This is a genomic window from Massilia brevitalea, from assembly GCF_030711405.1.
Classification (GTDB): Bacteria; Pseudomonadota; Gammaproteobacteria; order Burkholderiales; family Burkholderiaceae_D; genus Telluria; species Telluria brevitalea.
On record NZ_JAULSI010000011.1, the window covers coordinates 57,672 to 114,936 of the forward strand.

A 57,265-nucleotide genomic window follows, 5' to 3' on the forward strand; every position below is an offset into this window, starting at 1 on the left:
CGCTGGCGGCCGAACAGGTGGTGTCGGGCGAAGACGTGGCGCATGCGCGCCGCGCGGTCGAGGATGCGCGCGCTGCGCTGGACGTGGCGCTGAAGCAGGTCTCGGCCGCGCGCGCCGGCCTGTCCGGGGTCGACGCCGCCCACCACCCGAGCGTGCTGGCCGCGAAAGCCGACTACACGCAAGCCTGGCTGGCCACGCGCCGCAATACCATCGTGGCGCCGGTGTCGGGTTATGTCGCCAAGCGCAGCGTGCAGGTTGGCAGCCGCATCGCGCCGGGTGCGCCGCTGCTGTCGGTGGTGCCGCTGGACCAGCTCTGGGTCGACGCCAACTTCAAGGAGTCCGAGCTGCGCGACATCCGCGTCGGCCAGGCGGTGCGCATCGAGGCCGACATGTACGGCAGCGCCGTCACCTACCACGGCAAGGTGATGGGCCTGGCCGCCGGCACCGGCAGCGCCTTCTCGCTGCTGCCGGCGCAGAACGCCAGCGGCAACTGGATCAAGGTGGTGCAGCGGGTGCCGGTGCGCATTTCGCTCGACCCGGCGGAGCTGGCCAGGCATCCGCTGCGCGTGGGCTTGTCGGCCACGGTGGATGTCGACATCAGCAAGAAGGATGGGACGGCGCTGGGGGCGGTGGCTTCCACGCCGGCGCGCTATGCCACCACCGCGCTGGACCAGCCGCTGCAGCAGGCGCAGGTGGCCACCGACGCCATCGTCAGCCGTAATCTGGTGAACTGAGGCGCGTCGTGACGGAACTGCTGCTGCCGCGCTACCTGGACGACATCGCACGCCTCGACCTGGATGCGGTTAGTACGCCGGCGCAGATTCCGCCACGCTTCCTGCTGGCGCGAGAGGGGCGCTACAGCGTCCACTACATCCCCTTCGAGCATGTGAACACGCGGGCGCGGCTGGTCATCGTCGGCATCGCGCCGGGCTTCGTGCAGTGGAAGTATGCGATGCGCGAGGCGCAACGGCAGCTGGCGGCCGGCGCCTCGCACGACGAACTGCTGCGCGCGGCGCGCTTGAGCGGCGCCTTCAGCGGGGCGATCCGGCCCAACTTCGTGGCGCTGCTCGATGCGATCGGCATGCATCGCTGGCTCGGCATCGCCAGCTGCGCAGGCTTGTTCGACGTGGATGCGGACCTGGTGCATATTGGCGCCATCCTGCGCCATCCGGTGTTCGACGGCGACAAGAACTACAGCGGCTCGCCCGGCATGGCCAAGGCGCCTTTCCTGCGCGAGCAGGTGCTGCGCTACTTTGCCGAAGAAGCGGCGGCCTTGCCGGATGCCTTGTACATTCCGATGGGCGCCAGCGTGGCCGAAGGGCTGGCGTGGCTGGCGAGCGAGGGGGTGATCCGGCGCGAGCGCATCTTGCATGGGCTGCCGCATCCGTCGGGGGCGAATGCGGAGCGGGTGGCGTACTTTTTAGGGCGCAAGGAGCGTGGCGCCTTGTCGGGGAAGACGAATGCGGATCAGCTGGATGCTGCGCGAACGAGATTGCTCGATCAAATGGCTAATCTGCTGGCGATCCAGGCAGGGGGCTGATCAGAGTTTACGCGTGGGCACAGGAGCGCCCACCCTACGAGGATGTGAAAAAATCGCCATGGCTGCGTTGCCTCGTCTCGCCGTACGCTCGTACTGTCTTCGACTCGGCGCCTTGCCCTGACAATTTTTCACATCCTCTACGTCACCGCAGCCGCTAACAATTGAATTCGTAGGGTGGGCGCCCCGTGCCCACGCGTTTGCGAACGCATGCAGCATCAGGCGCGCGATGGCAGCTGGCCAAGGAAGCGCTCCTCGGCCAGTCCGCGCAGGCCCGGAAGATAGTCGGCAAAGAACTCGCCGCTACCGGCCGGCACGTACAGCGTCTCCAGGCCAGGACCGCCGAACACTGGCCAGCCCGCGCACGGCGCATCGGCCGCCAGCACACGCTCGACGCTGCCGTCCGGGGCGATGCGCCGCAACTGCCGCGCTCCCTTGCGCACGGTCCACAGGCAGCCATCGGCATCGACCGCCGCCGCGCCCGCGGCTACATCGGCGGCGAATACCCGCGGCCGGGTGATCTCGCCCGAACACGGATGGTAGTCGCAGCACCGGATGCCCGGCACGGAAGCATCGGCGAAGTACAGGGTGCGTCCATTCGGACCGAAGCAGATGCCGGTGGCCGAAACACAGTCTCCCAGCGGCAGCCGTTCCAGCGACAGGTCGTGGTGCAGGCGCCAGAAGCCGCCGCGTGCACCCTCCGCGACACCGGCGGTGCCGAACACGAAGCGGCCCTGGCGGTCGCAGCGTCCATCGCTCGGGCGTGTGCCCGGCGCGATGTCGCACACCGGCGCCAGCAGGCCGGTGTTCAGGTCGAGAAAGGCGAGCCCCGTCGCCAGTCCGAGCAGGAGCCGCTCGCGGCTGGCGGTGAGCGCAAAACAGTACAAGGGTTCGGGCAGGCGCCAGGATCGGTGCTGCCCGCCCTCCGGCGTCCAGGCGCGCAGCTGCATGGCCGCGCCATCGGTGTGGAACAGGCGCCCGCTGCGCTCGCACCAGATCGCGTAGCCGCCCGGCCCCTCCATGGTCTGCTTACTGCTCCACCGAGAATCGGAAGCGCGATTCGGTTTCGTAGACTTCGCCCGGGCGCAGGATGGTGTTCGGGAAGGCCGGCTGGTTCGGCGAATCCGGGAAGTGCTGGGGTTCCAGCGCGAAGCCGCTGCGGTGGCCGTAGGTTTGCCCCTTGCCGGTCAGGGAACCGTCGAGGAAGTTCCCGCTGTAGAACTGCATGCCCGGCTCTTCGGTGAACAGTTCCAGCACGCGGCCCGAGTGTCGATCGATCACACGGGCGGCCCGCGTCAGTGCCTTGCCGCTTGGCTTGTTCAGGGCAAAGCAGTGGTCGTAGCCGCCGCCGTGGCGCAGCTGTTCGTCGTCTTCGGCGATGCGTTCGCCGATGCGGCGGCCGCTGACGAAATCGAAAGGCGTGCCGCCCACCGGCGCCAGCGCGCCGAAGGGAATCAGGTCGGCATCGATCGGGACAAAGGCCCCGGCGTCGAGCAGCAGTTCGTGGTCGAGGATGGAGCCGCCGCCGGCCAGGTTGAAGTAACTGTGCTGGGTCAGGTTGACCGGGGTGGCGCGGTCGGTCGTGGCGTGGAAGCGCACCACGATGTCGTTGTCGTCGGTCAGGCTATAGCGCACGGTGGCGTCGAGGGTGCCGGGGTAGCCCTGCTCGCCGTCGACGCTGCGGTAGCTGAGCACCAGTTCGTCGTTATCGATGCGCGCCTGCCACTGCACGCGGTCGAAGCCGGGCACGCCGCCGTGCAGGTGGTTCTTGCCGTTGTTGACCGGGAGCGTGTATGCCTGGCCGTCGAGCGTGAAGCGGCCGCGCGCGATGCGGTTGCCGTAGCGGCCGATCAGGGCGCCGAAATACGGGCTGTCGCCGAGGTAGGGGGCCAGGGTGTCGAAGCCGAGGGCGACGTCGGCGAAGGTGCCGTTGCGGTCGGGGACGTGGATTTCGGTGATGATGCCGCCGAGGTCGAGGATCTTGACGGTCATGCCGGAGGCGTTGGTCAGGGTGAAGACGCTGACCTGGCCGCCGGTCGGGAGGGTGCCGAAGGGGGCTTGCTGGATGTGCACGGGGATCGAATCCGGTGGTGGTGATGGATCGATCCTAGCATGGAGGGGCGGAGTGATTGCGCAGGTTTGCCGGTGGGAATGCGGGCGCCAGTGCGTAGGGTGGGCACTTGTGCCCACGCGGTCGTACTCACGCGCTCTGCACTGCTTCGCGAAGCGATTCGACCAATCCAATGCTCTACCGCGTGGGCACAAGTGCCCACCCTACGGAAACGGGCAGTGGCGGGGGCCGGAGTTACGCGAACGGTGTAGCGGTGGGTTCGAGAACCCACCCTACCGTTCTGATTCCTTTTCAGGAATCAGAACTCTTCCCATTCGCTGTCGGCGCTGGCCTTGGCGGCCTGTTTGGCGGCTGGCTTGCGTGGGGCGGGGGCAGCTGGCTTGGCCAGCGCAGGACGCGACGGCGCGGCATGCACCACCGGGCGGGCAGCGGCCGCAACCGGCGCGGCTAGCGAAGCGTCGACGCGGAACACGCTCACCGCCTCGGCCAGCTTCGCCGTCTGCTCCTGCATCGAGGCCGACGCGGCAGCGGCCTGCTCCACCAGCGCGGCGTTCTGCTGCGTCACCTGGTCCATCTGGGCCACGGCTTCGTTGATCTGCTCGATGCCGGCGGTCTGCTCGCTGCTGGCGGCGGTGATTTCGCTCATGATGTCGGTCACGCGGCGCACGCTGTCGACGATCTCGCTCATGGTGGCGCCGGCTTCGTTCACCAGCTTGCTGCCGGCGGCCACGGCGTCGGTCGAGTCGCCGATCAGGCCCTTGATCTCTTTCGCGGCGGCGGCCGAGCGCTGGGCCAGGTTGCGCACTTCGGTGGCGACCACCGCAAAGCCCCTGCCCTGCTCGCCGGCGCGCGCCGCTTCCACGGCGGCGTTCAGCGCCAGGATATTCGTCTGGAAGGCGATGCCGTCGATGACGCCGATGATGTCGGCGATCTTGCCGGCCGAGCTGTTGATGCGGTCCATGGTGCCGACCACTTCGCCGATCACCTGGCCGCCGCGCTCGGCCACGTTCGACGCCGCCTCGGCCAGGGTGTTCGCCTGGCGCGCGTTGTCGGCGTTCTGCTTCACGGTCGAGGTGAGTTCTTCCATCGACGACGCCGTCTCTTCCAGCGACGACGCCTGCTGCTCGGTGCGCGACGACAGATCGAGGCTGCCGGCCGCCACTTCGCTCGCTGCGGTGCCGATGGTGTCGGTGCTGGTACGGACCGTGCTCACCGTGCGCACCAGGTTTTCGTTCATGGTCTTCAGCGCCTGCAGCAGCAGGCCGGTCTCGTCGCGCGAAGTGACCTCGATGCGGCTGGTCAGGTCGCCCGCGGCCACCGTGTTCGCCACGTCCAGCGCGCGCGCCAGCGGACGGGTGATCGAGCGCGTGTTCCACCAGGCGATCAGCACGGCCAGGCCAAGCGACACCAGCGCCAGCGCAATCATCAGCATGCGGGTCGAGGATTCGGTGGCGCGTGCCTCCTCGGAGCGCACGGCGGCCAGCTTCTGCTGCAGCACCAGCTGTTCGCCCACGGCGCTCTTCAGGTCACGCAGTGCGGGGCGCAGCACGTCCTTCAGGTAGGCGCGCGCGCCGGCATCGTCGCCGGCGTTGATGCGCTTGATGAGTTCTTCCTGGCCCTGCAGGTACTTCGCGTTACCGGCCAGCATGCGTTCGAGCGCGGCCACCGTGTCGGGCTTGTTCAGGCTCTTGCGCAGGAAGTCGAGGTTTTCCTGGCCGGTCTTGCGCGATGAGGCGATCTCTTCGAGCTGCTTCTGGCGGTCGGCCGGATCATTATCCAGCATCATGTTGCGCAGGGCGACAGCGACGTCGTTCGTTTCCGTCAGCACGGCGTTGGTGGCGTTGGTGTTGGGGATGCTGCGCTCGGCCAGTTCGGCGGTGCCGGCGCTGACGCGCGAGACCATGCTGATGCTGAAGGCCTGGCTGCCCAGCAGCAGCACGCCCACGGTGCCGAAGCCAATGGCCAGGCGCTTTGCGATGTTCATGTTCGAAAGATTCATACGGTATAAAGAATAAGGTCAGGCCGCGTCGGCCACGGAAGCCGCCAGGCCCATGTCGGGGGCGGCCATCAGGCGCTCGATGTCGAGCAGGATCAGCATGCGTTCGCCCACCGTGCCCAGGCCCAGCAGGTGGTCGGCATCGATGCCGCCGCCGATGCTCGGGGCCGGGCGCACCTGGTCCGGCGCCAGCGTGACCACGTCGGAGACGCTGTCGACCACCATGCCGATTACCTGGCGGCCGATGTTCAGGATGATGACCACGGTGAAGCTGTCGTACCCGGCCTGGCCGAGCGAGAATTTGATGCGCATGTCGACGATCGGCACGATCTGGCCGCGCAGGTTGATCACGCCTTTCAAAAAGGCCGGCGCATTCGCGATGCGCGTGACGGCCCCGTAGCCGCGGATTTCCTGCACCGTCAGGATGCTGATGCCGTACTCTTCCTTACCGAGGCGGAAGGACAGCACTTCCAGTTCATTGTTGCTCGATTCGCTCACCAGCACTCCCCTATTCATCGATCACCGCGTGGCATGAATTGCCGCATGGAAAGCAGATTACGGCGTCTGCGGCGGGAATTCGATGGAGAACTGTTAATTCATCGAAAAAATATGTGAAATCGAAGAAAATGCATCGCCAAAATGCGACAGCCCGTGCGAATTGAACAAGGCTTTGCCCCCCTGTCCCGTTGTCTTTACGAAAGACAATTGGCCTGCAAGCCTCTTGCGGCGATCTGCTAAAGTAAGGGCGACAACATGCAAACATGGTGACCGGCCACGGCCGGCGCCGTACCAGGAACCCATGCCCGCAGCCAGTTATCCGCCCAACGAAGCCGAACGCCAGACACTGCTCGCTTCGCTCCGCCTGCTCGACACCGAAGCCGAAGAAGTCTTCGACCGCATCACGCGCCTGGTGGCGCGCCTGCTGAAAGTGCCCACCGCCCTGTTCTCGCTGGTCGACGCCGACCGCCAGTGGTTCAAGTCGCGCGTCGGCATGGACGCGCTCGAGACCCCGCGCGAACAGGCTTTCTGCGCGCACGCCATCCTGCAGGACCAGCCGCTGGTGGTGGCCGACGCCAGCAGCGACGCGCGCTTCGCCGACAACCCGCTGTGACGGGTTCGCCCAACATCCGCTTCTATGCCGGCGTGCCGATCCGATCGTCCGGCGGCCTGCCGATCGGCACCCTGTGCGCCATCGACGACCATGCGCGCGTGCTCACCGCCGACGAGCTGTGCATCCTGATCGACCTGGCCGACATCGTGCAAAAGGAAGTGCAGTACCGCGAGCGCCTGGCCGTGGCCGGGCGCCACCTGGAGCATTCCGAGGCCGTGCTCGACGCCAGCGAGGCGCGCTTTCGCACCATTTTCGACCTGGCCAGCATCGGCATTTCCATGCTCTCGCCGCATGGCGGCTGGCTGAGCGTGAACCGCACCCTGTGCGGCATCGTCGGGTATTCCGAAGAAGAACTGATGCGCAAGACCTTCCAGGACATCACCCACCCCGACGACCTCGACATCGACCTGGCCCAGCTCGCGCAGCTGCGCGCCGGCGCCATCTCCCAGTACCAGCTCGAGAAGCGCTACATCCACAAGGACGGCGGCACGGTGTGGGTCAACCTGAACGTCAGCGCCAAGCGCGGCGCGGGCGGCGACGTCGACTACCTGATCGCCGTGGTCAAGGACATCGGGGCCCAGAAGGAAGCGCAGGCCTCGCTCGACGCCCTGCATGCCGATCTCGAACAGCGGGTGGCGACCCGCACCAACCAGCTGCGCGAGCGCGAGGCCGAGCTGCGCAGCGTGATCGAGAACGCCAACGATGCCTACATCGGACTGGATGCCAACGGCGCGGTCACGGTCTGGAACCGCGCCGCCGAGGAAACCTTCGGCTACGGCCCGCTGGAAGCGGCCGGGCGTCAGCTGGAAAGTTTGATCGTGCCGCCGGACCTGCTGCGCGCCCACCCCGGCAGCCTGCTGCGCTACCTGACCGGCAGCGCCGCCTCCAAGCTCGGCAAGCGCGTGGAATTGCCGGCGATGCGCAAGGACGGCACGCTGCTGACGGTGGAAGCGCGCGTCAACGAGCTCGAGGTGCGCGGTACGCGGATGTACAGCGCCTTCCTGCACGACATCTCCGAGCGCAAGCAGGCCGAATCGCGGCGCGAGTTCGAATCGCGCCACGACATGCTGACCGGCCTGCTGAACCGGCGCGCGCTGATGGAAACCCTGCCGATCGCCCAGTCGCGCGCGAACCGCAGCGGCCAGAGCCTGGGCCTGCTGTTCATCGACCTGGACGGCTTCAAGGCCGTCAACGACACCCACGGCCACGAAGCCGGCGACCGCCTGCTGAGCGAAATCGCCATACGCCTGCGCGGCGTGGTGCGCAAGACCGACAGCGTGTTCCGTCTGGCCGGCGACGAATTCACCGTGCTGCTCGAAGGCCTGCACGACGCCGGCAGCGCCCACGTGGCGGCCGCCAAGATCATCGACGCCGTCAGCCGTCCGGTAGATGTCGACAGCGGTTCGGCCCAGGTGGGCGCCAGCATCGGCCTGGCCCTGTTCGCGCCGAACGGCGGCGCCAGCCCGGAGGCGCTGATCAAGGAAGCCGACGAGCGCATGTACCAGGCCAAGCGCGCCGGCAAGGGGCGCATCTGCCCGCCGGCGCCGTGATGCTTATTGTTTGATCCTTAACGCTTGACGCTGCCGAACGGATCGCCCTTCTTCCAGGTCGGCATGGCCGGCGCGTTGGCCACCGCGTAACCCAGATTCAGGGTGAACTGGGCCTGCTGCAGCATGCCCGACAAATCCCACTCCGGACGGTACTCGTCGCTCACCTGGTGGTAATCCTGCTTGAAGCCGACCATCTGCGCGCTGGCGTGGGCCTGGTCGTGCTCGAAGGTGAAGTGGCCGTCGCCCGAGAACACCGCCGAGCCGACGTTAAAGGCCGGCACGCCGGCCTTGGCGAAGTTGAAGTGGTCGGCGCGGAAGTAGGCGCCCGACATGTCGGGAATCGTCGGCGCGAGCTTGAGACCCATCTTCTTCGCCACCACGGCTGCCGTGTCGTACAGGCTGCTGCGCTCGGCGCCGGGCACGCCGATGTCGCGCGTGCGTCCGACAAAATTCAGGCTGTCGAGGTTCAGGTCGGCGGCGGTCTTCGCCAGCGGCACCACCGGATTCGCCACGTACGCGGCGCTGCCCAGCAGGCCCTGCTCCTCCGCTGCCGGCCACAGGAACACCTGGGTGCGGCGCGCTGGTTTACGCACCGCTTCGGCGGCCATGGCCAGCAGGGCCGCGGTGCCGGTGGCGTTGTCGATGGCGCCGTTGAACACGTGGTCGCCCTCGCTGCCCAGCTTCTCGTCGATGCCGAAGTGGTCCCAGTGCGCCGAGTACACCACTGCCTGATCCTTGAGTTTCGGGTCGCTGCCCGGCACCACGCCGACCACGTTGAACTGCTCGACCTGGCGCACGGCCGATTTCATCTGCACACTGACCTTCGTCTTGAGGTCGACCGGCTTGAAGTCGCGCCGCTCGGCCTGGGCGCGCAGGGTGTCGAGATCAAAACCGGCGGCGGCGAACAGCCCGCGCGCGGTGTCTTCCTGCAGCCAGCCTTCGACGCCGTTGCCCGGGCTGGCGAGGCGGAAGCGCTCGTGCGAGAAGCTGTTGGCCGGCACGCTCCAGGCGTAGGAGGCCGACGGCGTGGTGTGGATCAGCAGCGCACCGGCCGCGCCACGGCGTACCGCTTCCTCGAACTTGTACAGCCAGCGGCCATACCAGGTGTAGGCCTTGCCGGCGAAGCGGTTGGGCTCCTCGGCGGTGGGTTGCGGGTCGTTGACCATCATGACCAGGATCTTGCCCTTCACGTCCTGGCCCTTGTAGTCGTCCCATTGTTCGTCGGGCGCCGAGACGCCGTAGCCGACGAACAGCAGCGGCGCATCAAAGGCGACGTCCGCCTTGCCGCTGCCGGTGCCGAACACGATTTCCTGGCCCAGTTTCGGCGCGATGCGCTTGCCGCCGGCGTCGAAGCTGACCTCGCCCGACACCAGGCGCGTGCCGACGATCGGCACCGGCTGGCGGTAGCCGCCGCCCGGCATCGGCTGCAGGCCGATGGCCGCGGCCTGGGTTTCCAGGTAGCGCACCGCCAGGTCGCCGCCGCGCTGGCCGGTGCCGCGGCCTTCCAGCAGGTCGTCGGCCAAAAAGGACAGGTGGGCGCGCAAGGCCGGCTCCTTGAGCAGCGGCGCTTCCTGGGCGAACGCGGGGCACGACAGGATGAGGGCGGCGCAGGCGGTCAGTACGGGAGGGCGAAGACGCATCGTGATGGTTCCATGGGTGGTGAGGATGGCAACATGGTACCGCAGGTGGGTGGACATGGTTGGCCGGGGGTGGGCAACATGTGCGGTAGGGTGGGCTCCCGAGCCCACGCGGTCTCACCATGTGCTCATCTGCGCTGTCACCCCTATTACGGACGCTTGTACACCCGCACCCAATCGACCAGCATCCGCTGCGGCAGCACCGTGGTCGCATCTGGATACCCCGGCCAATACCCGCCCACCGCCAGGTTCAAAATCACATAGAACGGATGCTCGAACACCCACTCCCCTTTCACCATCGCGGGCGTGGCCGTGTGGTACAGGATGCCGTCGCGGTACCAGCGGATCCGCTGCGGCTCCCACTCCACCGCATACACATGGAAGCCGTCGGCATACGCCCCGCTCTCGCGCTTCGACGGCGCCCCAAAAGCATGCTCGCCCGAATAGCCCGGCCCGTGCAGGGTGCCGTGCACCAGGCCCGGCTCCTTGCCGATGTTTTCCATGATGTCGATCTCGCCGCAGCGCGGCCAGCCGACCGTCTTGATGTCGGCGCCCAGCATCCAGAAGGCCGGCCAGATGCCCTGCCCGCGCGGAATCCGGATGCGCGCCTCGTAGCGCCCATAGGTGCGCTCCTGCAGGCCGGCCGTCTTGATGCGCGCCGAGGTGAATTCCTTGCCGCCCCAGGCTTCGCGGTGCGCTTCGATCACCAGCATGCCGTCGACGACGCGCAGGTTCTCGGGCCGCTCGGTATAGAACTGCTGTTCGTTGTTGCCGTTGCCGCTGCCGCCCGGTTCGGGCACCCACTTGCTGCGGTCGAGAAGCGTGCCGTCGAACTCGTCGTGCCAGTCGATGGCCCAGCCGGCCGGAACCGGGATCGGCTGCGCCTGTGCCGGACTCTGTGCCTGCCCTGCGCCGCTACCCAATGCCAGCGCCGCAGCGGCCAGCGCCATCCACCGTTTTCCCATCCGCCCCTCCTTGTTTTTGGAAACGTTACCAGCACCCCGCGGAAAATGTAACACCCGTCCGTTTCAAGTGTCAACGCGCGCCCTGTTGTTGCGCTAATAACCCAAAACCTTGTCCCGAAGAATATTCCGTTGACAATTTTTTTTCCTAAGCCTACTATTCATTCAGAACATATGGAAACGTTTCCACAGTTTCCAACAAAGCGCCACGAAAAACCAGGTGGCACACGTAAGAACGACGAAGCGCCGCTGCTCCGGTTCAGGGATGCAGTCGGCCTTTCGTGTTGGGCAGCGCGGCAGCAAAGACACAGCAACGAGACAAAGCGGCATGTCGGCCGGCCGGGTGCGGAGACCCGGCCAGATGTGGCTGACAATCAAATCTATAAGAAAAGAGGAGAACACATGCACTACCCTTTGGCAAAGCAGAAACTCATCAGCCTGGCCGTCGCCGCTGCCTGCGGCGCCTTCCTGGCGCCGGCATACGCGCAGGAAGCCGGCCAGCCCGCCACCAGCACCAGCGGTAGCGCCACCGGCGCGAACACGGGAGCAAACGCCGACCAGGCCAGCGGCAACGGCGCCACCGCCGACCAGGCCAGCGGCGCCAGCCCGAATTCGGGCGTCGTCGCCGATGCCACCGCCGCACCGCAGGTGGTCCTGGTCAAGGGCATCCGCCAGAGCATGGCCTCGTCGCTGAACATGAAACGCAACGCCACCGGCATCGTCGACGGCATCGTCGCCGAAGACATCGGCAAATTCCCGGATACCAACCTGGCCGAATCGCTGCAGCGCATCAGCGGCGTCTCGATCGACCGCGAAATCGGCGAAGGCTCGAAGGTCACCGTGCGCGGCGTCGGCCCCGACTTCAACCTGGTGCTGCTGAACGGCCGCCAGATGCCGACCTCGAACCTGGGCGACCGCAACGGCCGCGCCTACGACTTCGCCAACATCGCCTCGGAAGCCATCTCCCAGATCCAGGTGTACAAGACGGCGCGCGCCGACTCCCCGACCGGCGGCATCGGCGCCACCCTGAACGTGATGACCGCGCGTCCGCTCGAGCGCAACGGCAAGCAGGCCAGCATCGGCATCAAGGGCGTGCACGACAGCTCGGCCAGCGAACTGCCGGGCGACGTCAAGCACGGCATGGACAAGGTGACGCCGGAGATCTCGGGCATCTACAGCAACGCCACGGCCGACGGCAAGTTCGGCATCGCCATCAGCGGCAGCTACCAGGAACGCCACCTGGGCTACAACCAGGCCGCGGTGCCGGGCGGCTGGCGCGGCCCGATCGCCGCCGGCGACAGCGGCGCCTGGGGCAACATCCCGCAGGCGAACACGCCGGGCGGCGCCAACATCGTCAACCGTCCGTCGGGCGACACCATCTATTCGGTGCCGCAGAACCTGAACTACTCGATGAGCGGCGTGCAGCGCGAGCGCACCAACGGCCAGCTGGTGCTGCAGTACGCGCCGAGCAAGGCCCTGACCACCACCCTCGACTACACCTATTCCGAAAACAAGATCCACACCCGCCGCCAGGACATGTCGGCCTGGTTCAACTTCGGCCCGTCGAGCAGCAGCTGGGGCGACCCGGTGGGCGGCGTCGCGCCGCCGCTGACCTATACCGAGATCATCAACCCGGCCACCAGCGACATCGCCATGGGCGGCGCCGACTTCGCCACCCGCACCCAGAACAAGTCGCTCGGCTTCAACGCCGTCTGGAAGCCGAACAGCGACCTGCGCCTGGAATTCGACGCCCACAAATCGAGCGCCGAATCGACCCCGGACAGCCCATGGGGTTCGTCGAACACCCTCGGCACCGCCAGCTTCAGCCGCGGCACCACCAGCGCCGACTTCACCCAGGACTTCCCGGTGCTGGGCATCGTCGGCGCCGACTTCGCGCGCGCCGGCCAGCAGGTCACCGGCTCGACCTTCCAGAACGGCTACATGAAGGGCGAAGTCGAGCAGGCCCAGGCCAAGGGCAGCCTGAAGCTGTTCGAAGCGTCGGAACTGAACTTCGGCCTGGCGCTGACGGAACAGAACAACCGCTCGGCCTTCTCGAACCAGCAGCGCGAAACCTGGGGCGGCGCCACCAGCGCGGCCGATTACCCGAGCAGCGTCTGGCACCAGGAAAGCCTGCGCCAGTACTTCGACAAGCTCAACGGCAGCGACAACCCGAACCTGTTCAACACCTTCTACACCTTCGACTTCGGCCAGGTGCGCGATATCGCGGCCCAGGCTTCCGGCCAGCCGAACCTGTACCTGCCGAAGACCACCTACGACACCGACCAGCGCACCCGCGAGCGCTCGAAGAGCCTGTACCTGCAGTTCAACACCGACTGGGACTTCGGCCTGCCGGTCCACACCGGCATCGGCGTACGCTACGAAAACACCCACGTGTTCTCGACCGCGCTGGTCCCGATCGCCACTGCCTACAGCTGGGAGTCGCAGAACGAGTTCAAGGTCCGCTTCGGCGAGCCGAGCTTCACCAGCCTCTCGGGCAAGTACCATTACTTCCTGCCGACCCTGGACGCCGACGTCGACCTGCGCCCGGACATGAAGCTGCGCTTCGCCTACGGCGAAACCATCGGCCGTCCGCGCTGGGACCAGATCGCCGGCGGCCAGATCCTGGTCGAGCTGGGGCGTGTGATCGGCGGCGACGGCTCGCAGGGCAACCCGGGCCTGAAACCCGTCAAGTCGAAGAACACCGACCTGTCCTACGAGTGGTACTACGACAAGCAGAGCTTCTTCTCGATCGGCCACTTCCGCAAGAACCTGAAGAACTACGCCGGCCAGTCGAAGGTCACGGCCCAGCCGTTCAACCTGCACACCCCGGTGGGCGGCGCCTTCTGGAACGAGGCGATTGCCAACGGCTGCGCGAACTCGGACACGACCTGCATCCGCAACTACATCTTCCGCAACAAGGCCGGCCAGCCGGGCGTGATCCAGAACGGCGTCGACGGCTCGGGCAACCCGCGCGGCGAGATCGTCGGCCAGCCGGGCGACCCGATCGCCAACTTCGAGATCACCTCGTTCTCGAATCAGAAGCGCGCCATGCTGTACGGTACCGAGCTGAATGTGCAGCACATGTTCGGCAACAGCGGCTTCGGCCTGTCGGCAAACTACACCTTCGTCGACTCGGGCCTGAAGTTCGACAACGCCAGCATGGGCGAGCAGTTCGCACTGGTCGGCCTGAGCGACTCGGCCAACCTGGTCGGCATCTACGAGAACGACAAGTGGACGGTGCGCGCGGCCCTGAACTGGCGCGACGAGTTCCTGTCGGCGACCTTCGACAGCGCCGGCCCGAACCCGATCTACCAGGAGCCGTACAAGCAGGTCGACCTCTCGATCGGCTACGCGTACAACGACCGCCTGAGCTTCCAGTTCGAGGCCATCAACCTGACCGACGAAACCATGCGCTCGCACGGCCGTACCAAGAACCAGGTGCTGTATGCGACCCAGAGCGGGCCGCGCTACATGCTGGGTGCGCGGTACAAGTTCTGATCGGGTGATGTAAAAAGCCACGGCGGAGGAACGCCGTGGCTTTTTTTCGATGATGATCCTTGGGCTTGCATCGAGCCGCGGCGCTAACCGTACGGTGGGCACTCCGTGCCCACGCGGAACGTCGCGTCGTGTTGGCGCCGTTTGAACACGTGCCCCGAGCCGATCGAAACGTCTCGAATGATCATTTGGACGCGTCAATAAGCATCCATCGTCGCGATAGCAACAGCGCCAACATGGCGCCGCATTCCGCGTGGGCACGGAGTGCCCACCGTACGATCAATGCCGCAGGCCGAAAAACGCCATCGGTACCTCGCCTTTTCGTGGTTTTTTTGGTCAGAGTGCAATAAACTTCCAGCAACTTCTTCACATTGGAAACCCTTCCATGGCGAGTAGCACCATCCGCCACGTGGTCGTCGTCGGCGGCGGTTCGGCCGGCTGGCTGACCGCCGGCCTGATCGCGGCCGAGCACCGGGCGAACTCCCCCGACGGCCTGCGCGTGACCCTGGTCGAATCGCCCGACGTGGCCACTATCGGCGTCGGCGAAGGCACCTGGCCTTCGATGCGCGACACCCTGCGCCGCATCGGCGTTTCCGAATCCGACTTCTTGCGCGAGTGCGACGCCGCCTTCAAGCAAGGCTCGCTGTTCGCGCGCTGGAGCAGCGGCCAGGACAACGACTACTACTTCCACCCGTTCTCGCTGCCGCAAGGCTACGGCGAGGCGAACCTGGTCGAGCGCTGGCAGGAAGCCCATACCGGCGTACCCTTCGCCGACCTGGCCAGCTACCAGCCCCATTTGTGCATGGCCGGCCGCGCACCGAAGCAGGCGGCCACGCCGGAATTCGCGGCGGTGGCCAACTACGGCTACCACCTCGACGCCGGCAAGTTCGGCCAGTTCCTCAAAAAACACTGCCTGGAGCGCCTCGGCGTGCACTACGTGCCCGACCACGTGCTCGGCATCGAGTCGCATGAGGACGGCGACATCGCCGCCCTGCGCACCCGGCATCACGGCTTGTTGAAAGGCGACCTGTTCGTCGACTGCACCGGCATGCGCGCGCTGCTGCTCGGCCAGCACTACGGCGTGCCCTTCCTGTCGCAGCAGCACGTGCTGTTCAACGACACCGCGCTGGCGGTGCAGGTGCCGTACGCCAGCGACGACACGCCCATAGCCTCGCAGACCACCTCCACCGCCCAACGCGCCGGCTGGATCTGGGACATCGGCCTGCCGACCCGGCGCGGCGTCGGCCATGTCTACTCCAGCGCCCACACGAGCGACGAGCAGGCCGAGCGCGACCTGCGCGCCTACCTCGCCGCCAGCGGCGGGCCGCAGGACTGCCCGACTCCACGCAAGATCAGCTTCCAGCCCGGCTACCGCGAGCACTTCTGGCACCGCAACTGCGTGGCGGTCGGCCTGTCGAGCGGCTTCATCGAGCCGCTGGAAGCCTCGGCCCTGGCCATGGTCGAACTGTCGGCGGCGATGATCGTCGACGAGATGCCGGTTACGCGCGACCACATGGACGCCGTCGCGCACCGCTTCAACGACACTTTCCGCTACCGCTGGGAACGCGTGATCGACTTCCTCAAGCTGCACTACGTGCTGAGCCGGCGCGAGGACAGCGCCTACTGGCTGGATAACCGCACGCCCAAGTCAATTCCCGAACGCCTGCAGGAATTGCTGTCGCTGTGGCGCTACCGCGCGCCGATGCGCGGCGACTTCCCGCGCATCGAGGAAGTCTTCCCGACCGCCAGCTGGCAGTATGTGCTGTACGGGATGGGCTGGCGTAACGAGGCCGGCGCTACCCGCCGCGGCGACGGCCTTCTTGCCGACAGCTACTTCCGCGAGGCGGCCGACCTGACGCGGCGCATGTTGCCCGCCCTGCCGGCGAATCGCGAGCTGCTCGCCCATATCCGCAGCCACGGCCTGCCGCGCCACTAGATAACCACAACAACGAGACACCCCATGCCGAATCCCGTTTTACTGAACAACATCGACCACGCCGCCATGCGCGTCATCGCCACCCGCGGCGCCGCCTACGGCGACAACGTGATGTCGGCCCTCACCTGGCCGGACGAGTTCCGCACCCTGCAGGCGCACTACCCGATCGTCTTCCAGCAAAACGGCGCAGGCGGCTACGATGCCCTGGCCCTGTTCGGTTTCCAGCCGGGCGAGAACCTGTTCCTGGATGGTGAAGTGTGGGACGCCGCCGAGATCCCGCTGTCGATCCAGCGCCAGCCCTTCCTGATCGGCACCGATGGCAGCGAACTGGTGGTCCACGTCGACCTCGACAACCCGCGCCTGAGCCGCGACCAGGGCGAACCGCTGTTCCTGCCCCAGGGCGGCAATACCGAGTACACCGAGCGCATGGCCTCGGTCCTGCGCGCGATCCACCTCGGCCTGGAAGGTGCGCGCAGCTTCACCGCCGCCCTGCTCCAGCACAATCTGCTCGAATCCTTCTTCCTCGACATCACCCTCGACGACGGTTCGGACAACCGCCTGGCCGGCTTCTACACCATCCACGAAGAGCGCCTGGCGGCACTCGACGGCGCGGCCCTGGCCAGCCTGCACGCCGCCGGCCACCTGCAGGCGATCTACATGGTGCTCGCTTCGCTGTCGCAGTTCCGCGCCCTGATCGACCGCAAGAACCGACGCAATGCCGGACAACGCTGAACCCATCCGCGAGATCGACGCCAGCGCCCCCGGCGTCCTGACCGACGCGCTGTTGACCTCGACCGAGCCGCTGGTGCTGCGCGGCCTGGTGGCACGCTGGCCGCTGGTGCGCGCGGCGATTGCCTCGTTCGACAGTGCGGACGCCTACCTGCGCCGCTTCTACCGCGACGCGACCGTCACCGCCATGCTCGGCGCGCCCGATATTGGCGGCCGCTTCTTCTACAACCAGGACCTCACCGGCTTCAATTTCGCGCCGGTGCGAGCACGCCTGGATGCCGTGCTGGCCGAACTGCGCGGCCACCTGCGCGACGAGCAGCCGCCGGCGATCTACGTCGGCTCGACCACGATCGATACCTGCCTGCCGGGCCTGCGCGCCGAGAACGACATCGACCTGGGCAGCCGCGACGCCCTGGCCAGCATCTGGATCGGCAACCGCACCCGCATCGCCGCCCACTACGATTTGCCCGACAACGTCGCCTGCGTGGCGGCCGGGCGCCGCCGGTTTACCCTGTTCCCGCCCGGGCAGGTAGACAATTTGTACATCGGCCCGCTCGACCTGACCCCGGCCGGCCAGCCCATCAGCCTGGTCGATTTCCACCAGCCCGACTTGAACCGCTTTCCGAAGTTCGCCGAGGCCATGCGCCACGCCCAGGTGGCCGAACTGGCGCCGGGCGACGCCCTGTTCATCCCGAGCATGTGGTGGCACCACATCGAGGCGCTGTCCCCGTTCAACGTGCTGGTGAACTATTGGTGGCGCCAGTCGCCGGACTACATGGACACGCCGATCAACGCGCTGATGCACGCCCTGATGAGCGTGCGCGACCTGCCGCCGGAACAGCGGCGCGCCTGGCAGGGGCTGTTCAATCGCTACGTGTTCGAGGCCGATGACGAGACCGCCGCCCATATCCCGCCGCATGCGCGCGGCGTGTTGAATCCGCTCGACGACGCGGCCGTGCGCGCCCTGCGCGCCCAATTATTAAAGCGGATGAACCGCTAAGGAGACAAACATGGATAAGAAACCGATTCGCCGTGTGGTGATTGCCGGCGGCGGCACGGCCGGCTGGATGGTGGCCGCCTGCCTGGGCAAATCGCTGGGCAAGCGCCTCGACATCAAGCTGGTCGAGTCCGACGAAATCGGCACCGTGGGCGTGGGCGAAGCGACCATCCCGACGCTGCAGAACTTCCACCACCTGCTGGAGATCAACGAGCAGGAATTCATGGCCGCCACCCACGCCACCTTCAAGCTGGGCATCGGCTTCGAGAACTGGCGCGACGTGGGCCAGGACTACATCCACTCCTTCGGGAATACCGGCATCGACCACTGGACTGCCGGCTTCCAGCACTTCTGGCACAAGGGCCGCGAGCGCGGCCTGGCCGGCGACTACGGCGACTACTGCCTGGAACACCGCGCCGCCCAGCTGAACCGCTTCGCCCACCTGCCGAAGCAGGGCATGAACTACGCCTACCACATGGACGCCGGCGCCTACGCGCGCTTCCTGCGCCGCTTCTCCGAGCACTACGGCGTGCAGCGCATCGAAGCCAAGATCGTCGACGTGGTGAAAGCTGCCGGCGCCAGCACGATCCGTTCGATCAGGCTGGACTCCGGCACCGAGCTGGAAGGCGATCTGTTCATCGACTGCACCGGCTTCCGCGCGCTGCTGATCGGCGGCGCGCTGGGCGTGGAATACGAGGACTGGTCGCACTGGCTGTTCAACGACAGCGCCGCCGCCCTGCAGACCGCGTCCAGCGGCGAAGCCGTGCCCTACACCCGCTCGATCGCGCGCGAAGCCGGCTGGCAGTGGCGCATCCCGCTGCAGCACCGGGTCGGCAACGGTCACGTGTTCTCGAGCCGCTTCATCGGCGACGAGGCGGCGCTCGATACCTTGAGGCGCAATGTCACCGGCGAAGCGCTGATGCAGCCGCGGATCATCCGCTTCCAGCCGGGCCAGCGCAAGCAGGTCTGGGTCGGCAACTGCGTCACCATTGGCCTGGCCAGCGGCTTCCTGGAACCGATCGAATCGACCAGCATCCACCTGATCCAGCGCGGCATCGTGCGCCTGATGCAGATGTTCCCGTCGAACGGCATCAGCGCCAGCGACGTGCTTGAGTACAACCGCCAGGCGGCGGACGAGATCGCGCACATCCGCGACTTCATCGTGCTGCACTACAAGGTGACGAACCGCCGCGACACGCCCTACTGGCGCGCCTGCGCCGAGATGGCGGTGCCAGGTTCGCTGCAGCATCGCATCGATCTGTTCCGCGAGACGGGGCGCGTGTTCCGGGCGCCGAACGAACTGTTTGCGGAGAATTCGTGGATCCAGGTGATGCTGGGGCAAGGCATCATGCCGGAGGGGCATCACCAGACGGCGGACCTGATGGGCGACGCGGAGCTGAAGGGCTTCCTGGATAACATCAGCGGGTCGGTGGACCGGACCGTGGCGCAGCTGCCGCCGCATGAGGCATACGTGCGCCAGTACTGCGGCGTCGCTAAATAAGGCCGGTGGCGCTGACCGTACGGTGGGCACCCCGTGCCCACGCGAACGCCTGCGCCGTGTTGGCAATGATTTCGCCGAAAAACAAACGCCGCGTTGACGCTTCCAGAAGCGCTAACGCGGCGTTTATTTTGCGGCGGGATCAAACGTCAACACAGCGCGGAGTTCCGCGTGGGCACGGAGTGCCCACCGTACGAGAATCGCCGCAGGCCGTTGTTACTTCCCGGTCCCTTCGCGGTGCAGACCCGCATACTTCACCCCGAAGAACAGGATGAACAGGTAGCACGCCGCCGGCACCAGGAAGGAGATCTGCAGGCCGATACTGTCCGCCATCGCGCCCTGGATGAAGGGCACGATCGCGCCGCCGACAATCGCCATGCACAGGATGCCCGAACCCTGGCCGGTGTGGCGGCCCAGACCATGCAGCGCCATGCTGAAGATGGTCGGGAACATGATCGAGTTGAACAGGCCCACCGCAATGATCGCCCACATCGCCACCGAACCCTGGGCAAAGGTGGCCAGCAGCACCAGCGCAATCGCGCCCAGCGCATTGAAGGCCAGGGTCTTGCCCGGGCTGACGTAGCGCATCACGGCAAAGCCGATGAAGCGGCCGATCAGCGCGCCGCCCCAGTACATGCTGACGTACTTGGCCGCTGCCGCGTGGTCCAGGCCTGCGATGTGCGATTCGCCCAGGAAGTTCACCAGGAAGCTGCCGATGCTCACTTCCCCGCCCACGTAGACGAAGATGGCCACCGCGCCCAGCACCAGGTGGCGGTAGCTCCAGGCCGAGCCCTTGCCGGCAACGGCTGCGGCGGCAGGACCTTCTTCATGGTTGATCTTCGGGAGGCGCGCCAGCGCGAACAGCACCGCCAGGATCGCCAGCGCCGCCGCCAGCGCCAGGTAGGGGCCCTGAACGGTGGCCGCTTCCTGCGCCTTATAGGCTGCCTGCTCGGCCGCCGACATGGCCGCCAGCCGGTCGGCGCCGATCGTGGCTGCCGACAGGATCAGCACACCGCCCAGGGCCGGGCCGATGGTGGTGCCGAGCGAGTTGAAGGCTTGCGTCAGCGTCAGGCGGCTGGACGCGGTGCGCGCCGGTCCGAGCACGGTGACGTAGGGGTTGGCCGCTACCTGCAGGATGGTGATGCCGCTGGCCAGCACGAAAAAGGCGAACAGGAACAGCGCATAGCCGCTCTGCGCCGCCGGGTAGAACAGCGCGCAGCCGGCCGCCGCGATCAACAGGCCGGTGACGGCGCCGCGCTGGTAGCCGATGCGGCGGATCAGCGCACCGGCCGGCATCGAGACGATGAAGTAAGCGCCGAAGAAGCAGAACTGCACCAGCATCGCCTGCACGTAGGTGAGCGTGTAGATCGACTTCAGGTGCGGAATCAGGACGTCGTTCAGCGAGGTGAGCAACCCCCACATGAAGAACAGGATCGTGACGATGACCAGCGGGCCGGTGTTCGACTTGAACTCGCCCTCGTGTGCAGCAGCGGCGCCCTTGTCGATGCGTGGGCTGCCTGCGGTGTGTTCCATGTTGCCTCCTTCAGTGCTTCTTTATTGTTGGTTGGCGATGTGCGCGGACAGCATGGCCGCCACGCCTTGCAGCGCCGGGTAAGGTTCGGTAATCAGCCAGGTCGGAATGCGCGCGAGATAGGGCGAGAGGCGCCCCTTGTCTTCGAAGCGTCGCCGGAACGAAGACTGCGCAAACAAGGATCCCAGGCGCGGCACGATGCCGCCGCCGATGTACATGCCGCCGGTGGCGCCCAGGGTCAGGGCGACATTGCCGGCAACGCTGCCGAGGATACCGCAAAACGTCTCGACTGTACGAATGCAGGCGTTGCATGAACCGTCCAGGGCCTGCTTCGTGATGTCGGGTGCGGCCAGCGAATCGCCCGACAGCACGCGGTGGATCGCTTCCAGGCCCGACCCCGACAGCAGGCGCTCGGCGGACACGTGGCCATATTCGTCCTGCAGGCGTTCGAGGATGATGCATTCGTCGCGCGTGCATGGCGCAAAGCTGGCATGCCCGCCCTCGCCCGCCAGCGCGGTCCACTGCCCGCCGGCCGGGATCACGCCCGACACACCCAGGCCGGTGCCCGGCCCGATCAGGCCGATCGGACGGCCGCTCAGCTCGACGCCTCCGCCGATGCGCTGGCGCTGGTATGACTGGAGAAACGGCAGCGACATCGCCAGCGCCGCGAAGTCGTTCACCACCAGCAGCGTCGACAGCGCGCGCTCGTCGCGCAGGCCGGCAATCGAAAAGCTCCAGTGGTGGTTGGTCATGCTGACCCGGTCTTCCTCGACCGGATTGGCAATCGCAATCGCCGCGTGGCGGATACCGTCGACCGCGAAGCCGCGCTGGACGGCTGCACCGAGGTAGCTGTGCATGGCGTCGGCCAGGGTGGCATGGCCGGCGCAAGGCAGCACCTCGATGCAGTCGAAGCGGCCCTCGTGGTGCAGGGCGAAGCGCGCATTCGTGCCGCCGATGTCGGCGACCAGGCTGGGCACGATCATTTCAGCTCCTCGCAGCGCACGGCGTCCTGTTCCTTCGCACCGCCACCCAGGATGTCGATGTTGGTGAACGAGGCCGTGAAGGCGGCGCTGCTGCCCACTACGAACGGCGCCTCGACCCTTGCCAACTCAAGCCCGCGCGCCGTGAAGCAGGCCAGCGGAATCCTGACCGTCTGCTTGCCCTTACCGGCCAGGCGCGCGAATAGCGCAGTGGCGTCGAGCGGCGTGCCGCAGGCGGCGCCGGCGCCGCAGGCCATGGCGATAGTCACCTTGCCCGCTGGTGCCGCGCTGACGATGGTGTCGAAGCGCAGCGCGCCGTCCTTTGCAGCCGCGGCCGGCAGCACCATGGCTTTGGCGCCGCGCGCCTCGATGCTGGCCGGCCCGGTCCAGGTGACCTGCTTCGCATCCTGCTGGGTGTTGATCTGCGCCGTCTGCACGCTGACGTTCGGCAGCGTGAAGGTGGCGTTCAGGTCGGCGCCGAGCGGCTTGAATTCGCTCCCGCTACGGATCGCCAGCGGGAAGCTGGCGCGGTCGGCCTGGCCATACACCGGGAAGCTGTTGCTGATGCCGCAGCCGCCGGCCGGATAGCTGGCATCAAACTGGCCGAGCGTCGAGCGCGTGCCTGTGCGCAGGCCGTAGCCGAGCTTGAACAGCGGATCGTAGTTGGCGCTGCCGGCGTTCAGGTCGGTCTGGCAGACGGTCTTCGGCCACGAGAACGACAGGCTGCCGGTGAAGTCGTAGCGTTTGGAGCCGGCGACCAGCAAGTCCGCCACGCCCTTGCCTTCGCTGCCCGGCAGCCAGGCCGCGACAAAGGTGTCCGACAGGTTCATCAGGTCGTTGACCCAGAGCGGACGCCCGGCCACGAACACGGTCACCACCGGCTTGCCTTTGCCGGCAACCGCCTGCAGGGTGGCCAGGTCTTCCGGATAGCGGCCGCTGTGGCGCAGGGTGCCGGTGGGGCCGATGTCGCCGTCGCCTTCGGCATACGGGGTTTCGCCGATCACGGCGACGACCGCATCGAAGTCGGCCACGTTCACCCCTGCGCCGTCGACGCTGTAGCTGACGTTGTTGGCGCCGGCGGCCTCGCGGATGCCGGCCAGGATGCTGTCGGCATTCGGGAAGTCGGCATTCGTATTGGCCGTGCCCTGCCAGGTGAGCGACCAGCCGCCGGTCTGGTTCGAGATGCTGTCGGCGCTTTTCCCGACTACCAGGATCTTCTTGCCTTTCGCGAGTGGCAGTGCCGGCCCCTCGTTCTTCAGCAGCACCAGCGACTGGCGCACGGCGCGGCGCGCCAGTTCGCGGTCCTGCAGCGCATCCGCCCTGCCGGCATAGGCGTTGGTCGAAGGCCGCTTGCCGAACAGGCCTGCGCGCAGTTTCACACGCACGATGCGGGTCACGGCGTCGTCGATGCGCGCCATCGGGATCTCGCCGGCCTCCACCTGCTTCATGGTGTTGGCGATAAAGGCCTTCCAGTCGTCGGGCACCATGAACATGTCCATGCCGGCGTTCACGGCCTGGGCGCAGCTGTCGTTGCGGCAGCCCGGCACTTCGGCGATGCCGTTCCAGTCGCTGACGACAAAGCCGTCGAAGCCCATCTTGTTCTTCAGGATGTCGGTGATGGCGACGCGGCTGCCGTGCAGCTTGCCGTGTTCCGTACCTGTCGCAGTGTCGGTCCAGCTGTTGAACGAGATCATGACGGTCTGCGCGCCCGCTTCCAGGCCGGGGTAGTAACCCTGGCCGTGGATGTTCATCATCTGCTGCGCCGTGGCCTTCGTCACGCCGCGGTCCTTGCCGTGTTCGGTGCCGCCGTCGCCCATGAAGTGCTTGATCGAGGCGACCACGTTCGCGTCCTTGTCGAAGCGGCCCTGCAAACCCTTCACGACCGGACCGGCATAGCTTTTCACCAGCAGCGGATCTTCGGAATAGCTTTCGTAGGTGCGGCCCCAGCGGTCGTCGCGCACCACGGCCACCGTTGGCCCGAACACCCAGGCAAGACCCGTAGCGCGCACGGCGCGCGCGGTGGCGGCAGCGATCTCGCCGGCCAGCTTCGGATCGTGGGCCGCGCCCAGGCCGATGTTATGCGGGTAGATGGTGGCGCCGACCACGTTGTTGTTGCCGTGGACGGCGTCGATGCCCCAGATCACCGGCACCTTGATTGCCATGTCGGTGGCCATCGAGGCGTCATAATACGCATTGGCGAGGGTCATCCAGTCGGCGGCGGTGGCGTGCTTGTTGTTGTTCGGCCAGCTGCCGCCACCGTTCAGCACGGAGCCGAGGTAGTAGCGCTTGACGTCTTCCGGCGTGGCGGTCTTGATCTCGGCCTGCGTGATCTGGCCGATCTTCTGCGCCAGCGTCATCTTGCCGACGATCGCGGCGACGCGCGCTTCCAGCTTCGCGTCTTTTGCGATGGCGCTTTTCGGCGCCGGCCAATCGGTCAGCGGCGCGGCGGCCGGTGCGGCGATGGCGGGCAAGGCAAAGGCGATGGCCAGGGCCAACGCAGGTATACGTAACCTCGGTTGCAGCTTCTTGTTCATCTCGTCTCCGTGTTTTTATCGTGCGTTATTCCTGGCGCAGGAAGCTGCGGTACCACTTGCCGCTGTCCTTCAGCGTGCGTTGCTGGGTGTCGTAGTCGATGTGCACCAGGCCGAAGCGGCGGCCGTAACCCTCGGCCCATTCGAAGTTGTCGACCAGGCTCCAGGCAAAGTAACCCTTCACCGGCACGCCGCCGTCGATCACGTCGCGCAGCGCCGCCAGGTGGCGCTGCAGGTAAGCGCGCCGCTCGGCGTCGGGCACGCTGCCGTCTGCAACCACCACGTCGTCGTAGCAGGAACCGTTCTCGGTGATGTACATCGGCCCCGGATGATAATCGCTCTCGATGCGCGCCAGCAGTTCGGCCAGGCCCTCGGGCGCCACTTCCCAGCCGAGGGCGGTAGTCTCGGCATCCTGTGGTTTCAGCACGCGCACCGACAGCGGGCCTTCGCCCGGCGCATCCTGGATGGTCTCGGGGAAGTAGTAGTTCACGCCCAGGAAGTCGGTCGGCACGGCGATGGCGTCCATGTCGCCCGGGTGGATTGCCGGCGCGGCATCCCCGATGATATCCAGCGTGGCCTGCGGGTAGCCGCGGCCGTACAGCGGATCGAGGAACCAGCGGTAGCGCAGGCCGTCGTGGCGCAGCCTTGCGGCCTCGTCTTCGGCGCTGCTGCTGGCCGCGCGCAGCGGATGCAGCGACAGCGACAGGCCGACCTGTGCATCCGGCACGTTGGCGCGGATCAGCGGCACCGCCTTGCCGTGCGAGAGCAGCACGTGGTGGCAGACCTGGAGCGCGGTGGCGAAGTCGGTGAAGCCCGGCGCATGCAAGCCTTCCCAGTTGCCGATCATCGAGGTGCACCAGGGTTCGTTGTGGGTGATCCAGTGCTGCACGCGGTCGCCCAGGCGGCGCGTCATGGCGTCGGTGAATTCCAAAAAGGCGTCGACCGTGCCGCGCTCGGCCCAGCCGCCGCGGTCCTGCAGGAACTGCGGCAGGTCCCAGTGATACAGCGTAGCCCAGGGCTGCAGGCCGCGTTCCAGCATGCCGTCGACCAGGCGCGAATAAAAGTCCAACCCTTTCGTGTTCGGCTTGCCGCCAATTTCAGAGAAGATGCGCGGCCAGGCGATCGAGAAGCGGTAGGCGTTCAGGCCCATGTCGCGGCCGATGTCGAAGTCCTCGGGCCAGCGATGATAGTGGTCGCAGGCCACGGCGCCGCTGGCGCCGCCCTTTACCTTGCCGGGGGTGGCGGCGAAGCGGTCCCAGATCGACTCGACGCGGCCGTCTTCGAAGCCGGCGCCTTCGATCTGGTAGGACGAGGTGGCGCAGCCCCACAGGAAGTCGGAAGCGAATTCGCTGCGCGCGGGCGGGTGCTGGTCTGTGCTGTTCGTAGTCGTCATGGTGTCATTTGGTGGACATTGTTCGATTGTTGGTTCGTTTGTTCGGTCAACTTTTTGGAAAGCTTTCCATATCCGGCTCAAAAAAAAGCGCCAGGCAGGCGCCTTGTGCGTGTTTCCGCCTACTCATGCGGCTTTCGGGCGGCGCGCCCGTTTATTCACTTCTCCCGCTTTCGCCAGCGAGGCGCGCAGCGTCACCGACACCGGGAAGCTGTGCTCCACTGGGCGCTGCAAGTCATAGCAGCGGTTCAGCAGCGCGTTCAGGCCGCTGCGCGTCATCTCGCGCCAGGGCATGCGCACCGAAGTCAGGCGCGGCGCCGAAAACTCGGCGCTCGGCGTGTCGTCGTAGCCGATCACGGACAAGTCGTGCGGCACGCGGATGCCCGCTTCCTGGAAATAGGACAGCGCGCCGACCGCCATCTCATCGTTGGCGCAGAACAGTGCGCTGCACGGGTTGCCCGATTCGATCAAGGTCTTGGCCGCGGCCCAGCCGCCGGCCGGCGAAAAGTCGCTCTCGGCCACCCACAGCTTGCCGGTATCGATGCCGGATGCCTCCAGCTCGGCCTTGAAGCCTTCTACGCGCTCGACGTTGTCGAACAGGCTGGCCGGGCCGGCCACGATGGCAATGTCGCGGTGCCCGTGTTCGAGCAGCGCGCGCGCGGCGAGGCGCCCGCCCAGGCCGTGGTCGACCATGAAGCACTGGTCCGGGATGCCGGCCAGGGTGTGGTTCAGCACCACCAGCTGGCGGCTCTTGGCGCCGAGCGCGGCCAGGTCTTCCTCGAGCAGGGCGCTGGTCATCACCATCAGCCCGTCGCAGCCGCGCTCGAGCAGGAAGTCGATGCCCTCCACCGCCTGGCGCCGCGCATCGCCCAGGCCGACGCCAAAGGCGACCACCATGTGCAGGCCGGCGGCGCGCAGTTCGGTGTCGATGATCTGCAGGATGGGCGTGTAGAACGTGCCGCTCAATACCGGGATGTAGACGCCGATCATGCGGCTGGAACCGGACAGCAGCGCGCGCGCCGCGTGCGAGGGCCGGAAGCCCAGCTCGTCGATCGCCTTCTTCACGCGTTCGAGCGTCGCCGGCGAGACCGAACCCTTGCCGCTGACTACGCGCGACGCGGTTCCCAATCCCACGCCCGCCAGGCGCGCTACGTCTTTGATCGTTGCCACAAACTGTCCTTCACCATTCAATGTTGTCACCAGCATGGAAGCATACTCCATGCCTGCTTTTCTTTATAGCCGCGCGCCGCTGCCGGGGTCGAACAGCGACACCTGCGCCGCATCGATCCCGAAGCGCAAGGCCTGCCCTGCCGTGAACACGGCCGGCCCGTGCACGATGGCCGACAGCACCTGGCCGCCGCAGTCCAGCCACAGCACCTGGTGGTTCCCCATCGGTTCGACCAGGGTTACGCTGCCTTTCAATGGCCCGTCGGCGTCGATGTGTACGTGCTCGGGCCGCACACCCAGCGTGGCCGCACCGGCCGGCAGCGGCGCGTGCAGGGCCAGCGCCAGGCTGGCCGAGCTGAAACGGTTGTGCAGGTCGACCTCGCCGTCGATGAAGTTCATCGCCGGCGCACCCAGGAAGCCCGCCACGAAGCGGTTCGCGGGGCGCTCGTAGACCTCGCCCGGGGTGCCGATCTGCTGCACCACGCCGCCTTGCATGACGACGATGCGCGAAGCCAGGGTCATCGCCTCCACCTGGTCGTGGGTCACGTAGATCATGGTGGAACCGAGGCGCGCGTGCAGGAGCTTCAATTCACGGCGCAGTTCGGCGCGCAGCTTGGCGTCCAGGTTCGACAGCGGTTCGTCGAACAGGAACACGCCGGCTTCGCGCACCAGGGCGCGCCCGATGGCCACGCGCTGGCGCTGGCCGCCCGACAACTGGGCGGGCTTGCGCGACAAGAGTGCATCGAGCTGCAGCATTTCCGCTGCCCGCCCCACGCGGCGCGCGATCTCGGCCTTCGGCGTGCCGGCCATCTTCAGGCCGAAGGACATGTTGTCCTTGACCGTCATGGTCGGGTATAGCGCATACGACTGGAACACCATGCCGATGCCGCGCTCGCTGGGATCGGCCAGGGTCATGTCCCGGCCGCCGATCTCGATGCTGCCGGCATGCACGTCGATCAGGCCGGCGATGCTGTGCAACAGCGTGGACTTGCCGCAGCCCGAAGGCCCGAGCAGCACCAGGAATTCGCCCGGTTCGACGTTCAGATCGAGCTCGCGGATGATGGGCTTGCCGCCGAGCGTGATGGAGAGTTTGCGGAGGTGGACGTTGGACATGGGATCAGCCTTTCACGGCGCCGGCAGCGATACCGCGCACGAACCAGCGGCCGGAGAAGAAGTAAAGCGCCAGCGGCACCAGGGCCGTGAGGATGGTCGCGGCCATGTTCACGTTGTACAGGCGGGTGCCGGTGGTGGTGTTGATCACGTTGTTCAGCTGGACCGTCATCGGCAAATTGTCGCGGCCGGCGAACACCAGGCCCAGGATGTAGTCGTTCCACACGCCGGTCACCTGCATGATGGCGGCCACCACGATGATGGGCGTGGACAGCGGCAGCACCACGTGCAGGAAAATGCGCCAGAAGCCGCCGCCATCGATGCGCGCCGCGTGGAACAGCTCCTGCGGCAGGCTGGCGTAGTAATTCCGGAACAGCAGGGTCATCACCGGCATCCCGAACACCAGGTGCACCAGCACGATGGCAGGCAGGGTGCCGAAGATGCCGGCGCCGGCCAGCAGGCGCACCAGCGGGTAGATCATCACCTGCACCGGGATGAAGGCGCCGGCCAGCAGGATGCCGAACAAAACGTTCGCGCCGCGCGGCCGCCAGAAGGAGAGCGCGTAGCCGTTGATGGCGCCAATCAGGATCGGCAGGATGGTGCTCGGCAGCGTGATCCTGACCGAATTCCAGAAGCCGCCGCGGATGCCTTCGCACGAAGCGCCGGTGCAGACTTCGGACCAGGCCTGGCGCCAGGGCTCGACGGTCCACGCGCCCGGGAGCGCCAGGATGGAACCGGCGCGGATCTCGTCCATGCCCTTCAGCGAGGTGACGATCATCACGTACAGCGGCACCAGGAAGAACAGCGCAGCGCCGAACAGGAACACGTAGATGCCGATGCGCGCCGGCGTGAAGTGACGGCGGCGCGCGCGGGCCGCAGCGGGCACGTGCACGGCGGGCGTGCCCAGGGCGGTCTGCGCCATCATGCCCGGCCTCGCTCACGACCGCTGCGGCTGCGCGCATAGGCATACGGCGCCAGCAAGGCCACTACCGGCACCAGCAGCATGATCGCCCCGGCCGAAGCCAGGCCGATGTTCGAGCGCAGGAACAGGTGGTCCATGATGAACTTGGCCGGCACTTCGCTGGCCGTGCCGGGGCCGCCCTGGGTCATGGCGACCACGGCGTCGTAGAGTTTCACGACGCTGGTGGCCAGCAGCAGGAACACGGTGGCCACCGTCGGCCACAGCATCGGCACGATGATCGACACGTACACGCGCCAGGTCGGGATGCCGTCCAGGCGCGCCGCCTTCCAGATGTCGGCGTCGATGCCGCGCAGGCCGGCCAGCATCAGCGCCATCACCAGGCCCGCCGATTGCCAGACGGTGGCGATGACGATGGTGTAGATCGCCATGTCCTGGTCGACGATCCAGTCGAATACGAAATCCGGGAAGCCCATGCTGGCGATGGCGCCGTCGATGCCGGTGCCGGGCGTGAGCAGCCATTGCCAGACCAGGCCAGTGGCGACGAAGGACATCGCATACGGATACAGGAACACGGTGCGCAGCACGCCCTCGCCGCTGACGTTCTGGTCGATGAAAACGGCCAGCAAAAAGCCGATCACCAGGCAGGCCAGGATGAACAGCAGGCCGTACAGCGCCAGGTTATTCAGAGACAGCATCCAGCGCTCGTTGTCGAACAGGCGCTCGTACTGCGTCATGCCGATGAACTTATCGGAGGGGAAGGTGCGCGAGGCCGTGAACGAGGTGCGCAGGGTCCACGCCATCGTGCCGAGGTAGGCGACGATGACGGTGAGCGCCATCGGCAGCAAGGCTGCATATGGGGTCGCTGCGCGGATCGGACGGGCGAGCATCGCTTATTCCTGCAGCGCCGCGGCGATGTTCTTCTGCGCCTTGTCGACCGTCATGTTGGTATTCCAGTAGGCGGTGAGCACGTCCTGCATGGCGCCGTTCTGGTCCGGGGTCAGGTAGACCTCGGACACGCCCAGGTGGCGCGAGCGGTCCTTCATGATGGCGATGCCCTTCTGGGCGCAGGCGTCGGCCTGGGTCGCGTCGACGTCGGTGCGCACCGGCACCGAGCCTTTCAGTTTGCTGAAGGCGAGCTGGGTGTTCGGCGCCACCACCACGCTGGCCAGCAGTTTCTGGGCCTGCACGGCCTGGGCGTTGCGCGTTTTCGGGAACACGAAGACGTCACCCTGCATCAGGTAGGGCGCGTTCGGCGCCAGGCCGGCGATGCAGCCGAACTGCTGCTCCGGCACCTGCTTCGCTGCGGTGAACTCGCCCTTGGCCCAGTCGCCCATGATCTGCATGCCGGCCTTGCCCGAGATGAGCATCGCGGTAGCGTCGTTCCAGTTGCGGCCCGGCGAGCGCGGGTCGACATAGCTTTGCAGGCGCTTGTAGGCCAGCAGCACGTTGCGGAAGGCCGGCGAGGCGATCGCTTTCGGGTCGCGCTCGCGCAGCACTTTCAGGTACAGGTCCTTGCCGCCCAGGTTGGCCAGCATGGCACTGAACAAAATGGTCTCTTGCCAGGCCTGGCCGCCGTGGGCCAGCGGCACGATGCCGGCCGCCTTCAGCTTATCGAGGGCGGCGAAGAATTCGGGGACGCTGGCCGGCTCTTTCGCGATGCCGGCCTTCTGGAAAGCCGCCTTCGAATACCAGATCCAGGTCTGCATGTGGATGTTCAGCGGCACGGCGTAGTAGTGGCCGTCGACCTTGATCACGCTGACGATGGGTTCGGGCAGCAGCTTGTCCCAGTTCTGGGCGCGCGCCACGTCGTCGACGTTGTTCAGCATGCCCTGCTCGATGATGTCGAAGAACTGCTTGGAGGTGTTGAACTGGGCGGCGGTGGGCGGGTTGCCGCCGACGATACGATTCACGGTAACGGCGCGCGACTGGTCGCCGCCGGCGATCGCCGTGTCGACCCAGACGCCGCCGGCGGCGCGGTAGGCCTGCGCCACCTGCTTGACGGCGGCCGATTCGCCGCCCGAGGTCCACCAGTGGATGACTTCGGCGCGGGGGCCGGTGGCGGCTGCCGCGCCGGCGCCGGCGGCGGACGCGCTGGGGCTGAAGGCGGCGCAGGCGCAGGCAAGCGCGAAGGCCTTGAACTTCGGTGCTGTGTACATCGTGTCTCCAATCTTCGCCTGTCCTTGTCGGTACGCTTTTGGAAACGTTACCAGCGGCTTTGACCGACTATAGCACTTGACGATTTTTTGTGTCAATTAATAACTTTTTTGTATCCTGACAGTCTTTTGCTGTTTCTGGAAAAACGTTGTGGTATCGTTTCCAACCAGTTTGCCGCTTGCTGTCATGACACCCTGCGGCTTACCATAAAAAAATATCTGGGAGACATTATGCACACAGCCATGGGGACGACCGAGATCTTTTTGATCGCGATGCTCGTCATCTTTACCCTGCCCTACCTTATCTGGCGGCTGGGGAATACCGACTATTGGGCGCCGCTGGTGGTGGTCCAGATCATCACCGGCGTGCTGCTCGGCCCCGGCATCTTGGGCCGCGCCTACCCCGAGTACTACAACTTCGTGTTCAATCCGCAGGTGATGGCCGCCATGAACGGCATCGCCTGGTGGGCCGTGATGCTGTTCGTGATGATCGCCGGGATCGAGCTGGATTTGAAGAAGGCCTGGGAACACCGGCGCGAGAGCATGATCACGGCCTCGCTGGCGCTCGGCACGCCGCTGCTGTTCGGCTGCATCGCCGCCGTGGGCATGCTCGGCTACGCCGGCTGGAAAGGCGCCCAGGCGCACGACTGGCAGTTCGTGCTGGGCGTGGGCATGGCCTGCGCGGTGACGGCGCTGCCGATCCTGATCCTGCTGATGGAGAAGCTGGAGATTTTGCGCGAGCCGATCGGCCAGCGCATCCTGCGCTACGCGAGCCTGGACGACATCGCGATCTGGGGCGTGCTGGCGCTGATCCTGCTCGACTGGGACCGGGTCGGGCGCCAGCTCGGTTTCTTCCTGGTGTTCGCCGTCGCCACCCTGCTGTTCCGGCGCCTGATGGCCTGGCTCGAAGAGCGCGACCGCTGGTACGCGATGCCGGTCTGGCTCGCCCTGTGCGCGCTGGCCGCCGACTGGGCCGGGCTGCACTTCATGGTCGGCGCCTTCCTGGCCGGCGCCGTCACCGAAGCGCACTGGTTCGACCAGAAGCGCCTCGACGCCCTGCGCCAGCACCTGCTGCTGACCTTCATGCCGGTCTACTTCCTGAGCACCGGCCTGAAGACCAACTGGGCGCTGGGCGGCTCGGCCGTGTTCGTGGCGGCGGCGGTGCTGCTGGTGGCGTCGGTGGCGGGCAAGCTGGCCGGCACCCATCTCGCCGGCCGCATCCTGGGCTGGAGCCGCACCGAGTCCTCGATCATCGGCTGGCTGCTGCAGACCAAGGCGCTGATCATGATCATCTTTGCCAACATCCTGCTCGACAAGGGCGTGATCACCAGCGAAACCTTCACCGCCCTGCTCCTGATGGCGATCGGCAGCACCATGCTGACGGTGCCGGTGGTGTATCCGAAGCTGCGGGCAGCGGCGCAACTGGTGTTCAAGACCAGTTAGAAAGACGAGCTCCGCGTGGCAATGCGTCACATCGGCCTGCAGCTTTAACCGTACGGTGGGCACCCCGTGCCCACGCGGTTACGTGCGCGTCCTTCTTGCGTTGGCTGCAAATTGTCGCTCGCAAAATATGCAATGGACGACACGCCGGGCATGGCGTCTGGCCAGACTCCACGTCAGCGGGCGAAAAGTCGCCGCACGTAGTGCAAGGATCAGCACGTAACCGCGTGGGCACAGGGTGCCCACGCTACGGCCAGCGCCGCAGGCCGGGCAGAAGGCCACAGGCCGCAGGCCGGGCATAAGGCCGCAGGCCTACAAATATGGTCACGGCCGCAGGCCAGCGCATCGGGGAAATCGGTCCATCGTCAAAAAATTTGCGTGGAAACAATTCATTTCCCGCAAGATGGGTGGCGTGCATGATTGACAACCACCGATGTCAACAATGCTGGACGCAGCGTGTTGTTTAACGCCTGAAGGCGCCACGCTTTATGGCAGGGCTGGCCAGCTTGCGTTTCCCTCATGCGACCGAATTTGCATGAATATGGTAAATTGCTCGATTACCAATATCGAGCTGTTGCCATTGCTCGCCGGCGCAACAGGACACGACCGCATGCGCCAGACATCGGCAGCGCCGTCATGCCGGCCCCTCTTGTACTGACTGGACCACATTGAATTCGCGACACAGCTTTCTCGCCGGCGGCGGCGACATGGGCGCACTCATGCGCGAACACGACTGGCGCCGCAGTCCGCTCGGCACGCCGGATACCTGGCCGTCGACGCTGAAGACCCTGGTCCGCCTCCTGTTGTCGAGCAACCACCCGATGTTCATCTGGTGGGGCGAGGACCTGATCCAGTTCTACAACGATGCCTACAGCCGCACCTTGGGGCCGGAACGCCATCCGCAGGCGCTCGGCGCGCCGGGCCGGGAGTGCTGGGCCGAGGCCTGGCACCTGATCGGGCCCGACATCGAACGCGTCATGGCCGGCGGCTCGACCTGGTACGAAGACCGCCTGGTGCCGCTCACCCGCAACGGCGTGCGCGACAATGTCTGGTGGACCTATGGCTACAGCCCGATCGAGGACGAAGCCGGGATCCGCGGCGTGCTGGTGATTTGCAAGGAAGTCACCGAGGAACACCTGCTGCGCGAGCGGCTGGAGCAGACCAACCACGCCCTGATCGAGACCATGGACGAAGGCTTCTGCCTGATCGACATGGTGCGCGACGAAAACGGGCGCGCCGTCGACTACGAATTCGTCGAGGTCAACAAGGCGTTCTCGCACCAGACCGGCCTGCGCGACTGCGTGGGGCGGCGCGCGCGCGAGCTGGTGCCGGGGCTGGAACAGCGCTGGATCGACATCTACGACGAGATTGCCGTGACCGGTGAAGCGCGCCGCTTCGTCGAGGGCTCGTCGGCGATGGGCCGCTGGTTCAGCGTCTACGCCAGCCGCATCGCGCATCCCGGCGGGCGGCGCGTGGCCCTGCTGTTCACCGACATCAGCGAGCGCAAGCAGACCGAGGAGGCGCTGCGCGAGAGCGAGGCCAAGTTCCGCACCATCGCCGACGCCATGCCGCAGATGATCTGGTCGGCCACGCCCGACGGCCGCTTCGACTACGCCAACGAAGGCTGGCGCGGTTTTGCCGGCGTGGCGCCGGAGTCGCTGTACGGCGCCGGCTGGAAGACGCTGGCCGATCCCGAGGAACTGCCGGCCCTGCACCGGGCCTGGTTCGCATCGCAGGACGGCGGGGCGCCGTTCGAGATCGAGCATCACGCGCGCCACCGCAGCGGCGAATGGCGCTGGGTGCTGACGCGCGCGCTGCCGGTGCGCGACGCCGACGGCCGCATCCTGCGCTGGATGGGCACCATGACCGACATCCACGAGCAGAAGACGATTTCCGAGGAACTCAGGCTGGCGAACAGCCGCAAGGACGAGTTCCTGGCGATGCTGGCCCACGAGCTGCGCAATCCGCTGGCGCCGATCAGCACCGCGGCCCAGATCCTGAAACTGTCAAGCAACGATCCGAAGCGCCTGGCGCATGCGAGCGACGTGATCGGGCGCCAGGTGCGCCACATGGTCGAGCTGGTCGACGACTTGCTGGACGTCTCGCGCGTGAACCGTGGCCTGGCCGAACTCGAGCGGGTCGAGGTCGACATGCGCACCGTGCTGCACGGCGCGCTGGAACAGGCACGCCCGCTGATCGAGCGCCAGCGCCATACCTTGGTGGAGGAAGTGGGGCCAGGCCGCGCCATCGTCATCGGCGACAGCAAGCGCCTGGTGCAGGTGCTGGCGAACCTGCTGACGAACGCCGCCAAGTACACGCCGGAAGGCGGGCGCATCGCGGTCGCGCTGGCCACCACGCCGGACGAAATACGGCTGTCGGTAAGCGACAACGGCATCGGCATCGAGGCCGCCCTGCTGCCGCACATATTCGATTTGTTCACCCAGGCCACGCGCACCCCCGACCGCTCGCACGGCGGGCTCGGTCTTGGCCTGGCCCTGGTGCGCAGCATGATCGTGCTGCACGGCGGCCGGGTGGAGGCCGACAGCGCCGGCCTTGGCCAGGGCAGTTGCTTCACGGTGATCCTGCCGCGTCATGCGGATGCGCGGCGGCCTGCGCCGGCGGCGATTCCCGCGCAGTCATCTGGACAGCCGGTGCCTGCATTCACGCCACGGCGCGTGCTGATCGTCGACGACAACCGCGACGCCGCCGAGTCGCTGGGCGTGGTCCTGGGCGCCGCCGGGCACAGCGTGACGGTGGAAACGACGCCCGAGGCAGCACTGACGCGCGCGGCCGGCGAAGCCATCGACGTCTACCTGCTCGACATCGGCCTGCCCGGCATGGACGGCCACCGCCTGGTCGAACACCTGCGCGCCATGCCGAACGCCGCCGCTGCGCGGATGATCGCACTGAGCGGCTATGGCCAGGCCCAGGACATCGCAGCCTCGATGCAGGCCGGCTTCGACGCCCACCTGGTGAAGCCGGTCGAACTGCCGCAGCTGCTCGCCCTGCTGGCCGCTTGAAACGGCTGCGCCGCCTGGCGGCCATGCCGGATGCACGAAAACGCTTCCTGCACTGCACACCCGGTAATGTCGAGTAGGCGCAGGCCTGCACGGATTACTTGTCGTTCTTGTTGCTTTCTGAACCGGCCCGGGCGTGCTGTTCCGGCGTGCCGCCGCGCGTGGCATTGCCTTGGCCGCCGCCCTGGCCGCCCTCGTTGCCGCCCTGCTTGCCCCCTCCCTTGCCGCCGCTCTGCTTGTTGCCATCGTTCTTGTGGCTCATCGAGCCGGCACGGCGTGCCTCTTCCGACGTGAATTCATGCGCGTTTCCCGAGGCATGCGCCGCGCGCCCGCCTTCGCTGGCGATCTCGCGCTGGCGTTGCGGATCCATCGATGCGAAGCCGCGGTTGCTGGTGTTGCCTGCCTGCTTGTTGCCCCCATTGCCGTTGTTACCGCCCTGGTTGTTCGATGCCATGGTGACCTCCTCGTTGATTGCAGTCAGCCTGTCGTTGGCTGAGACAGCTACATGGTAGACAGCCGGCGGCTGGGATGGCACAGCCTGCCGGCCGTCGCCGTGTAGGATTGGTCCGGTAGCAGCATCGGCCAGGGCTGGCGCATGGCGGGCAATCTTTTACCTGAAAATGAACGCTTCAGCGTTCAAGATTTCGCCCCCGGATGCCGCCCGCACTGCGCCTTTCCTGCACGCCAAGCCCGCGCGTACCGGCGATATCGCGCAGCAGCAGGCGCAGGTCGCCGCCCTTTACCGGCTTCACGAAGTGGTAGTCGAAGCCGGTCGCCACCGCTGTGCGGTGTGCCTCTTCGCCGCCATAGCCGGTCACCGCGACCAGCACCGCGCCAGCTCCGGCCACCCCGGCGCGCAGGCGCCGCGCCAGTTCGTGGCCTTCCATGCCGGGCAGGCCGATGTCGAGCAGGTAGACGTCGGCCGGATGGTCGTGCGCCGCCGCCAGGGCCTCGGCCGCGGTGTGGACGGTGCGTACCGCGTGGCCGAAGTGCTGGACCATGATGCCCAGCATCTGGACGGCGTCGCGGTTGTCGTCGACCACCAGCACCTCGAGCGCCTGGCCGGCAGCGGCAGACTGCGGCGCATGCTCGCCGGCGGCGCCGGCCAGGCCAGGGGCCAGCGGCAGGGTCAGCGTAAAGCAGCTGCCCTGCCCCGGCCCGTCGCTGGCGGCGGCGATCTGGCCGCCGTGCAGCTCGACCAGCCGGCGCACCACTGCCAGCCCGATGCCGAGCCCGCCCTGGGCGCGGTCGGCATCGCGCTCGGCCTGGGCAAACAGTTCAAAGGCGCGCGCCATCAGCTCGTGCGTCATGCCGATGCCGTTGTCGCTCACGCTCAGGCGCGCGCGGCCGGCCTCGGCCTGCGCCGCCAGGCGGATGCGGCCGCCCGGCGGCGTGTACTTGGCGGCGTTGTTGAGCAGGTTGGCCACCACCTGCACCAGGCGCTTGCGGTCGCCATGGACGGTGAGCGGCGCCGCCTGCACGTCGAGCGCGAGACTGTGGCCGCGCGAGGCGATCAGCGGCTGCACCTGCTCCACCGCTTCGGCCACCACCGTGCCCAGGTCGAGCGGCGACTTGTCGACCACCGCCAGCCCGCGCGTGATGCGCGAGACGTCGAGCAGATCGTCGACCAGGCCGGTCAGGTGGCGCGCCTGGCGCCCGATGATGCTGCTGGCCTGCTTCACGGTGGCCGGCGTGGCGGCGCCATGCACCAGCAGCTCGGACGCCGCCATGATCGGCGCCAGCGGATTGCGCAGCTCGTGCGCCAGCATGGCCAGGAACTCGTCCTTGCGGCGGTCGGCGTCGCGCAGCGCGTTTTCGGCGCGCAGGCGCTCGGTCATGTCGAGCAGGACCACGACGGCGGCGTCGACCTGGCCGTCGTGCCCGCGGATCGGCGCGGCCGAGCACACCACGATGCGCCGCGCGCGGCTGGGGCCGAATGTCTCGATCTCGATCAGGTGGTGGGCGCTCGGTTCGCCGCGCAGGGCCGCCGCCAGCGGCCACTCGCTCGCGGCCAGCGCCTGGCCATGGCGCGCCGAGCCGTCGGCCCACCAGCCCTTCCATTCGCTGAAGTCGAGCGGCGCCGCGCCCGGCTCGCAGTGGCGGCGCCAGAGCGCGTCGTGGGCCGCATTCGACTCGATCACCTTGCCGCCGGCGTCGGCCAGCACGATGCCGACCGGCGCCGCCTGCAGCACGGCGCCCAGGCGCGCCCGCTCGGCCTCGGCCCGGCGCGCGGCGTCCAGGGCGTCGCGCCGGCTCAGCAGCAAGGCTTCTTCCGCCTGCTTGCGCGCACTGACCTCGATGCTGACGTGGTGGATGCAGCGCAGGCTGCCGTCGGCGTCGAAGACCGGTGTATTCGTCACCCCCCAGAAGCGCTCGACGAAGACTTCGCGGCCATCGGCCAGGATGCTGCGGATCGGGTAGCGCTGGGTGGTCAGGGATTGCGGCTCGCCGGTGGCCAGCACGCGGGCCAGCGCATTGCGCAGGGCCGTCACGCCATTGCTGTACGGATCGTCGGGATCCTCGGGCGGGGCCGGCAGCACGGCGAACAGCACCTGGCCGACCAGTTGCTCCCGGGTCTGGCCGACGTCGCGCAGGAAGGCCTCGTTGACATCCAGGATCACCGGGTCGGCACTCGCGGACAGCACGATGGCGCCGATCGGGGATCGGGTGAACATCGACTGGTAAAGCGTGGCGTCGAGCATGGTGCGGCTTCCTGTGACTAGCGAACGACCTAGGCTAGCCCAGCCATGCGAAACTGCCGGTGCGGTAATTAACAGTTTGTCATATTTAGGAACCGCGGCCCCGCATCCGGGGTGGAATTCCCGCCGCGAACAGGCCGCTTCAGCTGCCGAGGTGGAAGAAGATGCCCACGGCCAGTTCGGCCCACACATAAGCGAAAGCCAGGCCGAGCAGGCCGGCGCCGGCCAGGCGCTGGCGCCGGTTCGGCAGGCGGCGCAGCAGCAGGTCGAGCACGCTGCCGGCGCCCAGCAGCAGGACGGCGGCGACGAGGAAGTCGCTGCCGGTCCAGTTCACTTCGCGCGTGAACTGCATCGCCACCAGCGGCACCAGCAGGATCGCCGCCGTTCCCAACACGACCCGCAGAGCGCCCTTGCGGCTGCCGTGTGCATTGCCGCCATGTCCGCCAATCATTGTGCTCATCATTAAGCTCCGGGCCGTCGTTGTGGGTGGAAGGCCAGTGTGCCATGATTGACCGGGCGGCTCAACATGCGCGGGTCAATGCGCGCGAAGGACGAAAAAAAAAGCGGGCTAGGCCCGCTTTCTCTTGCAACACGGAAGACCCGATCAGGCCTTGTTGTTGCGGCGGCGCACTGCGGCGCCGGCGCCCAGCATGGCGACGGCGAACAGGGCCAGCGAACCCGGCTCCGGCACTTCCGCGTCGACCTCGGCCAGCTTGAACTGGCCATTGCCGCCGATGAAGAAGTACTCGTTGTTGCGGTTGCGGTAGGTACTACCATTGCAGCCGTTACCCGTGAAGCCGGCGAATTGGCAGACGATTTCGCTGACCTGGCGGGTGCTCGGCCGGCCGATCGTATTCGCGTTGGTAAAGGCGAAAGACAGGATAGATTCTTCCGACAAATCGTCGCCGTTGCCGCGGAAGAAGTAGCCGGGGTCGAGCTTGCCCGGCTCGGCGCTGGCAAACACGCTGACCTGGCCGTTGTTGACCGGGCTGCCGTTGGCATTGACCATGCCGCCGCCGCCGGCCAGCACATTGAACTCGGCAATCATCTCGCCCAGATTGGCGCCGTAGTAGCCGTCGGTGGTCGCGTACCGGTTGGTCGGGTTCTGGTACATGCGAATCGTACCACCAGTGAATTCAAAGGCGCCGCCCAGGGTGCCGGTGCCGACTGCCTCGAAGGTGGCCGTGATGTTGCCGCCAGGGAAGCGGCTGCTGAAGCTCTGGCCGTTGCTGTCGGCCTGGCGGATATTGTAGACCGCGGTTTCGCGGAAGCTGAAGCTGCCGTCGGTGCCGGTTGCGTTGAGTTGGATGAAGGCGTTGCCGTTGACGTCGAGATACTCGTTAATGACCTGGCCATTGGCGAAACCGCCGCCGGTCGGGTTGAAGACCCAGTTGTTGAGGACTGGACCAGCGTTTGCGGCACCAGCCGTCGACAGGGCCACAGCCGTCGCGCAGATGAGTTTCTTGAAGAGTTTCATGTTCGGTTTTCCGTGATAAGTGGCTGTTGGTAACAACCTATCCCTTGTAAAAGCAATCCCTGTGCCATCACGCCTGAAACGATATAAATCAAGGATTTACGCCTGGCGAAATATGCACGCGTAAATACGTGTAAGGATTCCCGACACTTTTCGGCACCAGGAAACTCGACTGTATAGTTCGACTCCCGGGCCGCATACCGCTGAGCCGGCATGGACAATTTGTCCAGCTAACGGAACATGCAGTTTCCGGGCCAGGTCCTATAATTCACATATGCACAGGATCACGAGACACTGGACCGCGTATGCCTGGATCGCCGCCCTGGCCATCCTGTTCAACGCGCTCGCCCCGGTCGTCTCGCATTCGCTGAGCATGGCTTCCAGCACGGCGCGCCAGGTTGAAATCTGTACCGCGATGGGCATCGAGATGGTGCCGATGGCGGACGAATCGTCTTCGCCCTCCTCCTCCGACGCCCTGCTCAAGGGATTCATGCACTGCGCCTATTGCGCGCCGCATGCGGGCGCATTCGCCCTGTTGCCGCCGGCCGCCGCCATGGCTGCCGTACTGGGCGGACACGACGCCTATCCTCCGCTGTTCTATCGTGCGCCGCAGCCCCTGTTCGGGTGGTCGTCCGCGCAGCCGCGCGGCCCGCCCGCGCTGGCCTGACCCGCACACGCCCTTCCGGCCGCCTGCACGCGCCGCCCTTCCCCGAACGGCGGCGCCAGCTTGACGACCCTGCGCACCATGCCGGTGGCGCATGGTCTCACCCATGGCGGCCGGCATCGACCACCGGCAGCACGAATAGAACATCACCATGACAACGCAGTTCCCTACGCAATTGCCTGGGCATGCGGCGCAGCCGCGCCCGGCATCCACGCGCCTCTACCTTGCCTGCCTGCTCGCACTCGGCACGGGCATCGGCGGTGCCGCCAGCGCCTCGGCCGAGGAAGCCGCCATCCCGACGGTGCTGGTCACCGGCAGCAGCCAGGACGGCAAGCTGAAAGGCGACACCTCGACCGGCTCGAACCTGGGTTTGTCGCGCCTGGAAACGCCGGCCAGCGTCGACGTCATCACCCGCAAGCAGCTCGAGGAGCGCGGCGACGCCAACCTGACCGAGGCGATCACGCGCGCGCCCGGCATCAGCAACATGGGCCATCCGGGCAACGGCAGTTCCTCGCTCAGCGCGCGCGGCTTCACCGACACCGTCTCGGTGCTGCGCCTGTACGACGGCATGCGCCAGTACGGCGGCGCCGGCCTCACCTTCCCCTTCAGCACCTGGGCGGTCGAACGCATCGAGGTCCTGCGCGGCCCGGCCGCCGTGATCTACGGCGAAGGCGCGATCGGCGGCGTGGTCAACATCATTCCCAAGGCGCCGACGCGCGGCGCCGTGCAGAACGAACTGCAGGCGGCAGTCGGCACCGAAGGCACGCGCCGGCTCGCCGTGGGCAGCGGCGGCGCCATCGGCGAACGCTGGTCGTATCGCTTCGACGCCAGCGGCGAAGAATCAAGCGGCTGGGTCGAGCGCGGCGATTCCAGCAACCGCGCCTTTTCCGGCGCGCTGCGCTTCGACGTGTCGCCCGAGCTCGACGTGCGCCTGAGCCTGGCGCACGGCCGGCAAAACCCGATGCGCTACTTCGGCACGCCGCTGGTGGACGGACGCCAGCTGGAAGCGCTGCGCGAGAAGAACTACAACGTCGGCGACAGCCGCATCGCCTACCAGGACAGCTGGGCCGATCTGCTGGCGAACTGGCGCCCGCACGGCGGCGTGCTGGTGCGCACGCGCCTGTACCACGTGGACAGCGAGCGCCACTGGCGCAATGCCGAGGCCTATGTCTACAACCCGGCGAGCGGCCTGGTGGACCGCTCGGACAACACCGAAATCCTGCACGACCAGAAGCAGACCGGCATCACCAGCGATGCCGCCTTCAAGGGCGCCCTCTTCGGCCTGGAGAATACGCTGTCGCTGGGCTTCGACGTCAACCGCGCCGAGTTCACGCACACGAACAATACCTATGTCGGCTCCTCGGGCGCGGTCGACCCGTTCGATCCGGTGCCGGGTGTCTTCAGCAGCGCCGTGCCGACCATTCCGCGCTACCGCACCGAAGCGAAACAGTATGCGCTGTTCATGGAAGACCGGCTGGCCCTGACGCCGCAATGGTCGCTCGTCGGCGGCCTGCGCTACGACCATGCCGACGTGGAGCGGCATAACCTGGTGGCGGGCAGCCTCGCCTTCGACAAGACCTTTGCGAATGTGGGCTGGCGCCTGGGTACCGTGTATGCGCTGGCGCCGGACCTCAGCGTGTACGGCCAGCTGTCGAAGGCGGCCGATCCGGTCAGCGCGCTGTTCTTCCTGTCGCCGGCGAACAGCAGGTTCAAGAATGCCACCGGGCGCGGGCTGGAAGTCGGCGTCAAGCAGGCCTTCGGGGACAAGCGCGGCGAGTGGACACTGGCCGTGTACGACATCGAGAAGGACAACCTGCTGACGCGCGACCCGGCCAATCCGGCGCAGAGCATCCAGGTGGGCGAGCGTTCCTCGCGCGGCATCGAAGGCACGCTGAACCTGAGCCTGGCGCAGGGCTGGACGCTGGACGCGAACGCCGCCTTGCTGCGCGCGCGCTTCGACGACTTCCGGGAAGCTGTGGGCGGCGTGCCGGTGTCGCGTGCCGGGAACCGTCCGCCGGATGTGCCAGAGCGGACCGCCAACCTCTGGCTGCACTGGGACTTCCAGCCCGGCTGGAGCGCCGGCGCCGGTTTGCGCCATGTGGGCGCCCGCTATGCCGACAACGCGAATACCCTGGAGATGGCGTCGTACACCACCACCGACCTGTCGCTGCGCTGGAAGGCGACCGCGCAGACCAGCCTGACGCTGCGCGGCTTCAACGTCTTCGACAAGCGCTACTACACCACCGCCTACTACACGCCGACGCAATGGCTGGTGGGGCCGGACCGCCGCGTCGAGCTGGTGCTCGACCACCGGTTCTGAGCGGGGCGCGGCATGGGCTTTATGGGTAGAGCCAAGCGCATGACTTTCCTGGTCCACCGCTGGACCGGGGTGCTGATGTGCGTGCTGATGGCGCTGTGGTTCGTCAGCGGAATCGTGATGCTGTTCGTCGGCTATCCGAAGCTGACGCCCCCGGAGCGGATGGCAGGCCTGCCGGCCTTATCGGCTTCCGGCTGCTGCGTCGACGTATCCGCCGCGCTGGCGCAAAGCCGCGATCCCGCTGCGGTGAAAGGCATCGTGCTGACCTCAATCGGCGGGCGGCCGCATTATGTGCTGGCCGAGGGCGACGGCAGCCGGGTTGCGGTGGATGCCGTCGACGGCACGCGGCTGGCCGCCGGCCCTGGCCAGGCGCTTGCCTCGGCGCGTGCCTTCCTGCATGGCGCGCCTGCCAGGTACATGGGCTTTATCGAGGAAGACCGCTGGACGCATTCGCGTTCGCTGGGGGCGCACCGGCCGCTGCACGTGGTCGAGATGGGCGACGCCGCGGCCACCCGCCTCTACCTGTCGTCGGCGACCGGCCAGGTGGTGCTGGATGCGCCGCGTGCCGAACGGCTGTGGAACTTCGTCGGCGCCTGGCTGCACTGGCTCTACATGTTCCGCAAACAGCCGACCGACCCGGTATGGAGCTGGACGGTGATCGTCTTGTCGAGCATCGGCGTGGTGTCGGCCCTGGCCGGCGCGCTGAACGGCATCTGGCGCTGGCGCTTTGCAGGCACCTACAAGAGCGGCTCGAAGTCGCCGTTTCGCGAGGCTTGCCTGCGCTGGCACCACATCCTCGGGCTGTCGTTCGGCGCGCTGCTGCTGGCCTGGATCTTCAGCGGCCTGATGTCGATGAATCCGCTGGGCGTGTTCGATGCAAAGGGGCCGCGGCCGGACCTGGCGGCGTTCGAGGGCGGCAGCGCGGCCTCGCTGCGCCTGCCCGTGCGGGCGTCGCAGGCCGTCGCGCTGCTGGCGGCGCAAGGCTTCCGGGCCAGCGAACTGGAATGGCGGGTGCTGGGCGGCCAGCCCTACATCCTGGCGCGCGACGGACTGGCGCGGACGCGGCTGGTCGTGTCCGAATACGGTGGGTATGCCGTGCGCGAGCGCTGGCCCGAACCCGTGCTGCTCGCGGCGGCGCCGCGCCTGCTGGCGCAGCCGATGGTGCGCAGCGAAACACTGCATGGCTACGACGCCTACTACTACCAGCGCCAGGAACAGTCGATGTACGGCGCCGACGACAAGCGCCTGCCGGTACTGCGCGCCGTCTTCGACGATCCCGGCCGCACCTGGGTGCACCTGGACCTGTACACCGGCCAGGTCGAATCGAGCCTGGACAGTTCGGAGCGCGTCGGCCGCTGGCTGTTCAACTTCCTGCACAGCTGGGACTTGCCGGCGATGCTCGATGCGCCGTGGTGGCGTGAAGCGGCGCTGATCCTGCTGTGCATCGGCGGCGTGCTGCTGAGTGCCACCGCGGTGGTATTGGGTGCGCGCCGGCTGCGAAAGTCGGCCACGAAGATCGCGACACGCTGACCGGTGCGGCTGCGCAAACCGTACGGTGGGCACTCCGTGCCCACGCGGATGCTTGAACAATGTTAGCGGCGTTCGATGCGCGCACGTGGCCCAGACGTAGCGCCAACAAATGATCATTGTTGGCGCCACATCTGGGCATCCGATGCGGCTCCGGCATGCGCCAACACGACGCATCGTTCCGCGTGGGCACGGGGTGCCCACCGTACGGTCAACCACCGTGGCAGGTTGCAGGCATCGGCTGCGCAAACCGACGCAAACGACATCACACCCCAGCCCTCGGCCCAATCCCCAGCGTCGCCGCAAAATGCGCAATCAACGCCTGCACCTTCGGCACGTGCTGGCGCGTTCTCTGCCAGACCAGATGCAGCGGCAGTCCGCGCGTGGCCAGCTGCGGCAGCACCTGCACCAGCCGCCCCTCGCGCAACTGGCCCTCGACCAGCCAGGTCGCCAGCTGGCCGATCCCCAGGCCCGCCTCCACCGCCGCTACCTGCGCCTCGGCCTGGCCCAGCACGATCCGCCCTTCCACATGCTGGCGCGCCAGCGGCGCCTGGCCATCGTCGATCAGCCAGGGGCTGGTACTGCCATCGGCACGCCCGTAGAGGACGGCCGCGTGCCGCCACAGTTCGTCCAGCGATTGCGGCGCGCCGTGCAGCGCGATATAGGCGGGCGATGCGCAGAACACCAGTTCCTCGTGCCCGAGATAGCGGTAGTCGAGCGCCGCCGGCCAGGTGTCGCCGCCGCCGATGCGCACCACCAGGTCCAGGCCATCCTCGACCGGATCGACGAAACGGTCGGTGAACGACACCTGCGGCAGCACCTGCGGATAACGCTCGGCAAAGTCCAGCAAGGCGGGCAAGGCGTGCATGCGGCCGAAGGTGGCGGGCAGGTCGACCCGCAGGCGCCCGGACGGTTCGATCTCGTCGGCGGAAATCACGCGCTCGGCCGCCTCGAGTTCTTCCAGCACGCGCACGCACACCTTGTAGAACACCTCGCCGGCATCGGTCAGCTCCAGGCGGCGCCGGCTGCGGTCGAACAGCGGCTGGCCCAGGCGTTCTTCCAGGCGCGCGACGGCCTTGCCGACCGCCGAGTTGGTGAGGTTCAGGCGCGCAGCCGCGGCCGTGAAGCTGCCGGCTTCCGCCACGGCGACAAAGGTCGCCAGGCCTTTCAGGCGTTCCGAAGGGGTCATCTTTCTTAGCGAATTTAATTCCATTTAGGTGGCGAATTTATATCCAACAGGGGAATTCTATTCTTTATTACGATGCACGGTCTATTTCTGGAACTGCGCATTGCCTACACCATGACCACAACAACAATTTCCCCTTCCCTGCCCCGCTCCGGCGGCGCCGCCATTCCCATCCTGGCCATTGCCGCCTTCGTGATCGTGACCACGGAATTCCTGATCGTCGGCCTGCTGCCCTCGCTTGCCCGCGAGCTCGGCATTGCCGTGTCCACCGCCGGCCAGCTGGTGACGATGTTCGCCGTCGTCGTCATGCTGTGCGGCCCCTTCCTCACCGCCTGGCTCGCCAACGTCGACCGCAAGCGCCTGTTCGTGGCGATCCTGGTCCTGTTCGCCGCATCGAACGGCCTGGCGGCGCTGGCGCCGAACATCTGGGTGCTGGCCATCGCGCGCCTGTTGCCGGCGCTGGCGCTGCCGGTGTTCTGGGGCACGGCCAGCGAAACGGCGGCCCAGATCGCCGGACCTGAGCGCGGCGGCAAGGCCGTGGCGACGGTCTACCTCGGGATCTCGGCCGCCATGCTGTTCGGTATTCCGCTCGGCACCCTGGCCTCGAACGCCATCGGCTGGCGCGGCGCCTTTGCCCTGCTGGCAGTGCTGTCGCTGGTGATCGCGCTGCTGATCCAGATCAGCATGCCGGCCGTGCGCGCAGCCGCCAAGGTAGCCGTCGGCGAGCAGGCCGCGATCCTGAAAAGCCCCTTCTTCCTGGCGAACGTCGCCTTGTCGGTGCTGGTGTTCACGGCGATGTTCGCGGGCTATACCTACCTGGCCGAGACGCTGGAAAAATCGGCCGGCATCGCACCAGGCCAGGTGGGCTGGTGGCTGATGGGCTTTGGCGCCGTCGGCCTGTTCGGCAACTGGCTGGGCGGGCGCTGGGTCGACAGCAAGCCGCTGGCCACCACCGCCCTGTTCAGCGCGCTGCTGGCGCTGGGCATGGCGGCCAGCATGGCGCTGGTCGGCTCGCGGCTGTGGTTCGCGCTGGCGCTGGCGCTGTGGGGAATTGCGAATACGGCGCTGTACCCGATCTGCCAGATCCGCGTGATGAAGGCGGCGGCCAAGGCGCAGGCGCTGGCCGGGACGATCAACGTGTCGGCGGCGAATGGCGGGATTGCGTTCGGCGCCATGATCGGGGGCCTGAGCGTGTCAACCTGGGGCGCGGGCTACGTTGGTTATGTATCGGCGGGCATCGCGCTGCTGGCGGTGCTTGGCAGTGGCCTGGTGGCCAAGCTCCGGTCCGCCTGACTGGTCGGCCAGCCTGGCGATTCATGGCTGTATGCCAAGCGCCGCCAGGCGCGCCTCGCTTTCGCGTGCATCGAGATCGGCCTGACGCTGCTCGCGCGCATCCTTGCGGCGCATGTACAGGGCGTTCATGACGAAGGTGAGGACGGCGGTGCCGATACCGACGGCAACGCCGACGTCGGTGAGTGTCAGCGATGCACAGACCGCGCTGATGGCGCCGGCATAGCTGCTGAATTCCGGTACGGTGATCTTGCTCATTACATGCCTTTCGATCGGGCCGTGCTGCATGCGCCCAAAACAGCCTCCGCCCAGCGCCGGCATTGGCCAGTTCAACTACACGACGGCGTGCGCGGTTCATGTTCTGCTGCAAAATCGCCCTGATTTTGTGCTCGCTCAAACGCCTCCAATGACTTAATATTAGTCTGACTAATCAAAACGGTCAACAGTCCGACTAATTTTCTTGTTCAGCAGTCTGACTAATTGTAGAATGCAATTTTTACCATCCCTTATGCGCATGCCTGCCCTTCCCCTCACCCCAGCGCAGCTCGACGATGCTGCGCGCCTGAAGCAGCGCTTCGCCGAATGGCAGAAGCGCCAGAAGGACGCCGGCCACCCTGCTTCGCAAGAGGCGGCCGGTGAGCTGCTGGGCTTCAATCAGAGTGCGCTCAGCCAATACCTGAATGGGCGTATCCCCCTGAACGTCGGCGCCGCCACCCGGTTTGCTTCGGTCATGGGCTGCACTGTGGCGGACTTCAGTCCCCGCTTGCAGGAACAGTTAAGCGGCTACGTGTCGGCCGCCATGCCGGATGGTGTGGCGGCGAATGATGGCGTGCTGGCCAGGGCCAGGCGCGTGCTCCAATCGGAAGACGCGGACACGGTCGGGGTCCGGCTGGTCACCTTGAAACTGCGCGCCGGCGTGGCGCGTTTCGGCACCGAACCCGTGGTAGAGGACAGCGGCAGCATCCGGATTCCACGCGCGGACATCGAACGCGGCAAGCTCAATCCGGACAAGCTGATTGCGATCCAGGTGCGCGGCCAGAGCATGGAACCTCTGATGTTCGAGGATGATGTGATCGTGATCGATCCGACCGACAAGAAGCTGGTCAATCGGGAGCTGTATGCGCTGAACTTCGATGGCGATTGCTGCGTGAAGCAGATGGTCAAGCGTAGCGGGGAGTGGTATCTGCATTCGGTGAATCCGGACTTCGGGCCGGTGAATGCGCGTAGCGGGGAGTTCAGCGTGATTGGGCGGGTGGTGTACCAGCCGGGACGGTCGCTGCGGGGAAGGCTCTAGGAATGCCAGGTAGGAAATGGCTGCTTTGAGTGGACTCGGCCGATGAAAATGCCAGTCCATCACTGCAGCTGCAGCGATGCCCGATGTAGTTTGCTTAGTACAGCAGCGAGTTCAGGTAGTACATCTGCTTGATGGGCGCGATCTCGTTTGGCAGGATACCGTTGATCGCTGGTATCAGGTTCGCATGCTCGGACGTGGCAGGCTCGATGCGCGAGCGGGTGTCAGTTACACCCAGGGTGCCGTTGATCCCAGTGTGCAGGTTCGACACGCCGGTAGAGAAACTGCCTTCCAGTGCCTCGGCTGCCAGCAGGATGTTCGAGCGGCCGCCGGCGCCCATGCTGAACGCAAGGTCGACCGCGGTAGCGCGTAGGGCGCTTGCTATCCATCATAAATAGGCTATACTTTAACCTGTACAGTTAATCGTACAAGTCTTCATCCGTTAGATACATACTCATACTTACGACGGCGCCCATACCAAATTCGCTAACGACCCTATCTAACTACTCATTCCAACGGATAAGCAAGGGAGTGCCCCCATGAGAATCATCAATTTTTCTGATGCTCGCAACAGTCTTCGGACCGTTATCGACCAAGTGGTCGAGGATGCCGACGTGACAGTGATTTCACGTCGTGATGCGGCTGATGCCGTCGTCATGTCTTTCGATTACTACAGCAGCCTCATGGAGACTGTCTACCTGTTGAGCTCGCCTGCAAATGCAGCTCATTTGGCAAAATCCATCGCGCAAGCTCGTGCAGGTCAAGCGAGGCATCGGGAGCTGATCGACGTACCCGAAGCTAAGGAAGAGCAAGATGCGCAATCTGAAGTTCACGGATGAGCCTTGGACCGACTATATCTACTGGCAAACGCAAGATAGAAAGACGCTGAAACGTATCAATGAGCTGATCAAAGACGTCCAGCGCGATCCTTTCGTCGGGATCGGTAAGCCAGAGCCTCTCAAGCACAGCCTGAGCGGCTTTTGGTCAAGGCGAATTGACGAAGCAAACCGCCTCGTCTACCAAGCCGACGATGACGAAATAACCGTCATCAGCTGCCGCTATCACTACTGACCGTCAAGGGCTTCTCTACCGTTGATGAGCCCTTGTTCTTTCGACTGCATGAACGTCGGCACAGTGCCTGACATGATCCCCAGGTCTTCGAAGAGCTGCGGCTATTCGGCCCAGGCACGCCCTGCATCCTCTCAGGGAGGGGATAAAAAAAGCCCCTGATCGGGGCTTTTGGGTATCTTGGCGGAGAGAGGGGGATTCGAACCCCCGGTAGGCTATGAACCTACACACGCTTTCCAGGCGTGCGACTTAAACCACTCATCCATCTCTCCTGATGGGTTCCGCGCATGCGTTCACGCGAAGCCGCCTATTATAGCAAGGATTCTCGACTGTACAAGAGCATCCTGACAAGCATCTCGCCATGACGCCGCACGTGAGCCTGGCGAGGACAGTCGAGTGACCCAACCGGAGAACGCGATGGAAATGAAGAAGATTAATGCCGGCAAGCTGCGCGCCATTGGCTACGACGCACGCGAGCGCCTACTCCGCGTGGAATTTGACGATGGCAACGCCATCGACTATGCCGCAGTCGGCACCGAAGTGTGGCGCAAGCTTTCCACCTCGGCTTCGCCCTGGAGCTATTACCGCGACAACATCGAAGAAGAATTCACCGGCCGCCGTGGCCGTGCCGCCGTCTCGACCGACAAGCACACCCTCGACCGCGAGGCCCTGATGAAAGCCTTCGGCGGCGATCCGGACGGCGCGTAGACAGTCAATAAGACAACGCCGCCCTGCCAAAACAGGGCGGCGCCGACACGCCATCGATTCAGGCCCCCAGCAACCGAGCCGGGCGCCATCACATCAGGACGCTTCCTTGAGCTGCTCCAGGATCGCCGGATTCTCCAGCGTCGACACGTCCTGGGTAATCGTCTCGCCCTTGGCCAGCACGCGCAGCAGGCGGCGCATGATCTTGCCCGAACGCGTCTTCGGCAGGTTATCGCCAAAGCGGATCTCCTTCGGCTTGGCGATCGGTCCGATCTCCTTGCCGACCCAGGTGCGCAGCTCGGCCGCCAGCTTCTTGGCCTCCTCGCCCGTCGGCCGCGCCTGCTTGAGCACGACAAACGCGCAGATCGACTCGCCGGTCGTATCGTCCGGCTTGCCAACGACGGCCGCCTCGGCCACGATCGGATTGGCCACCAGCGCCGACTCGATCTCCATCGTGCCCATGCGGTGCCCCGACACGTTCAGCACGTCGTCGATGCGGCCGGTAATCGTGAAGTAAGCCGTATCCTTGTTGCGGATCGCACCATCGCCCGCCAGGTAATACTTGCCGCCCAACTCCTCAGGGAAGTAGCTGGTCTTGAAGCGCTCCGGGTTGTTCCAGATGGTGCGGATCATCGACGGCCACGGACGCTTCACGACCAGGATACCGCCCTGCCCGTTCGCCACGTCCGCACCGGATTCGTCGACGATTGCCGCCATGATGCCCGGCAGCGGCAGCGTGCACGAGCCCGGCACCATCGGCGTCGCGCCCGGCAGCGGGGTAATCATGTGGCCGCCGGTTTCGGTCTGCCAGAAGGTGTCGACGATCGGGCAGCGTTCGCCGCCCACGTTCTTGTAGTACCACATCCAGGCTTCCGGATTGATCGGCTCGCCCACCGAACCCAGCAAACGCAGCGAGGACAGATCGTAGTTCTTCGGGTGGACTTTTTCGTCCACATCCGAGGCCTTGATCAGCGAGCGGATCGCCGTTGGCGCGGTGTAGAAGATCGACACCTTGTGCTTGGCGATGGTGTCCCAGAAGCGGCCGGCGTTCGGGTAGGTCGGCACGCCTTCGAACACGACCTGCGTGCCGCCGACGGCCAGCGGGCCATAGGCGATGTAGCTGTGGCCGGTCACCCAGCCGATGTCGGCGGTGCACCAGAACACGTCTTGCGGCTTGATGTCGAACGACCATTTCATGGTCAGCGCGGCCCACAGCAGGTAGCCGCCGGTCGAGTGCTGCACGCCCTTCGGCGTACCGGTCGAGCCCGAAGTGTAGAGGATGAACAGCGGGTGCTCGGCATCTACCCATTCCGGCTCGCACTCGGCAGCCTGGCCATCGACCAGGTCGCTCAGCCAGATATCGCGCCCTTCCTGGAAGGCGATGTTGCCGCCGGTGCGCTTGTAGACGATCACGTCCTTGACGGAATCGCAGCCGCCCAGCGCCAGCGCCTCGTCGACGATGGACTTCAAAGGCAGCGCCTTGCCGCCGCGCTGTTGTTCATCTGCCGTGATGACGGCGACAGCGCCGGCATCGATGATGCGTTCCTGCAGCGACTTGGCCGAGAAGCCGCCGAACACCACCGAGTGGGTGGCGCCGATGCGCGCGCAGGCCTGCATCGCGGCCACGCCTTCGATCGACATCGACATGTAGATGATGACGCGGTCGCCCTTCTTGATGCCGCGGGACTTCAGGCCATTCGCGAATTTGCAGACGCGCTCGTGCAGCTCGCGGTAGGTGGCGCGGGTGACGCTGCCGTCGTCGGCCTCGAAGATGATGGCGGCCTTGTCGGCGTTGCCGTTGCTGAGGTTGCGGTCGAGGCAGTTGTACGATGCGTTCAGCTGGCCATCCTTGAACCACTTGTAGAAAGGCGCATCCGATTCGTCGAGCGTGCTGGTGAAGTCCTGGTGCCAGTCGAGGTGCTCGCGCGCCAGGCGCGCCCAGAAGCCCTCGTAGTCGCTTTCCGCTTCGGCGCACAGCTTGTTGTAGGCGTCCATGCCCGAAATCGTGGCATTGGCAACGAACCCGGCTGGCGGCGCGAACACGCGGTGTTCCTGCAAGCCCTGGTTTTCCTGATTGGTCTCGTTCTCGGCCATGCTAGTCTCCATGTAGTAGTCGTTTTGCCAGACACCATAGGCGTGCTCGCTTACTGAACGCTTACGAGCCGCCATCCCTTGTGCGTGTGATTCTACCAACCATCGGGCAAACCGATGCGGCCTGCTGCAACGCGGCAGGAGAGGTGTAAAATGATGGGCTGTATTTTGACGCACCCTTGGAGCTTTACCCGATGTCGCAGAACCTCCCAGCAAACGAACAACGCAAGCTCTCTCCCCTCAGCAACCTGATTTTCGCCAGCCGCTGGCTGCAGCTGCCGCTCTACCTGGGCCTGATCCTGGCGCAGTGCGTCTACGTGTTCCATTTCTGGGTCGAGCTGAAGGACCTGATCGGCGCCGCCTTTGGCAACATGGATTCGCTGAACCACATCCTCGATGTCGTCACCGTGCCGGGTTCCGAGCGTCCGAAAAAGCTGACCGAAACCACGATCATGCTGGTGGTGCTGGGCCTGATCGACGTGGTCATGATCTCGAATTTGTTGATCATGGTGATCGTCGGCGGCTACGAAACCTTTGTCTCGCGCATGCACCTGGAAGGCCACCCCGACCAGCCGGAATGGCTGTCGCACGTGAACGCCTCGGTACTGAAGACCAAGCTGGCGATGGCCATCATCGGCATTTCCTCGATCCACCTGCTGAAAACCTTCATCAATGCCGGCGCCTACGACCCCAAGGTCCTGATTGCCCAGACCACGATCCATTGCGCCTTCCTGGTCTCGGCCCTGGCCATTTCCTGGACCGACCGCATTACCACCACCACGCACCACCAGCCAAAGCACCACTAACATCACAAGAGAATTGTCATGACAGTCATCAAACAGGAAGACCTGATCGAATCGGTCGCCGCTGCGCTCCAGTACATCAGCTATTACCACCCGGCTGACTACATCCAGCACCTGGCGCGCGCCTATGAAGCCGAGCAAAGCCCGGCAGCAAAAGACGCGATCGCGCAGATCCTGACCAACTCGCGCATGTGCGCCGAAGGCAAGCGCCCGATCTGCCAGGACACCGGCATCGTCAACGTGTTCCTGAAGATCGGCATGAACGTGCGCTTCGAAGGTTTCGGCAGCGGCTCGATCACCGACGCCGTCAACGAAGGCGTGCGCCGCGCGTACAACTTCCCGGACAACAAGCTGCGCGCCTCGATCGTCGCCGACCCGCACTTCGAGCGCAAGAACACCAAGGACAACACCCCGGCCGTGGTCCACATGGAACTGGTCCCGGGCGACACCGTCGACGTGAAAGTCGCGGCCAAGGGCGGCGGCTCGGAAAACAAGACCAAGTTCGTGATGCTCAATCCATCCGACTCGCTGGTCGACTGGGTCCTGAAAACGGTGCCGCTGATGGGCGCCGGCTGGTGCCCGCCGGGCATGCTCGGCATCGGCATCGGCGGCTCGGCCGAGAAGGCCATGCTGATGGCCAAGGAGTCGCTGATGGAAGACATCGACATGTACGAGCTCAAGCAGCGCGGCCCGCAGAACAAGACGGAAGAACTCCGTATCGAACTGTGCGACAAGATCAACGCGCTCGGCATCGGCGCCCAGGGCCTGGGCGGCCTGACCACCGTGCTCGACGTGAAGATCAGCATGTACCCGACCCACGCGGCGTCGAAACCTGTCGCGATGATCCCGAACTGCGCCGCCACCCGCCACGCCCACTTCGTGCTGGACGGCTCCGGCCCTTCTTACATCGAACCGCCTGCGCTGTCGACCTGGCCGGACGTGCAGTGGACCCCGGACACCCAGAAATCGAAGCGCGTCGACCTCGACACCCTCACCAAGGAAGAAGTCGCATCCTGGCAGCCGGGCCAGACCCTGCTCCTGAACGGCAAGATGCTGACCGGCCGCGACGCCGCCCACAAGCGCATCCAGGACATGCTGGCGCGCGGCGAGCAGCTGCCGGTGGACTTCACCAACCGCGTGATCTATTACGTCGGCCCGGTCGATCCGGTCGGTTCGGAAGTCGTCGGCCCCGCAGGCCCGACCACCGCGACGCGCATGGACAAGTTCACCGACATGATGCTGGAGAAGACCGGCCTGATCTCGATGATCGGCAAGGCCGAGCGCGGCCCGCTGGCGATCGAATCGATCCAGAAGCACAAGTCGGCCTATTTGATGGCGGTCGGCGGCTCGGCCTACCTGGTGTCGAAGGCAATCAAGTCGGCGAAAGTGGTCGGCTTCGAAGACCTGGGCATGGAAGCGATCTACGAGTTCGACGTGCAGGACATGCCAGTGACGGTGGCCGTCGATTCGACCGGCACCTCGGTGCACAACACCGGTCCGAAGGAATGGGCCGCGAAGATCGAATCGCTGAAAGGCATTCCGGTCGCAGTCGTTTGATGACCTGGGCGGCGCTGCATGCGCCGCCTTTTTTCTTATGACACCCCATCTTCCCTCTCCCAACGCGCCGGTCGGCATTTTCGATTCCGGCGTCGGCGGCCTCTCGGTCCTGCGCCATATCCGCGCGCAGCTGCCGCACGAACACCTGCTGTACTTCGCCGACTCCGGCTTCGCGCCCTACGGCGGCAAGCCCGAATCCGTGGTAGCCGAGCGCGTGCTGGCGGTCGGCAGCTTCCTCGTCGAGCAAGGCGTGAAAGCCGTCGTCGTCGCCTGCAACACCGCCACCGTGGCGGCGATTGCGCGCCTGCGCGAGCGCTTTCCCGATTTGATCATCGTCGGCGTCGAACCGGGCCTGAAGCCGGCGGCGGCGGCCACGCGCAGCGGCACCGTCGGCGTGATCGCCACCGAGCGCACGCTGGCCGGCGCCAAGTTCCTGCAGCTGCGCGACCAGATCGGCGCCGCCACCGGCGCCCGCTTCCTGCTGCAGCCCTGCCCCGGGCTGGTCGACCAGATCGAACTGGGCGAACTCGCGTCCGACGCCACCGACGCGCTGCTGGCACGCTTCATCGTGCCGCTACTGGATGCAGGCGCCGATACCCTGGTGCTGGGCTGCACCCACTATCCGCTGGTGCAGGCCTCGATCGAAAAGCTGATTGTGCGCACCACTGACCGTACTGTAACGCTGATCGATACAGGCGAAGCGGTGGCGCGGCATTTGGCACGTTTGCTGGCGGCCGGCGGTCTGGCGAATATGGCGTCCGATACGGCGTCCGATACGGCGCGCCTGGACGGCTACACCAGCGCCAGCGCGACCGCCCTATCGGCAGCGTTTGCCAGCCTGCTGGGCATCGACCCGCCGGTGCACGAGGTCGCCTTAAGCGCGTCCGGAACAATGTTGATCGGACCTAACAATTAGATTTGCCAGTTTGCTTCGGAGTTTGTATAATCTTGTTCTGTCTTCGCAGCACTGAAGACAAACAAGAAGTAAGCAAGACAATGGTGGCTGTAGCTCAGTTGGTAGAGTCCAGGATTGTGATTCCTGTTGTCGTGGGTTCGAGTCCCATCAGCCACCCCAAGAATTCGCGGTAAAAGAAAAGGGTTACCAGTTTCGGCTGGTAACCCTTTTTTCTTGTCCTCCGAAAGTGCAAGGGGCCGGCGGACAGCGCGCCGCCGCCGCCGCCCCTCCTGCCGTATCAACCCCTCAGCGGAATGCCACCCAGGGCTGATAGTTTCGGCTGGTAGGAAACCGTCTGCAGGATGAATGGCGCCAGGGTAAAGAAAATCACCACGCATGCCACCACGAGCGGCATGATGAAACTGCCGGATGTGCCGCCGATCACGACCGCAAAGGCCAGCAGGAGCAGGCTCACCACGATCGACATCAGGAACAGGCCGCTACTGCGCTTCCAGTAGTAAACCTGGCCATCCTGCAGCTTTACCCCGATCAGCATGTTCTTGTTCAGGAACAGCGTCACTTCATGCCCCAGGCCTTTCTGGATGAAGTCGTCCAGGCTTTGCGCCGTCACGATCTTTTGCAGGATCGTATTGCCGATCTGGATCGTGTTGTACTTCACCATCGAGGAGCCGACCCTCCCATGCGAGACCGAGCCTGAACCGAGCATCTTCAGTTGACCAGTTACCTCTTTCATCGAACATCCTTTAGTGTTGGTAGTGGATTTCCCAGAACCAATTTTATCGGTGTTCAGCACCACCGTGTCAGAAAAAGAACGGTCAGGCTCCGCATGGACATGGATAACAACAGACGCAAAAAAGGCCACCTCGCGGTGGCCTTCCGATCGAGCGGCCGACTGGCCACGCAACTGCGCTCAATAACGGTTCGGATTGTTCGGACGCGCATCGTGACGGTTCGGCACGCCATCGCCGTCGCGGTCACGGCGCGGGGATCCGCGGTCGTTGTTCTGCCAGCCGCCACGCTCCAGATACCAGCCATTCCGGTCGCGGCGCCATTCGGCGCGCTGGTAGATGTAACCCGGACGCACTTTCTCGTAGTGGCCCTTCACCCAGGTGTAGCGGTTGCCCGACCAGTTCCAGTAACCCGGCACCCATTCGAAACCGCGGCGTGCTGCCGGCACAGCTTCGCGGCGCGGCGCAGGCGGCGCCTTCTTCACGATGATGACCTCGGTACGGCCATGTGGCTGGTAGGCTTGTGCCGGGCTGAGGGCTGCGGTGCTGATCAGGACGGCTGCTGCGGTCAAGAGGATTCGTTTCATGGTAGTGCTCCTTTTGTTTCGGTGTGAGATCACTATAGCCAAAGCTTCCTACGCACAGTAGTACTGATGCAAGTGCTTACAATCGAAACAATTCCGACAGGGAACGTAACGGTAGCGTAACGGACAGTCCGCCATTTGTAACAGCGCAGGCCTTTCCGAGCCTGGAAATGCAAACAGCCGGCATCGGCCGGCTGTTCTTGTTCGCGTCACCTCGTGCTTCGTGGGTCCATGCCCACGACGCCGGTAACACTTCCTGCAGGAGATTAGTCCAATTTCCAGGCGTAATCGACCTTGGTGGTGGTCTGGGCTGGCGAACCGTCCTTGGTGCCCGGCTTGAACTTGCAAGCCGACAGGCCTTTCTGGGCTGCCTTGTCCAGGCCTTTGAAACCGCTCGATTTTTCCAGCTTCGAATCGACGACGCTACCGTCGGCGCCGACCACGAAGCTCATCGAGGTCACGCCCTGCTCTTCATTCATCAGGGACGCTTTCGGGTATTCGACCTTGCACTTGGACGGGTCGAAGGAAGCAGGCACTTCAGCAGCGAAAGCCGAGCCGGCGATCGAAGCGAAAACGAGGGTGACAATGGCGCTCAGGTAAGGCTT

At 65.9% G+C, this 57,265-nt stretch carries 48 protein-coding genes and 2 tRNA genes (2 of these 50 only partly in view); 23 read left to right on the top strand and 27 right to left on the bottom strand.

All coding sequences use genetic code 11. The features are described 5' to 3' along the window. Together QWL29_RS08905 and QWL29_RS08910 are read left to right on the top strand one after the other, a co-directional pair. On the top strand, positions 1-734 hold the 3' portion of the coding sequence (locus QWL29_RS08905) for an HlyD family secretion protein (RefSeq protein ID WP_305822534.1). 418 nt of this gene lie to the left of the window's left edge; only the last 734 of its 1,152 coding nucleotides appear in the window; its start codon lies beyond the left edge, outside the window; it ends in the stop codon at positions 732-734. An 8-nt stretch (positions 735-742) separates the two neighbouring features. Continuing rightward, complete coding sequence (locus QWL29_RS08910) at positions 743-1,540, top strand: hypothetical protein (protein WP_305822535.1); 798 nt, start codon at positions 743-745, stop codon at positions 1,538-1,540. 215 nt (positions 1,541-1,755) lie between these two features. Here QWL29_RS08910 and QWL29_RS08915 read toward each other — a convergent pair whose 3' ends face one another. The 4 genes from QWL29_RS08915 to QWL29_RS08930 all read right to left on the bottom strand — a co-directional run bounded on the left by QWL29_RS08915 (position 1,756) and on the right by QWL29_RS08930 (position 6,120). Beyond that, on the bottom strand, positions 1,756-2,559 hold the full coding sequence (locus tag QWL29_RS08915) for an SMP-30/gluconolactonase/LRE family protein (RefSeq protein ID WP_305822536.1): 804 nt from the start codon (positions 2,557-2,559) through the stop codon (positions 1,756-1,758). 7 nt (positions 2,560-2,566) lie between these two features. Further along, positions 2,567-3,610, bottom strand: coding sequence for an aldose epimerase family protein (locus QWL29_RS08920; protein ID WP_441295505.1), 1,044 nt, complete (start codon positions 3,608-3,610; stop codon positions 2,567-2,569). Between the two features lie 296 nt (positions 3,611-3,906). Beyond that, complete coding sequence (locus tag QWL29_RS08925) at positions 3,907-5,592, bottom strand: methyl-accepting chemotaxis protein (protein ID WP_305822537.1); 1,686 nt, start codon at positions 5,590-5,592, stop codon at positions 3,907-3,909. 33 nt (positions 5,593-5,625) lie between these two features. Continuing rightward, positions 5,626-6,120 (bottom strand): chemotaxis protein CheW, encoded by a 495-nt coding sequence (locus QWL29_RS08930; RefSeq protein ID WP_370663683.1) that lies wholly within the window; start codon positions 6,118-6,120, stop codon positions 5,626-5,628. Between the two features lie 283 nt (positions 6,121-6,403). Between QWL29_RS08930 and QWL29_RS08935 the strand changes: the two genes are divergently transcribed. Beyond that, positions 6,404-6,715 carry a GAF domain-containing protein gene (locus tag QWL29_RS08935; RefSeq protein ID WP_305822539.1) on the top strand — a complete coding sequence of 104 codons (312 nt, stop codon included), beginning with the start codon at positions 6,404-6,406 and terminating at the stop codon, positions 6,713-6,715. Further along, on the top strand, positions 6,712-8,265 hold the full coding sequence (locus tag QWL29_RS08940; protein ID WP_305822540.1) for a sensor domain-containing protein: 1,554 nt from the start codon (positions 6,712-6,714) through the stop codon (positions 8,263-8,265). The genes QWL29_RS08935 and QWL29_RS08940 overlap by 4 nt, the downstream gene beginning before the upstream one ends. A gap of 17 nt (positions 8,266-8,282) precedes the next feature. On the opposite strand, the gene QWL29_RS08945 is transcribed toward QWL29_RS08940, so the two are convergent. Both QWL29_RS08945 and QWL29_RS08950 read right to left on the bottom strand, forming a co-directional pair. Next, positions 8,283-9,905, bottom strand: a complete 1,623-nt coding sequence (locus QWL29_RS08945; RefSeq protein WP_305822541.1) for a M28 family peptidase — start codon at positions 9,903-9,905, stop codon at positions 8,283-8,285. A 146-nt stretch (positions 9,906-10,051) separates the two neighbouring features. Further along, the gene (locus QWL29_RS08950; protein WP_305822542.1) at positions 10,052-10,867 is read right to left on the bottom strand and encodes a glycoside hydrolase family 16 protein; all 816 of its coding nucleotides are present in this window, start codon (positions 10,865-10,867) and stop codon (positions 10,052-10,054) included. 399 nt (positions 10,868-11,266) lie between these two features. Between QWL29_RS08950 and QWL29_RS08955 the strand changes: the two genes are divergently transcribed. The 5 genes from QWL29_RS08955 (at position 11,267) to QWL29_RS08975 (ending at position 19,522) form a co-directional block, all read left to right on the top strand. After that, positions 11,267-14,362, top strand: coding sequence for a TonB-dependent receptor (locus QWL29_RS08955; RefSeq protein WP_305822543.1), 3,096 nt, complete (start codon positions 11,267-11,269; stop codon positions 14,360-14,362). 382 nt (positions 14,363-14,744) lie between these two features. After that, positions 14,745-16,295 carry a tryptophan halogenase family protein gene (locus QWL29_RS08960; RefSeq protein WP_305822544.1) on the top strand — a complete coding sequence of 517 codons (1,551 nt, stop codon included), beginning with the start codon at positions 14,745-14,747 and terminating at the stop codon, positions 16,293-16,295. Positions 16,296-16,319: 24 nt separating this feature from the next. After that, positions 16,320-17,027 (top strand): SapC family protein, encoded by a 708-nt coding sequence (locus QWL29_RS08965; protein ID WP_305822545.1) that lies wholly within the window; start codon positions 16,320-16,322, stop codon positions 17,025-17,027. Further along, complete coding sequence (locus QWL29_RS08970; protein WP_305822546.1) at positions 17,011-18,024, top strand: cupin-like domain-containing protein; 1,014 nt, start codon at positions 17,011-17,013, stop codon at positions 18,022-18,024. Before QWL29_RS08965 ends, QWL29_RS08970 begins: the two co-directional genes overlap by 17 nt. Before the next feature lie 10 nt (positions 18,025-18,034). Then, positions 18,035-19,522 carry a tryptophan halogenase family protein gene (locus QWL29_RS08975; RefSeq protein WP_305822547.1) on the top strand — a complete coding sequence of 496 codons (1,488 nt, stop codon included), beginning with the start codon at positions 18,035-18,037 and terminating at the stop codon, positions 19,520-19,522. Positions 19,523-19,735: 213 nt separating this feature from the next. Here the strand turns inward: QWL29_RS08975 and fucP are convergent, their stop codons facing one another. From fucP to QWL29_RS09020, 9 genes are all read right to left on the bottom strand, one after another. Continuing rightward, positions 19,736-21,052 carry an L-fucose:H+ symporter permease gene (fucP, locus tag QWL29_RS08980; protein WP_305822548.1) on the bottom strand — a complete coding sequence of 439 codons (1,317 nt, stop codon included), beginning with the start codon at positions 21,050-21,052 and terminating at the stop codon, positions 19,736-19,738. Between the two features lie 21 nt (positions 21,053-21,073). After that, a complete protein-coding gene (locus QWL29_RS08985; RefSeq protein WP_305822549.1) occupies positions 21,074-22,033 on the bottom strand; it encodes a glucokinase in 960 nt (319 codons plus the stop codon). Continuing rightward, positions 22,030-24,564: a glycoside hydrolase family 3 protein gene (locus QWL29_RS08990; RefSeq protein ID WP_305822550.1), complete on the bottom strand. Its 2,535-nt coding sequence runs from the start codon at positions 24,562-24,564 to the stop codon at positions 22,030-22,032. Before QWL29_RS08990 ends, QWL29_RS08985 begins: the two co-directional genes overlap by 4 nt. A gap of 25 nt (positions 24,565-24,589) precedes the next feature. Then, the gene (locus QWL29_RS08995; protein WP_305822551.1) at positions 24,590-25,954 is read right to left on the bottom strand and encodes a GH1 family beta-glucosidase; all 1,365 of its coding nucleotides are present in this window, start codon (positions 25,952-25,954) and stop codon (positions 24,590-24,592) included. 123 nt (positions 25,955-26,077) lie between these two features. Then, positions 26,078-27,121 carry a LacI family DNA-binding transcriptional regulator gene (locus tag QWL29_RS09000; RefSeq protein WP_305822552.1) on the bottom strand — a complete coding sequence of 348 codons (1,044 nt, stop codon included), beginning with the start codon at positions 27,119-27,121 and terminating at the stop codon, positions 26,078-26,080. Between the two features lie 63 nt (positions 27,122-27,184). Then, on the bottom strand, positions 27,185-28,231 hold the full coding sequence (locus QWL29_RS09005; protein ID WP_305822553.1) for an ABC transporter ATP-binding protein: 1,047 nt from the start codon (positions 28,229-28,231) through the stop codon (positions 27,185-27,187). A gap of 4 nt (positions 28,232-28,235) precedes the next feature. Continuing rightward, positions 28,236-29,153, bottom strand: coding sequence for a carbohydrate ABC transporter permease (locus QWL29_RS09010; RefSeq protein ID WP_370663684.1), 918 nt, complete (start codon positions 29,151-29,153; stop codon positions 28,236-28,238). Further along, positions 29,150-30,037: a carbohydrate ABC transporter permease gene (locus QWL29_RS09015; RefSeq protein WP_305822554.1), complete on the bottom strand. Its 888-nt coding sequence runs from the start codon at positions 30,035-30,037 to the stop codon at positions 29,150-29,152. The genes QWL29_RS09010 and QWL29_RS09015 overlap by 4 nt, the downstream gene beginning before the upstream one ends. A 3-nt stretch (positions 30,038-30,040) precedes the next feature. Beyond that, positions 30,041-31,306 (bottom strand): ABC transporter substrate-binding protein, encoded by a 1,266-nt coding sequence (locus tag QWL29_RS09020; RefSeq protein ID WP_305822555.1) that lies wholly within the window; start codon positions 31,304-31,306, stop codon positions 30,041-30,043. A 228-nt stretch (positions 31,307-31,534) separates the two neighbouring features. On the opposite strand from QWL29_RS09020, the gene QWL29_RS09025 reads away from it, so the two are divergent. Both QWL29_RS09025 and QWL29_RS09030 read left to right on the top strand, forming a co-directional pair. After that, positions 31,535-32,746 (top strand): cation:proton antiporter, encoded by a 1,212-nt coding sequence (locus tag QWL29_RS09025; RefSeq protein WP_305822556.1) that lies wholly within the window; start codon positions 31,535-31,537, stop codon positions 32,744-32,746. 665 nt (positions 32,747-33,411) lie between these two features. Continuing rightward, positions 33,412-35,763 carry a hybrid sensor histidine kinase/response regulator gene (locus tag QWL29_RS09030; RefSeq protein WP_305822557.1) on the top strand — a complete coding sequence of 784 codons (2,352 nt, stop codon included), beginning with the start codon at positions 33,412-33,414 and terminating at the stop codon, positions 35,761-35,763. Between the two features lie 94 nt (positions 35,764-35,857). Here QWL29_RS09030 and QWL29_RS09035 read toward each other — a convergent pair whose 3' ends face one another. From QWL29_RS09035 to pepA, 4 genes are all read right to left on the bottom strand, one after another. Then, positions 35,858-36,214, bottom strand: a complete 357-nt coding sequence (locus QWL29_RS09035) for a KGG domain-containing protein (protein WP_305822558.1) — start codon at positions 36,212-36,214, stop codon at positions 35,858-35,860. 175 nt (positions 36,215-36,389) lie between these two features. After that, on the bottom strand, positions 36,390-38,462 hold the full coding sequence (locus QWL29_RS09040; RefSeq protein WP_305822559.1) for a hybrid sensor histidine kinase/response regulator: 2,073 nt from the start codon (positions 38,460-38,462) through the stop codon (positions 36,390-36,392). A gap of 139 nt (positions 38,463-38,601) precedes the next feature. Then, positions 38,602-38,919: a hypothetical protein gene (locus tag QWL29_RS09045; RefSeq protein ID WP_305822560.1), complete on the bottom strand. Its 318-nt coding sequence runs from the start codon at positions 38,917-38,919 to the stop codon at positions 38,602-38,604. A 144-nt stretch (positions 38,920-39,063) separates the two neighbouring features. Further along, complete coding sequence (gene pepA, locus QWL29_RS09050; protein ID WP_305822561.1) at positions 39,064-39,936, bottom strand: flocculation-associated PEP-CTERM protein PepA; 873 nt, start codon at positions 39,934-39,936, stop codon at positions 39,064-39,066. Between the two features lie 271 nt (positions 39,937-40,207). Between pepA and QWL29_RS09055 the strand changes: the two genes are divergently transcribed. The 3 genes from QWL29_RS09055 (at position 40,208) to QWL29_RS09065 (ending at position 44,444) form a co-directional block, all read left to right on the top strand. Then, positions 40,208-40,600 carry a DUF2946 domain-containing protein gene (locus QWL29_RS09055; RefSeq protein ID WP_305822562.1) on the top strand — a complete coding sequence of 131 codons (393 nt, stop codon included), beginning with the start codon at positions 40,208-40,210 and terminating at the stop codon, positions 40,598-40,600. Positions 40,601-40,748: 148 nt separating this feature from the next. Further along, positions 40,749-42,917 (top strand): TonB-dependent receptor, encoded by a 2,169-nt coding sequence (locus QWL29_RS09060; protein WP_305822563.1) that lies wholly within the window; start codon positions 40,749-40,751, stop codon positions 42,915-42,917. A 39-nt stretch (positions 42,918-42,956) separates the two neighbouring features. After that, positions 42,957-44,444, top strand: coding sequence for a PepSY-associated transmembrane domain-containing protein (locus QWL29_RS09065; RefSeq protein WP_305822564.1), 1,488 nt, complete (start codon positions 42,957-42,959; stop codon positions 44,442-44,444). A gap of 262 nt (positions 44,445-44,706) precedes the next feature. Here the strand turns inward: QWL29_RS09065 and QWL29_RS09070 are convergent, their stop codons facing one another. Continuing rightward, on the bottom strand, positions 44,707-45,630 hold the full coding sequence (locus QWL29_RS09070; RefSeq protein WP_305822565.1) for a LysR family transcriptional regulator: 924 nt from the start codon (positions 45,628-45,630) through the stop codon (positions 44,707-44,709). Between the two features lie 111 nt (positions 45,631-45,741). Here QWL29_RS09070 and QWL29_RS09075 point away from each other — a divergent pair, with 111 nt between their 5' ends. Further along, positions 45,742-46,920, top strand: coding sequence for an MFS transporter (locus QWL29_RS09075; protein WP_305822566.1), 1,179 nt, complete (start codon positions 45,742-45,744; stop codon positions 46,918-46,920). A gap of 21 nt (positions 46,921-46,941) precedes the next feature. On the opposite strand, the gene QWL29_RS09080 is transcribed toward QWL29_RS09075, so the two are convergent. Beyond that, positions 46,942-47,175 carry a phage holin family protein gene (locus QWL29_RS09080; RefSeq protein ID WP_305822567.1) on the bottom strand — a complete coding sequence of 78 codons (234 nt, stop codon included), beginning with the start codon at positions 47,173-47,175 and terminating at the stop codon, positions 46,942-46,944. A 256-nt stretch (positions 47,176-47,431) separates the two neighbouring features. Between QWL29_RS09080 and QWL29_RS09085 the strand changes: the two genes are divergently transcribed. Further along, the gene (locus QWL29_RS09085; RefSeq protein WP_305822568.1) at positions 47,432-48,211 is read left to right on the top strand and encodes a LexA family transcriptional regulator; all 780 of its coding nucleotides are present in this window, start codon (positions 47,432-47,434) and stop codon (positions 48,209-48,211) included. 94 nt (positions 48,212-48,305) lie between these two features. Here QWL29_RS09085 and QWL29_RS09090 read toward each other — a convergent pair whose 3' ends face one another. Beyond that, positions 48,306-48,548 (bottom strand): hypothetical protein, encoded by a 243-nt coding sequence (locus QWL29_RS09090; protein ID WP_305822569.1) that lies wholly within the window; start codon positions 48,546-48,548, stop codon positions 48,306-48,308. A gap of 199 nt (positions 48,549-48,747) precedes the next feature. Here QWL29_RS09090 and QWL29_RS09095 point away from each other — a divergent pair, with 199 nt between their 5' ends. Together QWL29_RS09095 and QWL29_RS09100 are read left to right on the top strand one after the other, a co-directional pair. Then, a complete protein-coding gene (locus QWL29_RS09095) occupies positions 48,748-49,047 on the top strand; it encodes a type II toxin-antitoxin system Phd/YefM family antitoxin (protein WP_305822570.1) in 300 nt (99 codons plus the stop codon). Continuing rightward, positions 49,022-49,279: a Txe/YoeB family addiction module toxin gene (locus QWL29_RS09100; RefSeq protein ID WP_305822571.1), complete on the top strand. Its 258-nt coding sequence runs from the start codon at positions 49,022-49,024 to the stop codon at positions 49,277-49,279. The genes QWL29_RS09095 and QWL29_RS09100 overlap by 26 nt, the downstream gene beginning before the upstream one ends. 178 nt (positions 49,280-49,457) lie before the next feature. On the opposite strand, the gene QWL29_RS09105 is transcribed toward QWL29_RS09100, so the two are convergent. Beyond that, a tRNA-Ser gene (locus tag QWL29_RS09105) sits at positions 49,458-49,548 on the bottom strand. Positions 49,549-49,672: 124 nt separating this feature from the next. Between QWL29_RS09105 and QWL29_RS09110 the strand changes: the two genes are divergently transcribed. After that, positions 49,673-49,984 (top strand): KTSC domain-containing protein, encoded by a 312-nt coding sequence (locus QWL29_RS09110; protein WP_305822572.1) that lies wholly within the window; start codon positions 49,673-49,675, stop codon positions 49,982-49,984. Between the two features lie 93 nt (positions 49,985-50,077). Here QWL29_RS09110 and acs read toward each other — a convergent pair whose 3' ends face one another. Beyond that, positions 50,078-52,075: an acetate--CoA ligase gene (gene acs / locus QWL29_RS09115; RefSeq protein WP_305822573.1), complete on the bottom strand. Its 1,998-nt coding sequence runs from the start codon at positions 52,073-52,075 to the stop codon at positions 50,078-50,080. 191 nt (positions 52,076-52,266) lie between these two features. On the opposite strand from acs, the gene QWL29_RS09120 reads away from it, so the two are divergent. The 4 genes from QWL29_RS09120 to QWL29_RS09135 all read left to right on the top strand — a co-directional run bounded on the left by QWL29_RS09120 (position 52,267) and on the right by QWL29_RS09135 (position 55,507). Continuing rightward, a complete protein-coding gene (locus QWL29_RS09120; protein ID WP_305822574.1) occupies positions 52,267-52,878 on the top strand; it encodes a YqhA family protein in 612 nt (203 codons plus the stop codon). Positions 52,879-52,896: 18 nt separating this feature from the next. Then, positions 52,897-54,432, top strand: a complete 1,536-nt coding sequence (locus tag QWL29_RS09125) for a fumarate hydratase (protein ID WP_305822575.1) — start codon at positions 52,897-52,899, stop codon at positions 54,430-54,432. Between the two features lie 37 nt (positions 54,433-54,469). Then, positions 54,470-55,348: a glutamate racemase gene (gene murI, locus QWL29_RS09130; protein ID WP_305822576.1), complete on the top strand. Its 879-nt coding sequence runs from the start codon at positions 54,470-54,472 to the stop codon at positions 55,346-55,348. An 83-nt stretch (positions 55,349-55,431) separates the two neighbouring features. Beyond that, a tRNA-His gene (locus QWL29_RS09135) sits at positions 55,432-55,507 on the top strand. Positions 55,508-55,625: 118 nt separating this feature from the next. Here QWL29_RS09135 and QWL29_RS09140 read toward each other — a convergent pair. The 3 genes from QWL29_RS09140 to QWL29_RS09150 form a co-directional block, all read right to left on the bottom strand. Then, positions 55,626-56,081 (bottom strand): hypothetical protein, encoded by a 456-nt coding sequence (locus QWL29_RS09140; protein ID WP_305822577.1) that lies wholly within the window; start codon positions 56,079-56,081, stop codon positions 55,626-55,628. 177 nt (positions 56,082-56,258) lie between these two features. Further along, positions 56,259-56,663 (bottom strand): hypothetical protein, encoded by a 405-nt coding sequence (locus QWL29_RS09145; protein ID WP_305822578.1) that lies wholly within the window; start codon positions 56,661-56,663, stop codon positions 56,259-56,261. 263 nt (positions 56,664-56,926) lie between these two features. Further along, on the bottom strand, positions 56,927-57,265 hold the 3' portion of the coding sequence (locus QWL29_RS09150) for an energy transducer TonB (RefSeq protein WP_305822579.1). Its footprint extends 6 nt past the window's final position; 339 of the gene's 345 nt are visible here — the last part of the coding sequence; its start codon lies off the right edge, out of view — the gene reads right to left on this strand; its stop codon occupies positions 56,927-56,929.

Bases quoted from the DNA above. Each gene is read 5' to 3' on its own strand.
- QWL29_RS09095 (WP_305822570.1), top strand. From the start codon at position 48,748: ATGAGAATCATCAATTTTTCTGATGCTCGCAACAGTCTTCGGACCGTT.
- QWL29_RS08995 (WP_305822551.1), bottom strand. From the start codon at position 25,954: ATGACGACTACGAACAGCACAGACCAGCACCCGCCCGCGCGCAGCGAA.
- QWL29_RS09145 (WP_305822578.1), bottom strand. From the start codon at position 56,663: ATGAAACGAATCCTCTTGACCGCAGCAGCCGTCCTGATCAGCACCGCA.
- QWL29_RS09125 (WP_305822575.1), top strand. From the start codon at position 52,897: ATGACAGTCATCAAACAGGAAGACCTGATCGAATCGGTCGCCGCTGCG.
- fucP (WP_305822548.1), bottom strand. From the start codon at position 21,052: ATGGAACACACCGCAGGCAGCCCACGCATCGACAAGGGCGCCGCTGCT.
- QWL29_RS09040 (WP_305822559.1), bottom strand. From the start codon at position 38,462: ATGCTCGACGCCACGCTTTACCAGTCGATGTTCACCCGATCCCCGATC.
- QWL29_RS08955 (WP_305822543.1), top strand. From the start codon at position 11,267: ATGCACTACCCTTTGGCAAAGCAGAAACTCATCAGCCTGGCCGTCGCC.
- QWL29_RS09070 (WP_305822565.1), bottom strand. From the start codon at position 45,630: ATGACCCCTTCGGAACGCCTGAAAGGCCTGGCGACCTTTGTCGCCGTG.
- QWL29_RS09080 (WP_305822567.1), bottom strand. From the start codon at position 47,175: ATGAGCAAGATCACCGTACCGGAATTCAGCAGCTATGCCGGCGCCATC.
- QWL29_RS08985 (WP_305822549.1), bottom strand. From the start codon at position 22,033: ATGATCGTGCCCAGCCTGGTCGCCGACATCGGCGGCACGAATGCGCGC.
- QWL29_RS08965 (WP_305822545.1), top strand. From the start codon at position 16,320: ATGCCGAATCCCGTTTTACTGAACAACATCGACCACGCCGCCATGCGC.
- QWL29_RS09020 (WP_305822555.1), bottom strand. From the start codon at position 31,306: ATGTACACAGCACCGAAGTTCAAGGCCTTCGCGCTTGCCTGCGCCTGC.
- QWL29_RS09090 (WP_305822569.1), bottom strand. From the start codon at position 48,548: ATGGGCGCCGGCGGCCGCTCGAACATCCTGCTGGCAGCCGAGGCACTG.
- QWL29_RS09035 (WP_305822558.1), bottom strand. From the start codon at position 36,214: ATGGCATCGAACAACCAGGGCGGTAACAACGGCAATGGGGGCAACAAG.
- QWL29_RS09010 (WP_370663684.1), bottom strand. From the start codon at position 29,153: ATGATGGCGCAGACCGCCCTGGGCACGCCCGCCGTGCACGTGCCCGCT.
- QWL29_RS08975 (WP_305822547.1), top strand. From the start codon at position 18,035: ATGGATAAGAAACCGATTCGCCGTGTGGTGATTGCCGGCGGCGGCACG.
- QWL29_RS09060 (WP_305822563.1), top strand. From the start codon at position 40,749: ATGACAACGCAGTTCCCTACGCAATTGCCTGGGCATGCGGCGCAGCCG.
- QWL29_RS09045 (WP_305822560.1), bottom strand. From the start codon at position 38,919: ATGAGCACAATGATTGGCGGACATGGCGGCAATGCACACGGCAGCCGC.
- QWL29_RS08950 (WP_305822542.1), bottom strand. From the start codon at position 10,867: ATGGGAAAACGGTGGATGGCGCTGGCCGCTGCGGCGCTGGCATTGGGT.
- QWL29_RS08990 (WP_305822550.1), bottom strand. From the start codon at position 24,564: ATGAACAAGAAGCTGCAACCGAGGTTACGTATACCTGCGTTGGCCCTG.
- QWL29_RS08915 (WP_305822536.1), bottom strand. From the start codon at position 2,559: ATGGAGGGGCCGGGCGGCTACGCGATCTGGTGCGAGCGCAGCGGGCGC.
- QWL29_RS08925 (WP_305822537.1), bottom strand. From the start codon at position 5,592: ATGAACATCGCAAAGCGCCTGGCCATTGGCTTCGGCACCGTGGGCGTG.
- acs (WP_305822573.1), bottom strand. From the start codon at position 52,075: ATGGCCGAGAACGAGACCAATCAGGAAAACCAGGGCTTGCAGGAACAC.
- QWL29_RS09005 (WP_305822553.1), bottom strand. From the start codon at position 28,231: ATGTCCAACGTCCACCTCCGCAAACTCTCCATCACGCTCGGCGGCAAG.
- QWL29_RS09055 (WP_305822562.1), top strand. From the start codon at position 40,208: ATGCACAGGATCACGAGACACTGGACCGCGTATGCCTGGATCGCCGCC.
- QWL29_RS08930 (WP_370663683.1), bottom strand. From the start codon at position 6,120: ATGAATAGGGGAGTGCTGGTGAGCGAATCGAGCAACAATGAACTGGAA.
- QWL29_RS09015 (WP_305822554.1), bottom strand. From the start codon at position 30,037: ATGCTCGCCCGTCCGATCCGCGCAGCGACCCCATATGCAGCCTTGCTG.
- QWL29_RS08970 (WP_305822546.1), top strand. From the start codon at position 17,011: ATGCCGGACAACGCTGAACCCATCCGCGAGATCGACGCCAGCGCCCCC.
- QWL29_RS09065 (WP_305822564.1), top strand. From the start codon at position 42,957: ATGACTTTCCTGGTCCACCGCTGGACCGGGGTGCTGATGTGCGTGCTG.
- QWL29_RS09025 (WP_305822556.1), top strand. From the start codon at position 31,535: ATGCACACAGCCATGGGGACGACCGAGATCTTTTTGATCGCGATGCTC.
- QWL29_RS09120 (WP_305822574.1), top strand. From the start codon at position 52,267: ATGTCGCAGAACCTCCCAGCAAACGAACAACGCAAGCTCTCTCCCCTC.
- QWL29_RS08945 (WP_305822541.1), bottom strand. From the start codon at position 9,905: ATGCGTCTTCGCCCTCCCGTACTGACCGCCTGCGCCGCCCTCATCCTG.
- QWL29_RS08960 (WP_305822544.1), top strand. From the start codon at position 14,745: ATGGCGAGTAGCACCATCCGCCACGTGGTCGTCGTCGGCGGCGGTTCG.
- murI (WP_305822576.1), top strand. From the start codon at position 54,470: ATGACACCCCATCTTCCCTCTCCCAACGCGCCGGTCGGCATTTTCGAT.
- QWL29_RS09140 (WP_305822577.1), bottom strand. From the start codon at position 56,081: ATGAAAGAGGTAACTGGTCAACTGAAGATGCTCGGTTCAGGCTCGGTC.
- pepA (WP_305822561.1), bottom strand. From the start codon at position 39,936: ATGAAACTCTTCAAGAAACTCATCTGCGCGACGGCTGTGGCCCTGTCG.
- QWL29_RS09075 (WP_305822566.1), top strand. From the start codon at position 45,742: ATGACCACAACAACAATTTCCCCTTCCCTGCCCCGCTCCGGCGGCGCC.
- QWL29_RS08935 (WP_305822539.1), top strand. From the start codon at position 6,404: ATGCCCGCAGCCAGTTATCCGCCCAACGAAGCCGAACGCCAGACACTG.
- QWL29_RS09085 (WP_305822568.1), top strand. From the start codon at position 47,432: ATGCCTGCCCTTCCCCTCACCCCAGCGCAGCTCGACGATGCTGCGCGC.
- QWL29_RS09100 (WP_305822571.1), top strand. From the start codon at position 49,022: ATGCGCAATCTGAAGTTCACGGATGAGCCTTGGACCGACTATATCTAC.